General features: G+C 68.8%; 53 protein-coding genes and 1 rRNA gene (1 of these 54 cut by a window edge). 16 read left to right on the forward strand and 38 right to left on the reverse strand.

The window, feature by feature from the left end; all coding sequences use genetic code 11:
* From EV137_RS24005 to EV137_RS24015, 3 genes are all read right to left on the reverse strand, one after another.
* A 16S ribosomal RNA gene (locus tag EV137_RS24005) occupies positions 1-68 on the reverse strand; the annotation flags it as partial.
* Positions 69-655: 587 nt separating this feature from the next.
* Complete coding sequence (gene tyrS / locus EV137_RS24010; protein WP_134130905.1) at positions 656-1,948, reverse strand: tyrosine--tRNA ligase; 1,293 nt, start codon at positions 1,946-1,948, stop codon at positions 656-658.
* A gap of 60 nt (positions 1,949-2,008) precedes the next feature.
* Positions 2,009-3,046 (reverse strand): App1 family protein phosphatidate phosphatase, encoded by a 1,038-nt coding sequence (locus EV137_RS24015; protein WP_134130906.1) that lies wholly within the window; start codon positions 3,044-3,046, stop codon positions 2,009-2,011.
* A 109-nt stretch (positions 3,047-3,155) separates the two neighbouring features.
* On the opposite strand from EV137_RS24015, the gene EV137_RS24020 reads away from it, so the two are divergent.
* Positions 3,156-4,103 (forward strand): LLM class flavin-dependent oxidoreductase, encoded by a 948-nt coding sequence (locus EV137_RS24020; protein WP_238175526.1) that lies wholly within the window; start codon positions 3,156-3,158, stop codon positions 4,101-4,103.
* Here EV137_RS24020 and EV137_RS24025 read toward each other — a convergent pair.
* The 8 genes from EV137_RS24025 to argC form a co-directional block, all read right to left on the reverse strand.
* Complete coding sequence (locus EV137_RS24025) at positions 4,100-4,774, reverse strand: DNA-3-methyladenine glycosylase (RefSeq protein WP_134007524.1); 675 nt, start codon at positions 4,772-4,774, stop codon at positions 4,100-4,102. The genes EV137_RS24020 and EV137_RS24025 overlap by 4 nt on opposite strands.
* Before the next feature lie 303 nt (positions 4,775-5,077).
* Positions 5,078-6,505, reverse strand: coding sequence for an argininosuccinate lyase (gene argH / locus EV137_RS24030; RefSeq protein WP_134130907.1), 1,428 nt, complete (start codon positions 6,503-6,505; stop codon positions 5,078-5,080).
* A 10-nt stretch (positions 6,506-6,515) separates the two neighbouring features.
* Positions 6,516-7,025: an arginine repressor gene (locus EV137_RS24035; protein WP_134130908.1), complete on the reverse strand. Its 510-nt coding sequence runs from the start codon at positions 7,023-7,025 to the stop codon at positions 6,516-6,518.
* Positions 7,022-7,954 carry an ornithine carbamoyltransferase gene (gene argF / locus EV137_RS24040; RefSeq protein WP_134130909.1) on the reverse strand — a complete coding sequence of 311 codons (933 nt, stop codon included), beginning with the start codon at positions 7,952-7,954 and terminating at the stop codon, positions 7,022-7,024. Before argF ends, EV137_RS24035 begins: the two co-directional genes overlap by 4 nt.
* Positions 7,954-9,153, reverse strand: a complete 1,200-nt coding sequence (locus EV137_RS24045) for an acetylornithine transaminase (protein ID WP_134130910.1) — start codon at positions 9,151-9,153, stop codon at positions 7,954-7,956. The genes argF and EV137_RS24045 overlap by 1 nt, the downstream gene beginning before the upstream one ends.
* Positions 9,150-10,025 (reverse strand): acetylglutamate kinase, encoded by an 876-nt coding sequence (argB, locus tag EV137_RS24050; RefSeq protein ID WP_134007514.1) that lies wholly within the window; start codon positions 10,023-10,025, stop codon positions 9,150-9,152. Before argB ends, EV137_RS24045 begins: the two co-directional genes overlap by 4 nt.
* The gene (gene argJ / locus EV137_RS24055; RefSeq protein WP_134130911.1) at positions 10,022-11,224 is read right to left on the reverse strand and encodes a bifunctional glutamate N-acetyltransferase/amino-acid acetyltransferase ArgJ; all 1,203 of its coding nucleotides are present in this window, start codon (positions 11,222-11,224) and stop codon (positions 10,022-10,024) included. The genes argB and argJ overlap by 4 nt, the downstream gene beginning before the upstream one ends.
* Positions 11,221-12,252 carry an N-acetyl-gamma-glutamyl-phosphate reductase gene (gene argC, locus EV137_RS24060; protein ID WP_134007509.1) on the reverse strand — a complete coding sequence of 344 codons (1,032 nt, stop codon included), beginning with the start codon at positions 12,250-12,252 and terminating at the stop codon, positions 11,221-11,223. Before argC ends, argJ begins: the two co-directional genes overlap by 4 nt.
* 211 nt (positions 12,253-12,463) lie before the next feature.
* Here argC and EV137_RS24065 point away from each other — a divergent pair, with 211 nt between their 5' ends.
* The 3 genes from EV137_RS24065 to EV137_RS24075 are packed head-to-tail and all read left to right on the forward strand — an operon-like array spanning position 12,464 to position 14,448.
* Positions 12,464-13,018 (forward strand): carboxymuconolactone decarboxylase family protein, encoded by a 555-nt coding sequence (locus tag EV137_RS24065; protein ID WP_134130912.1) that lies wholly within the window; start codon positions 12,464-12,466, stop codon positions 13,016-13,018.
* Entirely contained in the window at positions 13,015-13,896 is an 882-nt protein-coding gene (locus tag EV137_RS24070) for an RNA polymerase sigma-70 factor (RefSeq protein WP_134007505.1), read from the forward strand. Before EV137_RS24065 ends, EV137_RS24070 begins: the two co-directional genes overlap by 4 nt.
* 33 nt (positions 13,897-13,929) lie before the next feature.
* A complete protein-coding gene (locus EV137_RS24075; protein ID WP_134130913.1) occupies positions 13,930-14,448 on the forward strand; it encodes a GNAT family N-acetyltransferase in 519 nt (172 codons plus the stop codon).
* Between the two features lie 117 nt (positions 14,449-14,565).
* Here the strand turns inward: EV137_RS24075 and EV137_RS24080 are convergent, their stop codons facing one another.
* The 8 genes from EV137_RS24080 to EV137_RS24115 form a co-directional block, all read right to left on the reverse strand.
* Positions 14,566-20,295, reverse strand: coding sequence for an Ig-like domain-containing protein (locus EV137_RS24080; protein WP_134130914.1), 5,730 nt, complete (start codon positions 20,293-20,295; stop codon positions 14,566-14,568).
* Positions 20,296-20,398: 103 nt separating this feature from the next.
* Positions 20,399-22,627, reverse strand: a complete 2,229-nt coding sequence (locus EV137_RS24085) for a hypothetical protein (protein WP_134130915.1) — start codon at positions 22,625-22,627, stop codon at positions 20,399-20,401.
* Entirely contained in the window at positions 22,624-23,610 is a 987-nt protein-coding gene (locus tag EV137_RS24090; protein ID WP_134130916.1) for a glycosyltransferase family 2 protein, read from the reverse strand. Before EV137_RS24090 ends, EV137_RS24085 begins: the two co-directional genes overlap by 4 nt.
* Positions 23,611-23,663: 53 nt before the next feature.
* Positions 23,664-25,205 carry a gamma-glutamyltransferase gene (locus EV137_RS24095; protein ID WP_134130917.1) on the reverse strand — a complete coding sequence of 514 codons (1,542 nt, stop codon included), beginning with the start codon at positions 25,203-25,205 and terminating at the stop codon, positions 23,664-23,666.
* A 91-nt stretch (positions 25,206-25,296) separates the two neighbouring features.
* Entirely contained in the window at positions 25,297-27,879 is a 2,583-nt protein-coding gene (gene pheT, locus EV137_RS24100) for a phenylalanine--tRNA ligase subunit beta (protein WP_134130918.1), read from the reverse strand.
* Positions 27,879-28,988 (reverse strand): phenylalanine--tRNA ligase subunit alpha, encoded by a 1,110-nt coding sequence (gene pheS, locus EV137_RS24105; protein WP_134130919.1) that lies wholly within the window; start codon positions 28,986-28,988, stop codon positions 27,879-27,881. Before pheS ends, pheT begins: the two co-directional genes overlap by 1 nt.
* A 347-nt stretch (positions 28,989-29,335) precedes the next feature.
* Positions 29,336-29,677, reverse strand: coding sequence for a hypothetical protein (locus EV137_RS24110; RefSeq protein ID WP_134007489.1), 342 nt, complete (start codon positions 29,675-29,677; stop codon positions 29,336-29,338).
* A 105-nt stretch (positions 29,678-29,782) separates the two neighbouring features.
* A complete protein-coding gene (locus EV137_RS24115) occupies positions 29,783-31,306 on the reverse strand; it encodes an MFS transporter (protein WP_238175527.1) in 1,524 nt (507 codons plus the stop codon).
* 47 nt (positions 31,307-31,353) lie between these two features.
* On the opposite strand from EV137_RS24115, the gene EV137_RS24120 reads away from it, so the two are divergent.
* Positions 31,354-32,067 (forward strand): TetR/AcrR family transcriptional regulator, encoded by a 714-nt coding sequence (locus tag EV137_RS24120; RefSeq protein WP_134007485.1) that lies wholly within the window; start codon positions 31,354-31,356, stop codon positions 32,065-32,067.
* Here the strand turns inward: EV137_RS24120 and EV137_RS24125 are convergent.
* The 6 genes from EV137_RS24125 to infC form a co-directional block, all read right to left on the reverse strand.
* Positions 32,057-32,764, reverse strand: coding sequence for a hypothetical protein (locus EV137_RS24125; RefSeq protein ID WP_134007483.1), 708 nt, complete (start codon positions 32,762-32,764; stop codon positions 32,057-32,059). The two genes, EV137_RS24120 and EV137_RS24125, sit on opposite strands and share 11 nt — an antisense overlap.
* Before the next feature lie 164 nt (positions 32,765-32,928).
* Positions 32,929-33,825, reverse strand: a complete 897-nt coding sequence (locus EV137_RS24130; protein WP_166680010.1) for a CehA/McbA family metallohydrolase — start codon at positions 33,823-33,825, stop codon at positions 32,929-32,931.
* Entirely contained in the window at positions 33,822-34,625 is an 804-nt protein-coding gene (locus EV137_RS24135) for a TrmH family RNA methyltransferase (protein ID WP_134130921.1), read from the reverse strand. The genes EV137_RS24130 and EV137_RS24135 overlap by 4 nt, the downstream gene beginning before the upstream one ends.
* 27 nt (positions 34,626-34,652) lie before the next feature.
* The gene (gene rplT, locus EV137_RS24140) at positions 34,653-35,042 is read right to left on the reverse strand and encodes a 50S ribosomal protein L20 (RefSeq protein ID WP_131296281.1); all 390 of its coding nucleotides are present in this window, start codon (positions 35,040-35,042) and stop codon (positions 34,653-34,655) included.
* Positions 35,043-35,125: 83 nt separating this feature from the next.
* Positions 35,126-35,320 (reverse strand): 50S ribosomal protein L35, encoded by a 195-nt coding sequence (gene rpmI, locus EV137_RS24145; RefSeq protein ID WP_130383713.1) that lies wholly within the window; start codon positions 35,318-35,320, stop codon positions 35,126-35,128.
* Positions 35,321-35,402: 82 nt separating this feature from the next.
* Positions 35,403-36,080, reverse strand: coding sequence for a translation initiation factor IF-3 (infC, locus tag EV137_RS24150; RefSeq protein WP_238156848.1), 678 nt, complete (start codon positions 36,078-36,080; stop codon positions 35,403-35,405).
* Positions 36,081-36,426: 346 nt separating this feature from the next.
* On the opposite strand from infC, the gene EV137_RS24155 reads away from it, so the two are divergent.
* Both EV137_RS24155 and EV137_RS24160 read left to right on the forward strand, forming a co-directional pair.
* Complete coding sequence (locus tag EV137_RS24155) at positions 36,427-36,807, forward strand: DUF1844 domain-containing protein (protein WP_134130922.1); 381 nt, start codon at positions 36,427-36,429, stop codon at positions 36,805-36,807.
* A 50-nt stretch (positions 36,808-36,857) separates the two neighbouring features.
* Positions 36,858-37,835, forward strand: coding sequence for an aldo/keto reductase (locus tag EV137_RS24160; protein WP_134130923.1), 978 nt, complete (start codon positions 36,858-36,860; stop codon positions 37,833-37,835).
* Here the strand turns inward: EV137_RS24160 and EV137_RS24165 are convergent.
* On the reverse strand, positions 37,820-38,194 hold the full coding sequence (locus tag EV137_RS24165; RefSeq protein WP_134007477.1) for a MerR family transcriptional regulator: 375 nt from the start codon (positions 38,192-38,194) through the stop codon (positions 37,820-37,822). The genes EV137_RS24160 and EV137_RS24165 overlap by 16 nt on opposite strands.
* A 53-nt stretch (positions 38,195-38,247) precedes the next feature.
* Between EV137_RS24165 and EV137_RS24170 the strand changes: the two genes are divergently transcribed.
* Entirely contained in the window at positions 38,248-39,108 is an 861-nt protein-coding gene (locus EV137_RS24170) for a phosphotransferase (RefSeq protein ID WP_238175528.1), read from the forward strand.
* 186 nt (positions 39,109-39,294) lie between these two features.
* On the opposite strand, the gene EV137_RS24175 is transcribed toward EV137_RS24170, so the two are convergent.
* Genes EV137_RS24175 through EV137_RS24185 form a run of 3 tightly spaced genes read right to left on the reverse strand, consistent with a single transcriptional unit; the run spans position 39,295 to position 42,376 of the window.
* Entirely contained in the window at positions 39,295-40,206 is a 912-nt protein-coding gene (locus tag EV137_RS24175; RefSeq protein ID WP_134130924.1) for a carbohydrate ABC transporter permease, read from the reverse strand.
* On the reverse strand, positions 40,203-41,081 hold the full coding sequence (locus EV137_RS24180) for a carbohydrate ABC transporter permease (RefSeq protein WP_133785361.1): 879 nt from the start codon (positions 41,079-41,081) through the stop codon (positions 40,203-40,205). Before EV137_RS24180 ends, EV137_RS24175 begins: the two co-directional genes overlap by 4 nt.
* The gene (locus EV137_RS24185) at positions 41,081-42,376 is read right to left on the reverse strand and encodes an ABC transporter substrate-binding protein (protein WP_134130925.1); all 1,296 of its coding nucleotides are present in this window, start codon (positions 42,374-42,376) and stop codon (positions 41,081-41,083) included. The genes EV137_RS24180 and EV137_RS24185 overlap by 1 nt, the downstream gene beginning before the upstream one ends.
* Positions 42,377-42,459: 83 nt before the next feature.
* On the opposite strand from EV137_RS24185, the gene EV137_RS24190 reads away from it, so the two are divergent.
* Positions 42,460-43,476, forward strand: coding sequence for a LacI family DNA-binding transcriptional regulator (locus tag EV137_RS24190; protein ID WP_134130926.1), 1,017 nt, complete (start codon positions 42,460-42,462; stop codon positions 43,474-43,476).
* Positions 43,477-43,525: 49 nt separating this feature from the next.
* Complete coding sequence (locus EV137_RS24195; protein WP_134130927.1) at positions 43,526-44,695, forward strand: glycoside hydrolase 5 family protein; 1,170 nt, start codon at positions 43,526-43,528, stop codon at positions 44,693-44,695.
* Here the strand turns inward: EV137_RS24195 and EV137_RS24200 are convergent.
* On the reverse strand, positions 44,692-45,408 hold the full coding sequence (locus tag EV137_RS24200) for a TetR/AcrR family transcriptional regulator (RefSeq protein ID WP_134130928.1): 717 nt from the start codon (positions 45,406-45,408) through the stop codon (positions 44,692-44,694). The genes EV137_RS24195 and EV137_RS24200 overlap by 4 nt on opposite strands.
* 152 nt (positions 45,409-45,560) lie before the next feature.
* Between EV137_RS24200 and EV137_RS24205 the strand changes: the two genes are divergently transcribed.
* From EV137_RS24205 to EV137_RS24215, 3 genes are read left to right on the forward strand one after another with little or no spacing between them, the layout of a single operon-like run.
* A complete protein-coding gene (locus EV137_RS24205) occupies positions 45,561-45,986 on the forward strand; it encodes a DUF1707 SHOCT-like domain-containing protein (protein WP_134130929.1) in 426 nt (141 codons plus the stop codon).
* Positions 45,983-46,756 carry an ABC transporter ATP-binding protein gene (locus EV137_RS24210; RefSeq protein ID WP_134130930.1) on the forward strand — a complete coding sequence of 258 codons (774 nt, stop codon included), beginning with the start codon at positions 45,983-45,985 and terminating at the stop codon, positions 46,754-46,756. The genes EV137_RS24205 and EV137_RS24210 overlap by 4 nt, the downstream gene beginning before the upstream one ends.
* A 3-nt stretch (positions 46,757-46,759) precedes the next feature.
* Positions 46,760-49,222 (forward strand): ABC transporter permease, encoded by a 2,463-nt coding sequence (locus tag EV137_RS24215; protein ID WP_134130931.1) that lies wholly within the window; start codon positions 46,760-46,762, stop codon positions 49,220-49,222.
* Positions 49,223-49,279: 57 nt separating this feature from the next.
* Here the strand turns inward: EV137_RS24215 and EV137_RS24220 are convergent, their stop codons facing one another.
* Entirely contained in the window at positions 49,280-49,792 is a 513-nt protein-coding gene (locus tag EV137_RS24220; protein WP_238175529.1) for an SseB family protein, read from the reverse strand.
* A gap of 89 nt (positions 49,793-49,881) precedes the next feature.
* Between EV137_RS24220 and EV137_RS24225 the strand changes: the two genes are divergently transcribed.
* On the forward strand, positions 49,882-50,370 hold the full coding sequence (locus tag EV137_RS24225) for a hypothetical protein (RefSeq protein WP_134130933.1): 489 nt from the start codon (positions 49,882-49,884) through the stop codon (positions 50,368-50,370).
* Entirely contained in the window at positions 50,357-51,031 is a 675-nt protein-coding gene (locus EV137_RS24230; protein WP_134130934.1) for a uridine kinase family protein, read from the forward strand. The genes EV137_RS24225 and EV137_RS24230 overlap by 14 nt, the downstream gene beginning before the upstream one ends.
* Here EV137_RS24230 and EV137_RS24235 read toward each other — a convergent pair.
* From EV137_RS24235 to EV137_RS24250, 4 genes are read right to left on the reverse strand one after another with little or no spacing between them, the layout of a single operon-like run.
* Entirely contained in the window at positions 50,985-51,779 is a 795-nt protein-coding gene (locus EV137_RS24235; protein ID WP_134130935.1) for a class I SAM-dependent methyltransferase, read from the reverse strand. The genes EV137_RS24230 and EV137_RS24235 overlap by 47 nt on opposite strands.
* Positions 51,776-52,216, reverse strand: coding sequence for a globin domain-containing protein (locus EV137_RS24240; protein WP_134130936.1), 441 nt, complete (start codon positions 52,214-52,216; stop codon positions 51,776-51,778). The genes EV137_RS24235 and EV137_RS24240 overlap by 4 nt, the downstream gene beginning before the upstream one ends.
* Before the next feature lie 19 nt (positions 52,217-52,235).
* The gene (locus EV137_RS24245; protein ID WP_134130937.1) at positions 52,236-53,474 is read right to left on the reverse strand and encodes an RNA polymerase sigma factor; all 1,239 of its coding nucleotides are present in this window, start codon (positions 53,472-53,474) and stop codon (positions 52,236-52,238) included.
* Between the two features lie 2 nt (positions 53,475-53,476).
* The gene (locus EV137_RS24250) at positions 53,477-53,830 is read right to left on the reverse strand and encodes a YciI family protein (RefSeq protein ID WP_134130938.1); all 354 of its coding nucleotides are present in this window, start codon (positions 53,828-53,830) and stop codon (positions 53,477-53,479) included.
* A gap of 180 nt (positions 53,831-54,010) precedes the next feature.
* Here EV137_RS24250 and EV137_RS24255 point away from each other — a divergent pair, with 180 nt between their 5' ends.
* Entirely contained in the window at positions 54,011-54,898 is an 888-nt protein-coding gene (locus tag EV137_RS24255) for an aldose 1-epimerase family protein (protein ID WP_134130939.1), read from the forward strand.
* Here the strand turns inward: EV137_RS24255 and EV137_RS24260 are convergent.
* The 3 genes in view from EV137_RS24260 to EV137_RS24270 are tightly spaced (at most 51 nt apart) and all read right to left on the reverse strand, a layout consistent with a single transcriptional unit that may run on beyond the window.
* Complete coding sequence (locus EV137_RS24260) at positions 54,876-55,352, reverse strand: PH domain-containing protein (protein WP_134007443.1); 477 nt, start codon at positions 55,350-55,352, stop codon at positions 54,876-54,878. The genes EV137_RS24255 and EV137_RS24260 overlap by 23 nt on opposite strands.
* An 11-nt stretch (positions 55,353-55,363) precedes the next feature.
* Positions 55,364-56,212: an ATP phosphoribosyltransferase gene (hisG, locus tag EV137_RS24265; protein ID WP_134007441.1), complete on the reverse strand. Its 849-nt coding sequence runs from the start codon at positions 56,210-56,212 to the stop codon at positions 55,364-55,366.
* 51 nt (positions 56,213-56,263) lie between these two features.
* Positions 56,264-56,416, reverse strand: the 3' portion of a protein-coding gene (locus tag EV137_RS24270; protein WP_134130940.1) for a phosphoribosyl-ATP diphosphatase. 111 nt of this gene lie beyond the right edge of the window; the window shows 153 of its 264 coding nt (coding positions 112-264); its start codon lies off the right edge, out of view; it ends in the stop codon at positions 56,264-56,266.

Consider the following 56,416-nt stretch of genomic DNA (forward strand, 5'->3'; position numbering starts at 1 on the left):
CGCTCGACTTGCATGTGTTAAGCACGCCGCCAGCGTTCGTCCTGAGCCAGGATCAAACTCTCCGTTGAAAAATATAGACAACCCAGACCCAAAGGCCCGGAGAGTCAACAACATCGAACTGATCCTTTGAATCAGAAACAAAACCATTACTGGCTATTGTTATCCGTATTAATTTCAAAGGAATCCGCCACAGAACACAGACAACCCACCACCCAAAACCTCGAAGAGACCAGGGTAGAAGAATCATCCAATGCCTGTGAACGGGGATACTACAATTTCGGCATTGACTTTCGGCACGCTGTTGAGTTCTCAAGAATCGGACGCACACCGCAGCTTGGCCTTGCGGCCAGGCTCCCGGGGCAACCTGCGTTACTTTACCGGACCAGATCCACCGAGTCAAGACTCAATTTTTCTGACCCTCCACCCGCGTCCAGTCGGCCGACCCGAGTCCGAGGACACGTTTCGGCTGCTCTAGCCTTGGGGGGTTCGGAGCGGCCGGCCGCTTTCGCGTCCCGCGCTTCGCTCCAACAAGAAGAACATTACGTGGCTCGCAGGTGACCGGTCAAATCGGCTCCCGGTGGGCTGAATCACAGGCTTGTAATTTGCCTTCGGCAACCCGGGTGTGGGAGTGGAGCCCACTCCCACACCGCAGCTGTCAGCCCTGCGTCGGCGCTGCCAGAACCCCTGCAAATGAACGCTTCCCACGGCGCAGCACCAGCACGCCGCCCGGCAGCAGGTCCTCCGCGGCCGGCACGTACTCCGCGTCCTTCACCTTCTCGTTGTTCAGGTACGCGCCACCTTCGGCGACCGTCCGCCGTGCGGCCGACTTGCTCGCCACCAGGCCCGACTTCACCAGCAGGTCGCCGTACGTCGGCATCGGTTCGCCGGCGCCCAGCTCCACGTGCGGTGCTTCGCGCAGTGCTGCCACGAGCGTGGAGCCGTCCAGAGACCCCAGCTCCCCCTGGCCGAACAAGGCCTTCGAGGCCTCCTGCACCCGCCGAGTCTCCTCGGCCCCATGGACCAAGGTCGTCACGTCCTCGGCCAGTACCCGTTGCGCTTCCCGTGCCTGTGGCCGTTCGGCAGTCGCCTGCCCGAGGGCGGCCATCTCTTCCGCCGTACGGAACGTGTAGAACCGCACCAGCTGCATCACGTCGCGGTCGTCACTGTTGAACCAGAACTGGTAGAACGCGTACGGCGTCGTCAGCTCCCGGTCCAGCCACACCGTCCCGGACTCGGTCTTCCCGAACTTCGTGCCGTCGGCCTTGGTCACCAGTGGCGTCGCCAGTGCATGCGCCTTGCCGGCGTCGGTACGACGGATCAGCTCGACGCCCGCCGTCAGGTTCCCCCACTGGTCGCTGCCGCCGGTCTGCAGAGTGCAGTTGTGCCGCCGGTACAGCTCGAGGAAGTCCAGCGACTGCAGCAGCACGTAGCTGAACTCCGTGTAGCTGATCCCCTGCTCCAGCCGCGCCTTGACCACCTCGCGGCCGAGCATCCGGTTCACCGGGAAGTGCTTCCCGATGTCCCGCAGGAAGTCGAGCGTGTTGAGATCCTTGGTCCAGTCGTAGTTGTTGACGATCCGGGCCGGGTTCGGCAGCGACTGGTCGAAGTCGACGAACTTCTCCACCTGTCCGCGAACCTTCTCGACCCACTCGTGGACGATGTCCTTCGGGTTGAGCACCCGCTCGGACGTCTCCTTGGGGTCACCGATCAACCCGGTGGCACCGCCAACGAGCCCGATCGGGTTGTGGCCGGCCAGCTGGAGCCGCCGCAGCGTCAGGAGCTGCAGCAGGTTGCCCATGTGCAGGCTGGGCGCGGTGGGGTCGAAACCGACATAGGAGGTGATCGGTCCCGCCGCCATCGAGGCCCGGAGGGCATCCGGATCGGTGGAGTGGGCGATCAGGCCACGGCTCTCCAGGTCGTCAAGCACCTGAGTGCGGCGTTCGGTCACTAGTTCTCTCCTCGAGTACGTCGGTCAGCACTAGTGTCCTGTACGCCGGCGTGCGGCGACTCAGGTGGGTTCGGGACGTGTCAGCACCGAGCGGAGCTGTGGACGGAGGGCATGTCCGTCCGGACCTTGCACCGTCACGGCAGTCGGCCGGTGTGGGTCGTGGGCACCAGGGTCCGGGTTAGGGACCGGTAGACCGTGCGACAGGACCTGCTCGGCCGGGGTGAGCTGGCGGATGCCGATGGCGAGCACGTGGTCGGGGTGCGTCTGCGCGAAGTCGCCGTACAGCTGGGGGTCGTGCTGGCCGTCGTCCCCGATCAGCACCCAGCGCACGTTGGGGAACTCACGCGCCAGCCGGCGCAGCGCGGTCCGCTTGTGTTCCTGGCCGCTGCGGAACCAACCGGTGTTGGTCGGCCCCCAGTCCGTCATCAGCAACGGCCCCGGCGGGTACCCGTGCCGTGCGAGGAAGCGCGTCAGCGTCGGTGCGGTGTTCCACGCTCCTGTGGAGAGGTAGAACATCGGGGCGCCCGGGTGGTCCGCCAGCAACTCCTCGTAGAGACCGGCCATACCTGGTACGACGCGGCGCGCCTGCTCGTCGCGGACGAACGTGTTCCAGGCCGCGATCAGCGGACGGGGCAGCATCGTCAGGATCACCGTGTCGTCGATGTCGCTGACCAGACCGAACGTGGCCTCCGGGTCCGGGACGAAGATCCGCGCCCGCGCCTGCCGGTCGCCATGAACGCCCAGCACGATCTCGTGCCAGCCAGGCGGCAGCACCACCGGCACGTTCAGGTCGATGAACCCGCCGCGATCGGTCACGGCGTCGAACGTCTGCCCGCCGACGGTAACCGTCACCGGCACCTTGGTCGCCGGCGCCGTCACGAACACGCGCCAGCCGCGGATCACCTGGTCCTCGTCGTACCGCGGCTGGTTGCGCGGGTCCCGCCCGAGCACCACGCGGGCCAGCACCCGGACGAACTCGGTGTTGCCGTAACCGACCTGCGGGATGATCCGCTCCTGCCAGCCACGGCGCCGAAGTACCGCCTGCAACCCGAGGTTGAACCAGTCCTCGAGACGGGACGAGTAGTGCGGACGGGCCATACCAGAAACCTACCCGCAGCACGGTCCGCTAGTCGCCCTCCCTCGCGGCGCGCGCACACCTTTGACCCGTCGTTCACGAACTGTCGGCGCTCTCCCCTACCGTCTCCCCATGACCGCCTTAGGAATGTGCTTCCCGCGTACCTACCCGGCTGCGCTTGTCACCGACGTGGCACGGCGGCTCGACCGTGGTGGCGCGGACGAGCTGTGGATCATCGAGGACTGCTTCTTCACGGCCGGACCGTCGCTGGTGTCGGCCGCGCTGACGTCGACCGAGCGGCTGACCGTCGGGCTCGGGATCGTGCCGGCGGTCGCCCGCACGGCCGCGGTGACCGCAATGGAGTTCGCGACGCTGGAGGCGCTCGGGCCGGGGCGGTTCCTGCCCGGTATCGGTCATGGCGTGCAGTCGTGGATGGGCCAGATGGGGGTCCGGCCGAAGTCGCCGCTGACTGCGCTCGAGGAAGTGACGACCAGCGTCACCCGGCTGCTCCGTGGCGAGGAGGTCAGCTTCGAGGGCAAGACGGTCTTCCTCGACAAGGTGAAGCTGGACGCACCGCCGGCGGAGGTGCCGCCGATCCTGCTCGGTGTCCAGGGTCCGAAGTCGATGGCGCTCGCGGGGCGGGTCGCGGGCGGTGTCGTGCTGGCCGAGCCGGCGACCGCGCCGTACGTGCGTCAGTCGGTGGAGTATGCCGGATCGCCCGAGGGGTTCGTGGTCGCCGTGTTCGCGGCGATGTGCGTGCGCGAAGACCGCAAAACGGCGTACGAGTGGACCGCGCCGTGGCTCGGGTGGCGGATCGGTGAGCGGCCGCCGCAGCTGACCGCGCTGCCGTTCTTCGACGAGATGAAGAAGCTGTACGACGCATCGGGCGAGGCGGGCCTGGTGGGGATGCCGAGCGACTGGTGGACCGCTATCGGGGCAATCGGCACGCTCGACGACGCGGCGGCGCATGTGGAGACACTGGAGGCGGCCGGGGTGCAGCACGTCGGGCTGTTCCCAGACCCGGAGGTGGAGCACGGGCTGCCGCAGTTGGACTACGTGCTCGAGCTGGCCAACCGCTAGGCGCGTTTTTTCGGGACATGCGGGCGGTAAGGCGAAACTGTCGGGTCGTTCGGGATCCAGAAGCGCCAGGGGCGGTCGGCGGCCTCGCGCAGGCCGACGCGTGGGCCGGTCGCGGGTACGCCGTCGAAGCCGGGACCGTCGAGTAGCTCGATCGGTGAGTTCTTCGCCAGCAGGTCGACGCCGTTGCCTTCACGTCCGATGCCCAGGGCAACACACAACCGAGCCGGCCCGCGCGCAAGATCGCGATCTGGATTGCCATTGCGTCGTTTGGCGATCGGGCCCGGTCGGATTCCGGCCGCCTGGTTGACGACGACCTTCTGCTCGGTCAGCCGACCGCGGCGGACGCGGGCGAGTTCGACGCCTTCGATCACCTCGCCGGCGCGGAGCAGGACAGCGGACGGCTGGCCTTCCGAGCCGGCGACGACGTTCATGCAGAAGTGCATTCCGTAGGTGAAGTACACGTAGAGGAAGCCGGCCGGGCCGAACATCACCGCGTTGCGCGACGTTTGACCCCGGTACGCATGCGAGCCAGGGTCGTTCGGCCCGTCGTACGCCTCGACCTCGGTCAGTCGGACCGCCACCGTCCCATCGGAGGTGGTGCTGCGCAGCACCATCCCCAACAGCCGCGGCGCCACCTCCAACACAGGACCGGCAAGCAACGAACGACGCATGCGCAGCACCCTAGATGACGCAACACCCAGCCCTCGGACGGGACCGACCTACCTCAGCCACCGTCAGAGCGGCGGTTATCCCCTCGCGTGCAGGGTTCTCCACTCATGTATCAGTAGAGAACCCCCCAACGCGCGGGAATAACCCGTCGTCTGCTCGCCGCGGGGACGGAACAAAAGTGCCAGCCGGTGACGAAAATGTTCCGGGAAGCGTGCCTTCGGGATCTGGCGCGATCGGCCGACCACGGATACCCAACGCGAGCGGATCACCAACCCTGTGCTCTATCGGTGGGCGATCGGCTCACGTCAGGTCAGGCGGGTGGTGTGGGCGGTGGCGCGGTCGCGGAGTTCAGCCAGTTGTTCGGTGACCCGGTCCTGCGCGGTTCCGCCTCGGGTGTTGCGGGAGGCGAGGGAGCCTTCGACTGTGAGGACGGAGCGGACCTCCGGAGTCAGCTCCGGCGAGATCGCGGCCAGATCCTCGTCGGTCAGGTCCCACAGTTCGATGCCGCGCTTCTCGCATTCCTGGACGCAGGCGCCGGCCAGTTCGTGGGCGACGCGGAACGGGACCTTCTGGCGGACCAGCCACTCGGCGATGTCGGTCGCCAGCGAGAAGCCCTGCGGTGCCAGCTCCTCGAGACGTTCCGCGTTGAAGCGCAGCGTCTGGATCATCCCGGTGAATGCGGGCAGCAGCACCTCGAGGGTGTCGATGGAGTCGAAGACCGGTTCCTTGTCCTCCTGCAGGTCCCGGTTGTACGCGAGCGGCTGCGCCTTGAGCGTCGCCAGCAGACCGCTCAGGTTGCCGATCAGCCGCCCGGCCTTGCCGCGGGCGAGCTCGGCGATGTCGGGGTTCTTCTTCTGCGGCATGATGCTCGACCCGGTCGAGAACGCGTCGTCCAGCTCGACGAACCCGAACTCCTTGGTCGCCCAGAGGATCACCTCTTCGGCCTGCCGGGACAGGTCGACGCCGATCTGCGCGGTGACGAACGCGAACTCCGCGACGAAGTCCCGCGACGACGTACCGTCGATCGAGTTCGCCGAGGAGTTGGTGAAGCCCAGCTCAACAGCGACGAACTGCGGATCCAGCCCGAGCGAGCTGCCTGCCAGGGCCCCCGAGCCGTACGGCGAATCCGCGGCGACCCGAGCGTCCCAGTCGGCGAGTCGATCCAGATCCCGGATCAGCGGCCACGCGTGCGCGAGCAGATGATGCGACAGCAGAACCGGCTGCGCGTGCTGCAGATGCGTCCGCCCGGGCATCGCCACACCCAGATGCCGCTCGGCCTGATCCGCCAGCGTGTTCACCTGCTCCAGCAGCAACCGGCCGATGATCCGGCCGTGTTCGCGCAGGTAGCTCTTGAACAGCGTGGCGACCTGGTCGTTTCGCGACCGCCCCGCACGCAGCCGCCCACCCAGCTCGGCACCGAGCCGAACGAGCAGACCGTGCTCCAGCGCGGTGTGCACGTCCTCGTCCTCCGTAGCGGGGAGGAACTCTCCGGACAGTACGTCGGCCAGCAGCCCGTCGAGGCCCTCCAACATCGCCGCCAGATCGTCGTCCGTGAGCAGACCCGCGCGGTGCAGCACCTTGGCGTGAGCCTTCGACCCGGCGATGTCGTACGGCGCCAGCCGCCAGTCGAAGTCCGTCGACTTGCTCAACGCCGCCAGCGCGTCGGCGGGTCCGCCCGAGAACCGGGCCCCCCACAATGCCGAATCCCGGGCGCCGCTCTCTCCAGTACTCAAGACACTTCCTCTACTTCGGTTCGCGGGCTGCGAGGGACAGGAAACGGGCGGCCAGGTCCTGACCGCCGGTCGGGTTCCGGGAGACGACCATCACGGTGTCGTCACCGGCGATGGTGCCGAGGACGTCGTCCAGGCCCACGTGGTCGATCGCCGACGCGAAGTACTGGGCCGCCCCCGGCGGGGTTCGCAGGATGACCAGGTTGGCGCTGCCCTCCGCCGACACGAGCAGCTCGGACGCCACCCGGGCCAGCCGGGCCTCGAACGCAGCAGCCTCACCGGCACGCGGCGTACGGTCACCGCCTTCACCTGGTACGGCGTACACGAGCTGGCCGGACGAGTCGCGGACCTTCACCGCACCGATCTCGACCAGGTCCCGGGACAGCGTCGCCTGCCCGACCGCCAGCCCCGACGCGGCAAGCAGATCAGCCAGCTCGGTCTGCGACCGCACCGGCTGCCGCCCGAGCAGGTCGACGATCCGCTGCTGCCGCGCAGTCTTGGTAGTCGGTACGGCGATACTCATGCCTCGAAACTCCTTGCCAGCAGCCACGACAGCAGCGCCTTCTGCGCGTGCAGCCGGTTCTCGGCCTCGTCCCAGACGACCGACTGCGGTCCGTCGATGACGGCCGCCTCGATCTCCTTGCCACGATAGGCGGGCAGGCAGTGCAGGACGATCGCATCCGGCTTCGCCTTGCCGAGCAGTTGCTCCGTCACGGCGTACGGCACGAACGGCGCTTCACGGTCAGCTGCCTCGGCTTCCTGGCCCATCGACACCCAGGTGTCGGTGGCAACGACATCGGCACCGTCGACGGCCGCTATCGGGTCCTCCGTCCAGGCAACCGATCCGCCGGTCTTCTCGGCGATCGCCGCCGCGCTCACGACCACGTCCGGATCCGGCTGGTAGTCCGCAGGCGATCCGATCACGACGTGCATGCCGGCGGTCGCGCCGCCGAGCAGGTAGGAGTGCGCCATGTTGTTGGCGCCGTCGCCCAGGTAGACCAGCTTCAGCCCGGCCGTCGAGCCCTTGTGCTGGCGTACCGTCTGCAGGTCCGCGAGGATCTGGCACGGGTGGAACTCGTCGGTCAGCGCGTTCACGACCGGCACCGACGACGCGGCCGCCATCTCCTCGATCCGCGATTGCCCGAACGTCCGCCACACGATCGCCGCGACCTGCCGGTCCAGCACCCGCGTGGTGTCCGCGATCGGCTCGCCGCGACCGAGCTGCGAGGTCTGCGCGTCGATGATCAGCGGTACGCCGCCCAGCTCCGAGATCCCGACCGCGAACGAGATCCGCGTCCGCGTCGACGTCTTGTCGAAGATCACCGCCACGGTCTTCGGACCCTCGAGCGGCTTGTGCCCGTACCGGTCCCCCGCCAGCTGCGCGGCCAGCGTCAGTACTTCGTCCTGCTCGACCGGTGACAGATCGTCGTCCCGCAGGAAGTGCCGCACCATTACGCCTCCACCTTGTCGAGCAGGCCCGGGAGGGCCGCGACGAAACTGTCCGCATCAGCCTTACTGAGGATGTACGGCGGCGCCAGCCGCAACGCGTCCGGGATGGGGTTGTTGATCACGAACCCGGCCTCCAGCGCGAGCGCCGCCACCTGGTCCGACACCGGCTTGGTCAGCTGGATCGCGAGCAGCAGCCCGCGACCCCGGACGCCCGCGATCAGCGGGTGGTCGAGCGCGATGATCGAGGACGCGAGGTGGTTGCCGACGGCATTCACCTGCGCGAGCAGGCCGTCCCTCTCGATGACGGTCAGCACCGCCAGCCCGGCGATCGCCGCGACCGGGTTGCCGCCGAACGTGGTCCCGTGGTTCCCCGGCTGCAGCAGGTCCGCTGCCGCGCCGAGACCGATGCACGCACCGATCGGGATCCCGGCCCCGAGCCCCTTCGCGACGGTCACCAGGTCCGGCGTGATCCCGTCGGCCTCGTACCCGAACCAGGTCCCGGTCCGGCCGATCCCGGTCTGGATCTCGTCGATCCACAGCAGCGCGCCGTGCTCGGACGTGATCCGCCGCGCCGCCTGCAGATATCCGGCCGGCGGTACGACGACACCGTTCTCGCCCTGGATCGGTTCGAGTACCACGGCCGCGGTCTGGTCGTCGACCGCCGCGGCCAGCGCGTCTGCGTCGCCGTACGGGACGAACTCGACGTCGCCCGGCAGCGGCGCGAACGCCTCCCGGTACGCCGGCTTCCAGGTGATCGCGAGCGCGCCCATCGACCGCCCGTGGAAGGCGCCGACCGTCGAGACGATCTTGGTCCGGCCGGTACGGCGGGTGATCTTGAACGCGGCCTCGTTCGCCTCGGTGCCGGAGTTCGTGAAGAACACCTTGCCCGGGACGTCGAAGAGACCGAGCAGCTTCTCGGCGAGCGCGATCTGCGGCGCGGAGGCGAAGAAGTTCGAGACATGGCCCAGGGTGGCGAGCTGCGACGTCACCGCGGACACCACGAAAGGGTGCGCGTGCCCGAGACAGTTCACCGCGAGCCCACCGAGCAGGTCGAGGTACTTGTTGCCGTCGGCATCCCACAGGTACGCGCCCTCGCCGCGGACCAGCACCCTCTTCGGGGCGCCGAACGTGTTCATCAGCGCACTGGAGTACCGCTCGGTGAGCGCGGCCTGCGTGCCGTCGACAGTCAGCAGTTCGGTCATGACGGGATCACCTGGGTTCCAACTCCGGCATCGGTGAAGATTTCCAGTAGCAGCGAGTGCGGCACGCGGCCGTCGATCACGGTGGCTCGGGAGACGCCGGACTGGACCGCGCGCAGGCAGGCTTCCATCTTCGGCACCATGCCGGACGCCAGCGACGGCAGCAACTCCGCGAGCTCATCGGTGTCGATCTGGGTGATGATCTCGTCGCTGTCGGGCCAGTTCCGATAGAGCCCGGCCACGTCGGTCAGTACGACGAGCTTCTCCGCACCGAGCGCCGAGGCGAGCGCCGCGGCGGCGGTGTCCGCGTTCACGTTGTGCGCGAGTCCGTCCTCGTCGGGCGCGATCGTCGACACCACCGGGATCCGGCCGGCGTCGATCAGGTCGACCACCGCCTCCGGCCGGACCTCGACCACGTCACCGACCAGCCCGATGTCGACCTGCTCGCCGTCGACCAGCGCCGTACGGCGTTCCGCGGTGAACAGGCCCGCGTCCTCACCGGACATCCCCACCGCGAACGGGCCGTGAGCGTTCAGCAGTCCGACCAACTCCCGGCCGACCTTGCCGACCAGCACCATGCCGACAACATCCATCGCCTCGGGCGTGGTGACCCGGAGCCCGCCGCGGAACTCGCTGTCGATGCCGAGCCGGCCGAGCATGTCGCTGATCTGCGGTCCGCCGCCGTGAACGACGACGACACGCACCCCGGCGTACCGGAGGAAGACGATGTCCTCAGCAAACGCTCTCTTGAGTTTCTCGTCGACCATCGCGTTCCCGCCGTACTTCACCACGACAGTCTTCCCGTGGAACTGCTTCAGCCACGGCAGCGCCTCGGTCAGTACAGCGGCCTTCTCCACCGCTTCCGGAAAGATCATGACGAGTACGCCGAGTTCTCTTCGACGTACGCGTGCGAGAGGTCCGTGGTGAGGACGGTCGCCGACGCGGGGCCGGCGTGCAGGTCGATGACCACGTCGATCTCCAGACCGCTGAGGTCCGCCTCGGAGCGGTCGACGCCCTTGCCGCCGGCGACACAGATGGCGGCGCCGTTCAGGGTGATGTCGAGCAGCGACGGGTCGAACGCGGTGGGCGCGTTGCCGACCGCCATCGCGATCCGTCCCCAGTTCGGGTCGGAAGCGAAGAACGCGGTCTTGCACAGGTTGTCCTCGGCAACGACCTTGGCGGCGGCCAGCGCCTCCGCCTCGGTCGCGGCGCCCTGCACCGTGATGCTCACGTGCTTGGTGACGCCCTCGGCGTCGGCCTGCAACTGCTTCACCAGGTCAGCAGCCAGGGCCGTGAGGGCCGTCTCGAACGCCTCGGGGGTGACCGTGACACCGGACGCGCCCGAGCTGAGCAGCAGGACGGTGTCGTTGGTCGACGTACCGCCGTCGACGTCGAGCCGGTTGAAGGTCTTGCCGACCGCGTTCCGCAGCGCGTGGTCGAGGTGCGGCTGGTCGAGGACGGCGTCGGTGGTGATCACGCTGAGCATCGTGGCCATGTTCGGCGCGCACATCCCGGCGCCCTTCGCGAACCCGCCGATGCTCCAGCCGTCCGGGTGCTTCAGCACGGCCTGCTTCGGCATGTTGTCCGTGGTCATCACCGCAGTGGCGGCAGCGAGCCCGGCGGCCGCATCATCACCGAGCGCCGCGACGGCCGCGTCGATCCCGGGGATCAGCTTGTCCATCGGGAGGCGTTCGCCGATCAGCCCCGTCGAACAGACCCCGACCTCGGCGGCACCGATGCCGAGCACCGACGCCAGCTTCTCCGCGGTCTTGTGGGTGTCCTGGAAGCCCTCGGGTCCGGTGCAGGCATTCGCACCGCCGGAGTTGAGGACGACGGCCTTCAGCTTGCCGGCGGTCAGGACCTGCTGCGACCACAGCACCGGCGCGGCCTTCACCTTGTTCGTGGTGAAGACCCCCGCGGCGACGTCGTGCGGGCCGTCGTTGACCACGACGGTGAGGTCCGGCGTACCGGCTGGTTTGATCCCGGCGATCACCCCGGCCGCGCGGAAGCCTGCCGGCGCGGTGACCCCGGCGCTCCGATCGACTTGGGTGGCTGGGGTGACGGCAAGGGTCACGGGGCGACTCCTACGAGAGGCAGGGCCAGGGTCTCGTCGAGACCGGTGGCCAGGTTCATGCACTGCACGGCGGCGCCGGCGGTGCCCTTGGTGAGGTTGTCCATCGCGGCCACGACGACGGCGCGGCCGGTGCGCTGGTCCAGGGCGATCTGCAACTGCACGGTGTTCGCGCCGAGGGTGGCCTGCGTCTGCGGCCATTGCCCCTCGGGCAGCAGGTGGATGAACGGCTCGTCGGCGTACGCGTCCTCGTAGGCCTTCCGGAGCGCGGCGTAGTCGGTGCCGTCGGCGACCGGTGCGCTGCAGGTGGCGAGGATGCCGCGAGCCATCGGCGCGAGCACGGGCGTGAACGAGACGCTCACCGGCGCATCGGCGTACGGCGTGAGGTTCTGCTCGATCTCCGGCGTATGGCGATGCACGCCGCCGACGCCGTACGCCGAGGCGGATCCCATCACCTCCGCGCCGAGCAGGTGTGCCTTCGGGGCCTTGCCCGCACCCGACGTACCGCTGACGGCGACGACCACCAACTGGGTGGGGTCGACGAGCCCGTTCTGTACGGCGGGGAGCAGGGCCAAGGTGGAGACCGTGGGGTAACACCCAGGTACGGCGACCCGGTTCGACCCGCGGAGCTTGTCGCGTTGACCCGGGAGCTCGGGGAGCCCGTACGGCCAGGCGCCGGCGTGCTCGCCGCCGTAGAACTCGACCCACGCCTCGGCCTCGATCAGCCGGAAGTCCGCGCCGCAGTCGATCACGGTGACGTCATCTCCGAGCTGCTCGGCAATGACGGCGGACTGTCCGTGCGGCAGGGCCAGGAACACCACGTCGTGACCGGCGAGGTTCTCCGCCGTGGTCTCGACCAGGATGCGCCCGGCCAGCGGCACGAGGTGCGGGTGGTGCACGCCGAGCGCCGTACCGGCGTTCCCGCCGGCGGTCAACGCGCCGATCTCCACCTCGGGGTGGCTACTCAGCAACCGGAGCAGCTCGCCCCCCGCATACCCACTGGCACCGGCCACCGCCACCGTCACACTCATGTGAATGAGTATGCCACGAAGCGGATGAATATCCAATCCCTCGCCATCACCCTCGTACCCAAATCCAACTTTGGGAACCCACCAACCAGTTTTCCGCCCGTTTCATGGTTGGTGGGTTCTCAAAGTTGAGGTTGGCGGTGTGAGCGGGGTCATGTCACACGGCGGGGGCGGGGCGTGTCCTCGGGGTGACGAACGAATCTTGGAGGTTGGGATGGCGCGGGTCGGTATGGAGCATCGGCGGTCGCTGGTGGTGCGGTTGGTGGAATGGGGCAGCCGGCGGAAGTTCCGGAAGGTGCCGGATCCGGTGAAGGTCGCGTTGCACAACCGGCGGGTGCTGCTGTCGACGACCTTGCTGGAGGCGACCGCGGAGCGGTGGAAGGCGCTGGACCCGGCGCTCAAGGCGCTCGCGGTGATGGTGACGTCGGCGCGGATCGGGTGCAGTTGGTGCATGGACTTCGGATATTGGGAGTTCCACCACCAGGGGATTGACCCGGCGAAGCTGCACGATGTGCCAAAGTGGCGGGACAGCGAGGTCTACACGGATCTGGAGCGCGCGGTGATGGACTACACCGAAGCGATGACGGCCACACCGCCGGAGGTCACCGACGAGCAGGTCGAGCGGCTGCGGCAGGACCTGAGCGAGGAGCAGCTGGTCGAGCTGACCGCGATCGCGGCGCTGGAGAACTACCGCTCACGGATCAACGCCGCCCTCGGACTGACCAGCCAGGGCTACAAGGAGTTCTGCGAATTGAGGCCGGTTCAGTGACCGAGGAGGAACTGGCCCGCGAGTTCGCCGAGCACCGGTCCGTCCTGGTCGGGGCGGCGTACCGCGTGGTCGGCAGTGTGAGCGACGCCGAGGACGTGGTCCAGGAGGCGTGGTTGCGCTGGGCCGCGATCGATCACGACGACATCCGCGACCCGCGGGCGTACCTGATCCGCATCACCACGCGTCTGGCGCTGAACCGGTTGCGCGAGCAGAAGTCCCGGCGCGAGCAGTACGTCGGCCCGTGGCTGCCGGAACCGCTGGCGACCGACGACGACCCAGCGGCCGCGGTCGAGCTCGCGGACTCGGTCAGCATGGCGATGCTCGTCGTACTCGAGACCCTTTCGCCGCTCGAACGCGCCACGTTCGTCCTCCGCGAGGTCTTCGATCTGCCGTACGACGAGATCGCGGACACCCTCGGCCGGTCCGAGGCCGCCGTACGGCAGCTCGCGCATCGGGCCCGCGAGCATGTGCAGGCGCGGCAGCCGCGGCATCACGTCGACAAGGCGCGCCACGACGAGCTGACGATGCGGTTCATGCAGGCGGCCGGGTCCGGCGACTTCGACCAGGTGGTCGCGCTGCTCGCGCCGGACGCCGTACTGATCAGCGACGGCGGCGGGAAGAAGAGGGCCGCGCTCCGGCCGATCCACGGCGCGGAAAAGATCGCCCGCTGGCTGTTCGCGGTCCTCGCGGACAACCCGGGGTTCGAGATCCGGATGGCGTCGCTGAACGACGAGCTGGCCTACGTCGCGTACTACAACGACGAGCCCGACACGGTCACGTTCATGAAGAGCACGGACGGCCGAATCACCGAGCTGTACCTGATCCGCAACCCCGACAAGCTGGGTACCGTGCCGGACCGGCAGTCGCTGGAGTCGTAAGCTATCTGCAACTCAGTCGCAGATGGAGGTGCGGTGAAATACCTTGTGACGGAACCGGAGGAGGCGCTCGCTCCGGGGTTGCGGGCGGATCTGCTGGACACCTGGGTCGCGGCGACAAACGCGGGCGGCGCGGTCGGGTACACCGCTCCGGCGCCGGTCGAGCAGATCGCGGAGAACCTCGACGGCGCCCTCGGCCGGGTCGCGGCCGGGGTGGACCTGCTCGGCGTGCTCCACAACGGTGAGCGGTACGTCGGGATGGGCATGCTGGTGAGCCGCGGCAGCGGGCTGCAGGCGCACTGGCGGACGGTGCTGCGGGTGATGGTTCACCCGGAGTGCCAGGGCACCGGCGCCGGCCGGATCCTGATGGAAGGTCTGCGCGGCTCCGCCGTCGACCTCGGCCTCGAGCAACTGCAGCTCACCGTCCGCAGCGGCCTCGGCCTGGAGAAGTTCTACGGCCCCCTCGGCTACCGCGTCGTCGGCGCCCACCCACGCGCAGTCCGCGTCGCCGCCGACGACTACCGCGACGAAATCATGATGGTGCTGGATCTATAGCCGTTCGAGCGGACGTGTGCCACTCATCAACCGCGCCTGGAGGTCGGTCGGGACGTCGGGTTGAGCGCGAGACCCGCTCAAGCGGGCCGGTTGATGAGTGCTGCAGGTCCGCAGCATCTACCTCCGCGTCCGAGCAAGAACGACCAGGGTGGCACCAAGGGCGGCCACGAGGGTGCCGAGGGTGAGGATGATGGGTGGCGGGCCGCCGGTCGCGGGAGGTTCGGCGCGGTTGAGGGTGCGGGGGGTGTCCGTGGGCTCGGCGCCGACGGTGAACTTGACCGGTGCGGTGACTGTCTCGCCGGTTTCGTCGGTCCGCTCGTAGGTGACCTTCGCGGTCCCGGTGAAGGCGGCGACCGGCTTGAGGGTGACGGTGCCGTCCGTGCCGACCGACCAGGTGCCCGCGCCGTTCGTGACGCTCTTCGCACACGTGCCGTCCGGCGTACGCAGGCAGACCGAGCTCGGCTTGATCGTGCCACTGTCGTTGAGCAACGGGTTCACCGCGACCGGGTTGCCCGGCGTACCGGTTGCCGTGTCGGGTGCGGCCTTCGCGAGCAACGGTCCCGCGACCGTGACGTCGAGGAGCGCGGTGCCCGACGTACCGTTCGCGTCGGTAACGCGGTAGGCCAGGGCACGCGTCGTACCGACGAAACCCTTGGCCGGCGTGAACCTGACCCCATCGCCGACCACGAACGTGCCTTCGTGCGGCAAGGTCACGGACTTCTTCTCCGTGCCGTCGGCCGGATCGCGCAGTACGACGGAACTCGGGCGGAGCGGCGCCGACGGGTCACCGGGCTCGTCGTTGGCGAGCACGTTGACGTCGACCGCCGTACCGAAGGCCGTCTCGGCACTGTCGTCCGTGACAACCGGCCGCACCGGCACGACCGTCACGGTGATGGTCGCGCGGGCGGAGTTCTGGTTGCTGTCCTTCACGTTGTAGGCCGCCGGTCGCGCGGTGCCTGTGAACTTCGCTTCCGGGGTGAACGTGACCTTGCCGTCGTCAACGACGTACGTGCCCTGCCCAGCGATAGTGACCCGGTCGACCAGGGCGTCACCGGCTCCGACGAGCAGCACCGATGCCGGGTCGAGGGTCGCGCCCGGACCTGGCTTGTCGTTGGCGAGCGGGTCGATCGTCACCGCGACGTGCTGCTTGGTCCGCGCCTCGTCCGGTACGGCGACCGGACGCGCCTGCACCGTGAGCGTCAGCGAACCGGAGCCGATCGTGCCGTTGCGATCGGCAACCTGATAACCGACTGGGACGGCGACCCCCGCGAACCCGTCCACCGGTGCGAACCGGATCGCACCGGACGGTTGCACCGTGAACGTCCCCTCCCCCGGCACGGCTAGCACTGCTAGCGAATCGCCGTTCACCGGGTCGATCAGCCGTACGCCGCCCGCAACGAGCGGCGCGCTCACATCGCCAGGCTTGTCGTTCATCAGTACGGCGACCGTGATCGCGGCCTCGTACGGCGTGGTCGCGACGTCGTCCTTGATCACCGGAACGACCGGAGCGACCGTCGCCGTGACAGAGGCGCTCGCCTTGTTCCCGGTCGTGTCACTGACCCGGTACGCGACCGACACGACCCCGCGGAATGCCGGCTCCGGGTCGAACGTGATCTTCCCGGCCTTCACGATGAACACGCCCTGCCCCGCGACGACCGCCCGCTGTCCCCACGTCCCGCCGTACACCTGAAGCGACGCCGGATCGAGCTGCGCGCCCGTCCCGGGCTCGTCGTTCGCCAGCGGCTCGACGGTGACCGTCACGTTCTGCTTGGTGCCGACCGGATCCGCGACCGCCTTCGGTCCCTTGCCGACCGTCAACAGCAGCAGACCTTCCGCGGTCGTCCCGTTGGCGTCGGCGATCCGGTACGTCGTCGGCGTCGTGACGCCCTGGAACCCCTTGGCCGGCGTGAACTTGACTGCGCCGTAAGCATCAACCGCGTACGTTCCCTCACCGGCCCGCGTCATCGTCTTGCCGTACTGACCGGCGGCGTCCTTCAGTACCACGCTTGCCCGCTTCAGCGGCGCCGACGCGTCGCCGGGCTTGTCGTTCGCCGGCACGTTCACCGTGATCGCATGCCCGTACGGCGTGATCGCCGAGTCGTCGACCGCGACCGGGGTGACCGGTGTCACGGTCATGCTCAACGTCGAGGTCGCGACATTGCCGTCCGAGTCCGCGACCCGGTACTGCACCGGACTCGCCTGGCCGCGGAACGCGGGCAGCGGATCGAACTCGATCGACCCACTCGGCAGCACCACATAGGTGCCCTCACGAGGAATCGTCACCTTCTTGGCGGACCCGTTCAGCCCGACGGAGCCCTTCTCGAGCTGAGCGTCGGTGCCGGGTCGGTCGTTGGACAGCACGTTCACCGTCACCGTCACGTTCTGCAGCGTCGAGGCGTTGTCGGCGAACGCGACCGGCGGCTGGCCGACGGTGACGGTGACGCGGGCGCTCGTCTTCGTCCCGTTGGAGTCGGCCACCTGGTACGTCACCGGCGTACCAGGACCGCGGAACGTCGCCGATGGCTCTGCGCGAACCGCTCCTCCGACTGCGGTGTAGACGCCCTCGTTCGGGATCGGCACCGCTGTCTTCAGCACCCCGTCGGCCGGATCGACGAGCAGCAGACTGCCCGGCACCAGCGGCGCCGTCGGGTCGCCCGGCTTGTCGTTCGCGAGCACCTGCACCGTGACGCTCTTGCCGTACGGCGTCCGCGCGGTGTCGTCGGCCGCGACCGGGGTGATCGGCGTGATCGTGACCGTGATCGTCGACCGCGCGGTCTGACCGAACAGGTCGGCGATCCGGTACGTCACCTTGGTCGCCGTACCGGTGAAGCCCGGCAGCGGGTCGACGGTGACCGTGCCGTCCGGGTTGACCTGGTAGTCGGCCTGCCCCGGGATCTTCACCAGCTTCTTCAGCGAGCCGTCGGCCGGATCCACGAGTGTGAGGCTGCGCGGATCGAGTGATGTGCCGAGGCCGGCCTTGTCGTTAGCGAGCGGCATGACCCGAAGCGGGAGGTTCTGCTTGCCGGTCGCGGTGTCGGGTGTGGTCGTCGGCGCGGGCGGTTTGGCGACCGTGACGGTCAGCGTTGCCGTGGCCGTCGTACCGTTCACGTCCGAGACGCGGTACGTGACCGGCGTCGCAGCGCCGGTGAACTTGGGCAGCGGGTCGACCTCGACCTTCCCGTCCGCCTTCGTCGTGTACGTCGCCTGACCGGGGATCACGAGGGTCGCGGTCGGCAGCTTGGTGGTCGGGTCGATCATCCGCACGGCGCTCGGAACCAGCGGCACCGACGGATCGCCGGCCGTGTCGTTCGCCAGCACCGGCACGCTCACGTTCGTGTCGTACGCCGTACCCGTGGTGTCGTCGGACGCGTCGGGCTGCACCTTGGTGACCCGTGCGGTCAACGTCGACTTCCCGACGGCGTTGTTGCTGTCGGCAACCTGGTAGCCGACCGCGGTCGCGGTGCCGCTGAACGTCGGCAGCGGCTCGAACAGCACCGTGCCGTCCGACTTCACCAAGTACTTGCCTTGGCCTGCGATGACGAGCGACAGCACAGGCTGCGTGGACGTCAGCAGGCGCACGCTGCCCGGCTGGAGCGCGGCACCCGTCGGCCCCGGCTTGTCGTTCGCGAGGACCGCGGCGACGACGGAGCGGCCCTGCACCGTGGTGATCGTGTCCGGGTTCGCGACCGGTGGGCCGGGTGCGGCGACGGAAACGGTCAGCTCGGCGCGCGTCGCCGTACCGTTCTTGTCGAGCACCTGATACGCCACCGGCGTACCCACGCCGGTGAACCCGTGCAGCGGCTGGAAGGTCACCTTGCCGGCCACGACCAGGTATGTGCCTTGCCGGGCGATCGTCACCTTGTCGACGAGCTTCTTGCTGACCGGGTCGACGAGCCGCAGCGTGGCGGGCACGAGCGGGGCGTCCGGTGAGCCTGGAAGGTCGTTGTCCAGCACGGGTACGACGAGGTCGGTGTCGAACGCGGTCGAGACCGAGTCACCGTTGGCGATCGGCGTCACCGGCGTGACCGTGACGGCGAGCGTGGACTCGGCGGTCTGGTGGGTGGTGTCGGTGACTCGGTAGCCGATCGACGTACCGACGCCGGTGAACTGCGGTTTCGGGACGAAGTCGACGCCGCCGTCGGGCTTCACGACGTACTCACCCTCGCCCGCGATCACGACCTTCTTCTTGAACGCGGAATCTGCCGGATCACGCAGTACGACGGAACCGGGCACGAGCTGCACGCCCGCGGCCGCGTGGTCGTTGGCGAGCGGCTTGACGGCCACGCTGACGTTCTGCGGCGTGGTCGCCGTATCGGGGGTCGCCACCGGACGATCCGGGAGGGAGACGGTAAGCGTCAGCTTGGCAGTGGCGGCCGTACCGTTGCTGTCGGCAACGCGATAGACAACCGGCTTGGCCGAACCGACGAAGCCCGGCACCGGTTCGACGCGGACGGTGCCGTCGGGTTTGGCGACGTACTTCGCCTGGCCGACGACGTTCACCATCTGCACGCACTTCGCACCATCGACGAGGCAGAGGGTCGCGGGCGCGAGCGGCGTACTCGGGTCGCCCGGCTTGTCGTTGTCGAGCACCGGAACGACGACCGCCGTGTTGAACCCGGTCGTCGCGGCGTCGTCGGTCAGGACCGGCGGTGGCGGCGGCGTGATCGTGAACGGATAGTCCTCGACCTCGCCGGCATCGGACGCGCCGATCGGCTTCTCGACCTGCGCATCGGTGTACCCGACCCGCACCCGCGCGTACGACGCCCCCGCCTTCGGAGCGAGCTCGGCCCACCGCAGTGTGACGGTCGCCTGGTTGGCGGCGAACGGGGCGCAGGCCCGCTCGCCCGAGTCGAAGGTTCCGTTGCCGTTGACGTCGATCCACGCACACGCCCGCCCTGCCTTCGACGTACCGGCCAACTGCAGATCGGCCGTGTACGTCGTCTGGTTGGTGCGAAGCGGTGTCAAAACGACACCGTCATCGGCCTGATCCGGTGTGGCCGGCCCGGTCGTGCCGTTCGCGACGCCGGAGTTGTCCTCGGTGACATCCTTGCCGAGCTGTACGTCGCTCAGCACCGACCACGCCGCGCCGTACGACGTCGGTGCGTCGCCGAAATCCTCGGGGACGGACGCGACGATCGAGAACGCGTCGCCGGAGGACCCGTTGTTCAGCGCGGGCAGTTTCGGATGCTTCGTGAACAGCGCCGACACGTCGAAGCCGACCTTGGTGACCACTCCGTTCACGCGGACCGATCCGCAGGCAGCGGTCGCGGAGGTATCGAGGCCGGACGGGGACTTGGTGTTCACGCAGTTCGGGCCGGTGTCGTGGTTCGCGGCGGTGATCGTGTCGCTGGTGACCGTGAGGTTGTTGCCCTGTCCGAGCTTCGTGAGGCTGAGGCCGGCGGTGGTGAGCTTCAGGACCGAGTGCAGTTCGGACTGCGCGGTCGTCCGGCCGTTCACGGTCCGGGTGACGGATCCGCCGAGGCCGCCGAGGTGCAGGACCGGGTTGCGGACGGGCTGGGAGAACGCGATCGTCACCGTGCCGCGGTCGCCGCAACCGCCAGTGGATGCGCAGTCGCCGGTGTTCACCACCAGGTCCTGCGCCGGAGCATCCTCGCCGATCGCAGGCTGGTAGGTGGTCGGTCCGGCAGTGCGGAAGCCGGCCGTCGTCGGGTCGCCGAGCTCGGTCAGCCCACTCGCAGCGATCGTCTGCCGCAGCGCCGAGCCGGGCAGTACCGTCGTCGCTTCCGTGAAGGGCGACGTCGGCAGCTGATACGCGCTCGCGGTGACGGTCCCCAGGCTCAAGAGGCCGGTGGCAAGAAGAATGGCCCCCGGTCGGGTTGCCCGCATGTGTCCCGCCCTCCCGAGCAATTCAGGTGCATTGCTGCGGCCGCGTGGCGGGCGGGCCTGCGTAGACGTTAACGGTCTGCGCGGACCCGATGTTACGGGACAATCACTCTCCGAGGTCGTAGATCCGGACCTTGCCGACGCTGTGTCGGCGTACGGCGAGCTGGTCGAGCGCCGGTGCCACGGGTCCGTTGCGTGTGTCGGCGTACAGCCACCGAACGCCGTACTCGTCGCGCAGCCTTCGCAACACCTCGACGGTCGGTGAGGTGAGAGCCTGGTTGGTGAGGGCGACGCGGTCCGGCCACGGTGACGGCTGCTCGGTGTAGCGGCGGCCGCCGGCGCCTTGCTTGGCCATCGCCTGGTTCGTGTACGCCCAGCCCTCGAGCAGCGTGCGGCGTCCGGCGATCCCACTGACCAGGTACCCGCGGGCGTCACATCCTGGCGCGAGCGGGCCCGCCGGGCGGCACCAGGTGTTCGTCGCCACCACATCGGTCGGCGCGGAGTGCTGCCCGAGCCAGAGCGCGGCTTCGGCCTCGTCCGGGTACACCCACCACCGCGCGGCCCGGTACGTCGGCGCCTTCTCGGTGTCACCACGTATGGCGCTCTGCAGGAAGGAACTGATCGGCGCAGTCGAGAGCAGGACCAGTACGACGAACATGCCGCCACCGGCTTGTCGCAACGTCAGACGCCACACGAGCAGGAGGAAGAGCGTGATGCCGAGGACCACGAGCAACATCCGCGTGCTCAACCACAGCTGCCGACCGGTCGAGGCTGCCGGCACACCACGAGCCCAGACGATCAGACCGGCGTACCCGATCGACAGGACGAAGGCAGCGATTGCGATGGGGACCGGGCGACCGGAGGCACGCGCACTGGTTGCTGCGAACCAGCCGGCTCCGGCCAGACTGAACGGTGCCGCGGTGTAGATGAAGTACGACTCGCTCACCGATGGATGGTCGACCAGCAGGTAGCCCGCCCACCCAGCGACCATCGCGCCGAGCAGGAACCACGCGACCGGGTCCTTCCGGCCGACGACGCCGAATCCGGCCCAGGACATCGCCTGCAGAGTCAGCAGCAGTCCGAGCAGCAGGCTGAGCGTTCCGATCACCTCGCCGTGCGCCAGCGCCGGCAGGATCAGCCCGCCGTCCCCCGGCTGCGTCTTGTCGCCAGTGGCCGCGGTGTAGACGGGCAGCGACTTCAGTACGGCGAGGAACTGCAGCCGCGACCCACTGGTACTGCCGGCCACGGTCAGGAAGGTGATCGCCCCGACGACGAGCAGCACCGCCGTCGTACCGACCAAGAGCCACGGCACGCGCCGTGCCGTCACGAGTAGGTACAACGCCGCAAGGCCCATCGCTCCGACGAGCAACGGCAAGACGGTCGGCTTGGCCCCACCCCCAACCCCCGCCACGACCACCGCCACAACCCCGCCCCACAACTCCTTACGTCCAAAGGGGTCTGTTCTTCGGAAGAGGAGGTCGATCAGGAGGGTGGCCGCAGTGACGGCGGCGACCATGCCGAACGTCTGCGACGGGCTGAGCAGGCTCACTGGTGGTGCGAGGTTGACGCTCGTGTCGACGAGGAGGAACAGCTGTGGTGCAGCTAGCGCGAGTGCTGCGAGTACGCCGGTCCACCAGGTACGGCTGACGACGCGGGCGAGTGTGGCGCAGACGAGCAGCGAAACGACCAGCCACGGCAGGACCCAGAGCCGGAACAGTACGACCATTGGTGTGAGTCGCGTGACGTCGACCGCCGCGGCCATGTCGGCGTTCGCGAACCAGTGGTACTCGAGTCGCTCGTTGACGACCTGCGGAATCTCGGGCGGCACGGTGCGGGTCAGCTCCTGCACCATCGACAGGTGGTACAGGAGGTCGGGGTAGTACGCCTCGCCGTACGGCGGCATCGGGTGGTACGCCATCACGCCGAAGGTGGCTGCGCCGACCATCACCGCCGCGGACACCGCCAACCCGACCGTCCACGCAACCGGTAGCGGTCTGGGCTCGGCGATCCGGAAGTGCTGCCGCCCGACGAGAGCGAAGCCGATCAGGACGAGCGCCGGCCACACGATCAACCAGCGCTGCCAACCGAGCGCGGTGAAGATCGCCCAGCCGATCAACTGCCACGTCGCGCCGACAACCGACCCGAGTCCAAGATCCTCAGCCCAGTTGCCGGTACTGCGCCACGCGGCCCTCAGCAGCAACGTGCCGGGCAGCGCGATCGCTCCGGCGAAGTAAGCGGCGTACTTGACGAGCGGACCGATACCGACGTCGCCGAGCGATATGAACCCACCGACCGCCACCAGGATCGGCAGCAGCCACGGGGCAGCCCGTTTCATCTCTTGGTCTGAGTGCTCTGGTGAACGGGCTCCTGATGCCCGTGGTCCGTGAGGCTGTCGTAGCCAACGAGGAACTGCGGTCTGCGCTGGCTCGACTGGAACAAGCGGGCGACGTACTCACCCAGCAGGCCGAGGCACAACAGTTGGATCGCGCCGATCACGCTGACCGCGAGGACCGTCGACGTCCAACCGGGGATGCTTCGTCCGGTCAGCTTGATCACCAGGGCGCCGACCACGAACAGCCCGGACATCGCGCCACCGAGCAACCCCAGCCAGGTCGCCAGCCGCAGCGGGGCGGCCGAGAACGCGGTCACGCTGTCGAACGCGAGCCGGACCATCTTGGAGACGCTGTACTTCGTCGTACCGGCGGCCCGCTCCGCCCGGACGTACTCGACCTCGGCGCTCGGGAAGCCGAGCCACGGGATCACCAGGCGGAAGACCCGGCCGTCGTCGGGGAGCGCGTTCACCGCGTCCACCACCCGGCGGGTCACCAGCCGGAAGTCGGCCGCGTCGAACGGGATGTCCTTACCGACCAGGCGGCACATCAACCGGTAGTACAGCCGAGCCGACGTACGTTTCGCCCAGGAGTCGCTCGAGCGGTCGGAGCGTACGCCGTACACGACATCGACATCCTGCTCACGGACGGCCTGCAGGAACTCCGCGATCACCTCGGGCGGATCCTGGAGGTCGGCGTCGATCGTGACGACGTACTGCCCGCGGGCGCGGCGGAAGCCGGCCGACTGCGCGGCCTGGTGCCCGCTGTTGCGGAGCAGGCGGACGACCCGGAGCTCGGGCCAGTCCTTGGCGGCGTCGAGGAGCAGCGCCGCGGTCCGGTCCCGGCTGCCGTCGTCGACGACCAGCAGTTCGTAGCTGATCCCCAGGCCGTCGAGCAGTGGGTGCATCCGCTCGAAGAAGATCGGCAGCACCTCTTCCTCGTCGTACATCGGTACGACGACGGAGAGCTCGGGGTGGGTGTCCCGCATCGACTGCCTTTCGGATCCTGGTGGCCTGACCTTACTAGTCTCGATCAGCTCGATCAGGGAGAGATGGCCACCGCACCGGTTCGGCGCGGGTCGCCGACGGCGAGCAGGCCGTCGGACGGGTCCCAGAGCGCGGCCGCGACGCCGCCGAAGTACATCGAGTGCGGCGGCATCGGGCGGGTCGGCAACGCGGTCGACCCGGAGACCGGCAGGTCGTCCTCGTAGTCGACGACCACGTCCTCGCGGACCCGAACGTGCAGCCGTGGATGCTCGACGGCCTCGCGGAGCCGCAGGCCGCCGTGGGTGTAGAGCGCATACACCTGCGCGAGCGCGGTCGGGATGCGGTCCGACCCGGGTGAACTGATCGCGAGTACGGCGCCGTCGCTGTCGCGGCGGGCGACGCTCGGCGCCATGTTCGAGGTGAGCCGGGTGCCGGGCGCGAGGCTGTGCGGGCCGCCGTGCAGGAGCTCCTGCTCGCCGAGCGCGTTGTTGAGCCAGATCCCGGTGCCAGGTGTGAGTACGCCGGACCCGTAGCCGGACGAGACCGTGATCGCGCATGCGTCACCCTCGTCGTCGACGACCGAGACCGTCGCCGTACTCGGTGAGCTCAACGCGCGGAGGTCGCCGGCCGCGGCGAGGTCGAGCACCTTCTGGCCCTCCAGCTTGCGCACGTCCTCCCTGTCCAGCTCGGCGAGCCGCTGGCCGAGTACGGCGTACTGGACGTCGATCAACCGTTCCAGCTCGGACTGGCTCCAGCTGCCGTCGGACGGTACGCCGTCGAGCAACGCGAGCATCGCGGCGACGGCCACTCCCCCGACCGCGGGCGGTGGGTTGGTGGCGAGGCGCCAGCCGTTCTGGTTGACGACGAGGGCCGGGCGTACGACGGCCTCGTACGCGGCCAGGTCTTCCGCGGTGAGGATGCCTTCGTTCGAGGCCATGTCGTGGATCAGGAGCTCGGCGAGCTGGCCCGTGTACATCGTCTCGGCGCCGTCGCGGGCGATGAGTTCGAGGGCTTCGGCGAGCTCCGGGATCACGACGATGCTGCCGGCCTTGATCACCTCGCCGTCGCCGTCGTGCACGACCCCGTGGCTCGGCTGGTGCCAGCCGAAGATGATCTCGTGGGTGAAACCGAGGTAATAGCCCGAGGTCCGGCTCAGCGGGAAGCCGTTGCGGGCGACGTCGATCGCGGGCTGGACGACCTCGTGCCACGGTGCCTTGCCGGAGCGGCGGTGAGCGAGGTCGAGGGCCTTCATCCCGCCGGGCGTGGCGACGGAGCCGTGGCCGACGGTGGTCGTCGTACCGCCGCCGTAGTCGGTGGTGATGTCCCAGACGCCGCGCCCGAATCGATCCGTCGGCAGGCCGCGGCCGGGCATCTCCACCCAGCCGTCGATGGTGACCGCGTCACCACCCGCGACCTGCAACGTGACAAACCCACCTGAGGCCGGCGACACCACTCCGATCTCGTTCACCATCGTGACGAGCGTGGCGGCAATCGCAGCATCCACCGCGTTGCCGCCCTCCGCGGCAACGCGCACACCGGCCTCGGCCGCGGCGGTGTTCGGCGCGGCCACCGCGACCCGCGGGTGACTGCCGCTCATCGCCGGCACCGGCCCGATCCGCTGGCCGAGGCCTCGCACATTTCCCTCGACCCGGCGGCTGAGCGCGCCGCGGCGCCCCGGCTCATGGTTCTCAGCCGACCCGTTGGACGGCGCCGAAGCGGTCGACGGTTACCTGGACGGCCGCCTGGCGGGCGTCGGCGACCTCGTTCTCCTTCAGCGTCCGGTCCGGCGCCCGGAACCGCAGCGCGAACGCGAGCGACTTCTTGCCCTCGCCGATCTGCTCACCGGTGTACACGTCGAACAGCCGGACCGACTCCAGCAGTTCACCCGCGCCTTCGGTCAGCGCCGCCTGTACGTCGGCCGCCGCGACCTCGGCCGGGACGATCAACGCCACGTCCTCCTTGGCCACCGGGTACGACGAGAACGGCTGGGCCGCGATTGACTCCGGACCCGCCGCGATCAACGCATCGAGATCCAGCTCGACCGCACTCGACCGAGCCGGCAGGCCGAACGCCTGACACACCTTCGGATGCAGCTCACCCGCGTGACCGACCACCATGCCGTCTGGGCCTCCGACCGAGAACTCCGCACACCGCCCCGGGTGCCACGGCGCGAGCTCCACGTTCTTCACGATCGGCTCGACCCCGACCACCGACGCGATCAGCCGCGCGATCTGCACCGCGTCGGCCCATCCGGCCGGGCGGCCCTTGCCCCACCATCCGGTCGGGGCCAGCGCACCGGTCAGCACCACACCGACGTGCAGCGGCTGATCCGGGAGTGCGTCGTACAGCGACTGGACCTCGGCGTCGCTCGGACGGTGCGCGACCGACGGGAGCGGCGCGGCCTTCGTCTCCGCCTTCGGCAGGAACACCAGGCCGGTCTGGAAGATCGCCAGGTCGTTCGCGCCGCGGCCGACGTTGCGCTCCGCGGTCCGGAGCAGGGTCGCGAGCAGCGTGGTCTGCATCGACGGCTCTTCGTCGGAGATCGGGTTGACGAGTTTGATCGTCGTACGGCGGACGTCGTCGGCCGGGAGGCCCATCGCGTCGAAGTCGGCGGCACCCGTGAACGGGTACGACACCACCTCGGTCAGGCCCGCCCCGACGAGCGCGGTCGCCACCCGGCGACGCCGGCGCTGCGAAACCGTCAGCCCCTGCCCACCCGGCGCGGCCGGCAGGACCGACGGCACGTTGTCGAACCCGAACAACCGGATGACTTCTTCGGCGAAGTCGTTGGGGTCCCGCAGGTCCGGCCGCCACGACGGCGGAGTCACCGTCAACAGATCGTCACCCTCGACGTGGGTGGACCCGACGGTGGTGACGCCGACCTCGGCCAACACGGGAGCGTGCGCACCCGCGGCCAACGGCGCCGCGACCGCATCCGCCGCCGCAGCCTCGATCGTGCAGCCCACCGAAGCCAGGTGCCGAACCGTCTCGTCGAGCGTGATCACAGCACCCGCCACGCGAGCTGCATGGTCGGCGCGGATCGTGACGGGGGCCGGCTTCGGGTGGGTGTCGACGACGGTCTCGTCCGGGAGGATCGTGCCGCCCGCGTATTCGGCCAGCAGGTCCGCGACGCGCTGGGCGGCGTACCGCGGCAGGTTCGGGTCGACCTCGCGCTCGAACCGGCGCGACGCCTCCGACGAGAGCTTGTGCCGGCGCGACGCCCGCGCGATCACGATCGGGTCGAAGTGCGCGGCCTCGATCACCACGTCCGTGGTGGCGTCGGAGATCTCCGTCGACGCACCGCCCATCACACCGGCGACACCGATCGGACCGGAGTCGTCGGTGATCAGCAGGTCCTCGGCGTCCAGCTCACGCGTCTGGTCGTCCAGCGTCATCAGCTTCTCGCCGGCGTTCGCCCGCCGTACGACGATCTCGCCCGACAGCCGCGCCTTGTCGTAGGTGTGGATCGGCTGACCGAGCTCGAGCATCACGTAGTTCGCGACGTCGACCCCGATCGAGATCGGCCGCATCCCGGCCGCGAGCAGCCGCTTCTGCATCCACCGCGGCGACAACGCCGTCGCGTCGATCCCGGTCACGGTCCGCGTGACGAACACACTGCATGCCTTGGCGTCGTCGACCCGCACCGGGTAGCCGTTCTCCCCGGAGCCGGTGAGCGTCAGGTCGGCCGGGTCCCTGAGCGATACGCCGTACGCCGTCGCCGCCTCGCGCGCGACGCCCCGGATCGACAGGCAGTACCCACGATCCGGCGTCACCGCGATGTCCAGTACGTCGTCCCGCAGCGCCAGCAACTCGATCGCGTCGTCGCCCGGTGTGGCCTCGCCCGGCTCCAGCACGACGATGCCGTGCGTGCCGTCGTCACCGAGACCGAGCTCGGCGCTCGAGCAGATCATGCCGTTCGACACGTGCCCGTAGGTCTTCCGCGCCGAGATCGCGAACCCGCCCGGCAGCACCGCACCCGGCAGCACGACGACCACGAGATCACCGACCTCGAAGTTGTGCGCACCGCAGACGACCCACTGCGGCTCGTCCTTGCCGATGTCGAGCGAGCACCAGCGGATCGTCTTGCCGTTCTTCTGCGGCTCGTTCTCGTACGTGAGCACCTTGCCGACCACGAGCGGGCCGGTCAGATCGGACTCCTCGACGGTCTCCACCTCGAGGCCGGCCCGGATCAGCTGCTCCGCGACCTGACGGCCGGTGACGTCAGCCGGCAGGTCGACGTACTCACGAAGCCATGACAGTGGGACCCGCATCAGATCTCCATCCCGAACTGGCGGCTGAACCGCACGTCACCCTCGACCATGTCCCGCATGTCCTCGACACCGTTGCGGAACATCAGCGTCCGCTCCAGGCCCATGCCGAAGGCGAAACCGGAGTACCGGTCGGTGTCGATGCCGTTGGCCTGCAGGACCCGCGGGTTCACGACGCCGCAGCCGCCCCACTCGATCCAGCCCTCGCTGCCACAGGTCCGGCACGGCCGGTCCGGGTTGCCGACGGACGCGCCGCGGCAGACGAAACACTTCAGGTCCACCTCGGCCGACGGCTCGGTGAACGGGAAGAAGTTCGGCCGCAGCCGCGCCTCCAGACCTTCACCGAACATCGAGACGACGAAGTGGTCGAGCGTGCCCTTCAGGTGCGCGAGCGTGATGCCCTCGTCCACGACCAGGCCCTCGACCTGGTAGAAGACCGGCGTGTGCGTCGCGTCCAGCTCGTCGGTGCGGAACACGCGACCCGGGCAGATCACGTAGATCGGCGGCTTCCGGGACAGCATCGACCGCGCCTGCACCGGCGAGGTGTGGGTCCGCAGGACCTTGCCGGAGCCGGCCGGCTCGACGAAGAAGGTGTCCTGCATCTGCCGTGCCGGGTGGTCGGGCTGGAAGTTCAGGGCGTCGAAGTTCAGCCACTCGGCCTCGACCTCGGGGCCCTCCGCGACATCCCAGCCGAGCGCGGTGAACACGTCCGCGACCTGCTCGGAGATCAGCGACAGCGGGTGCCGCGCGCCGAGCTGCGGGGTATGCCACGGGAGCGTCACGTCGACCCGCTCGGTGGCCAGCATCCGCTCCTCGTGCTCGGCCTCGAGCACCGCGAGCCGGGACGCGAACCCCTCGTTGATCGCCTTCCGCGCGGCGCCGATCCGCTGACCGGCCTCCTTGCGGGCCTGCGGCGGCAGCGCGCCGATCTCCCGGTTGGCGAGCACGATCGGCGACTTGTCGCCGAGGTGCACGGTCTTGGCCTCCTGCAAGGCAGCCAGATCGGCCGCCTCGGTAAACGCCGTCAGCGCCTCGTCGCGGGTCCGCTCCACCTCTTCGGCATGCAGCGGCGTCACTTCGACCGGGTCGTAATCAGTGTTGGGACCGGACATGGCTCGCTCTCGGGTTGATACGTCTGCGGATTGCAGTCTAAGAACCCAACCCCCAAGACCGTGAATCGCCCGTCCACAACCACGCCACCCGAGGGCTTGGGGAGGCTTTTACTCCCGGATCGGCACAAAACCCTCCCCAACCCACCTACACAGCAACCGAGCAGGCGTCCGAGCACCGGTGAGGGGCGCCCGACCAGCCGCGGAACCTCGGTCTTCGCTTCTGTCCTCCACGCCCAAGAACATGCACTCGTCCCACCGCCCTCCGCCCCGCCGCTTCCTCTCCTGTAGACAGCGGACTTGGGGAGAGTTCCTCCCGATTCGGCACGAAAATCTCCCCAAGCCGAGGGTTAGCCCAGGCGGTGCCTGGCGCGGATTGCTCCGACCAGGACGCCGGCCCCCGCTAGGAGCGCGCCTACGCCGATGGGGATGAAGAAGGTCGGGTAGTCGACAACTGCGGCGGGATCCGCCCATGGCTCGTGGCCTGGCTCGGGCTCCGCGAGGATCAGGCACACCGCCCCGGCCACGTCGTACACGGTCGCCAGGACGACCGCCAGGATCGCGAGACCTCGCGCCCACTTCAGCACGAACCGGTTCCCGCGGGACCGCCCGAACAGCATCGTGCCGAGGGCGATCGGGAGCAGGATGAACAACGACATCAGGACCAGGTTCGCGATCCCCTGATCAGACACAGGCCCTCCAGCGGAACGCGCCGGCCGGTGTCGTCGCGTGGGAACGGGTCGGCCACCGTCGCGTCATACCTGCATGCTGTCAGCGCCCGGTGTCAAAGCCCGGTGTCAGCGCACTGCGTCGTCAACCGCCGGAGCTGCCTCCTGCACCTTCTTCTCGCCCTTCGGGAGGACTGCCAGCGCGACCACTGCCCCGGCGACCGCGCCGATCGCGCCGACCGTCATCGCGATGGACATGGCGTCGACGAAGGCGTGCTTGGCCGCGCCGAGGAAGTCCGGGCCGAGCGCGATGGTGTCGGCGATCGACTTGCGGGCCGCCTCCGGAACGGCGTCCGGCAGGGCCGACGAGTACGCCGCGGCGAGCACACTGCCCAGTACGGCGACCGACAGCGCGGCACCCGTCTGCTGCACGGTGTCGTTCATCGCCGAGCCGACACCGCGGTGCTCCGGCGGAACGGCCTGCATCAACAGCGTGTACGCCGCCGGACCGGCCAGGCCACCGCCGATCCCCATCACCAGCAGGCCGATGATCAACAATCCGTACCCGCTCGTGTCGGACACCTGGGTCAGGATGCCGAAGCTGCCCGCGATGATCAGCAGACCGATCGAGATCAACGTCCGGTCCGCGATCTTCTTCCCGAGCGTCGCTCCGAGGCCGTTGAACAGCGCCGCGGACAGCGCATACGGGATCAGCGCCAGTCCGGCCTTCAGCGGCGTGTACCCGAGCGCGAACTGCAGGTACTGCGTCAACGCCAGCAGCAATCCACCCGCGGTGAACGACAGCAGCACGATCGAGAAACTCGTACCACTGAACCGCCGGTCCTTGAACAGCGCGAGTGGCACCATCGGATGCGCACTGCGCTTCTCCCACAACGCGAACGCGGTCAACGCGACCACACCGACCGCGAGCGCGCCGAGCACCCGCCCGGAGCCCCAGCCGTGCAGCGGGATCGAGACGATCGCCCAGACGATCGCCGCCATACCGACGATCGTCAGGACCGCGCCCGCCGGATCGACGTCGCGCGCCGGGCCCTTCGACTCCGGGATCAGCGCCAGCGTGCCGATGATCGCCAGGATCGCGATCGGCACGTTCAGCCAGAAGATGGAGCCCCACCAGAAGTGGTTCAGCAGTACGCCGCCGACCGTCGGCCCGGCCACCACGCCGACCATCGCGACCATCGACCAGCCCGCCATCGCCTTGCGCTGCTCCTCCGGCGGGAACACCGTGAACAGCAGCGAGAGGGTGCTCGGCATCAGCAACGAGCCGCCGACCCCCATCAGGCCGCGGCACGCGATCAGTTGCCACGGGTTCTCGGCCAGGGTCGCCAGCAGCGACGCCAGTCCGAACACCACCAGCCCGAGCAGCAGCATCTTCCGCCGGCCGAACCGGTCGGAGAGGCTTCCGGCGGTCAGCAGCAGTCCCGCGAACGCCAGGATGTACGCGTCGATCACCCATTGGATGTCCGCGGGCGTCGCGCCCAGATCGCGCATCAGCGACGGGATCGCCAGGTTGAGCACGGTGTTGTCGACGACCAGCACCATCAGGCTCAGACACAGGATCAACAGGATCCACCAGCGCCGGGGATGCCCCTCGGTGGTGGCGGCTTCAGACTCGAACGGTGTACTAGTCACTCGCACACTGTACGACGATCTCGTACAGTGTGCGAGCCCTTTGTAGGATGGTCGGTGTGAAGGACTCGATCTGGACCCGCGAACGCAAGGCCACCTCTCCCCGGGAGACCCTCAGCCGGAAGCAGATCGTGGCGGCCGCGATGGACATCCTCGACACGGAGGGCGTCTCCGGGCTGAGCATGCGCAAACTGGCCGCCAAGCTGGTGGCTGGTGCGACCAGCATCTACTGGTACGTCGACACCAAGGACGACCTGATCGACCTGCTGATCGACGAGGTCTGGGGCGAGATCGACGTACCCGAGCCGGAGCTCGCCGGATGGCGGGCCGGTGCGCTGCTGTTCGGGCACAGCCTGCGGTCCGCCGTACTGCGGCACCCGTGGCTGCCCGAGGTGATGTACACCCGCCCGAGCATCGGCCCCAATGCGATGTCGATGGGCTCCCGCGGCCTGGTCCTGTTCGGTGCCGCCGGCTTCTCCGAGCACGAGATCGACCTCGCGATGGGCAGCGTGATGTCGTACGTCCTCGGCACGGTCAGCGCCGAGGTCGCCACCCGCGAGATGGTCCGCAAGTCCGGCCGCTCCGAGGAGAACTGGGTCAGCGAGATCCTGGAACAGGCCCAATCGGTCGCGAGCGACTACCCGGAGATGCAGAAGTCGGTACGCCGCCGTACCGCGATGGACCTCGACGCCGGCCTCACCGAGAACTTCGTCTTCGGCCTGGACGCCCTCCTCGACGGCCTCGAGTCCCGCGTCAAGAAGTGAGCCCGAACCAGGGCTCCTTGGCGAGTTCGGTCAGCAGCACCTCGCGATCGCCGTCCTGGGCGACCTGCTTCGTGAGCTCCTCGGCCCGGCGAAGCTCGGCCAGCGCCTGATCACGCGAGCCGATCGCCGCGAGCGCCCGAGCGAGCGCCTCCCGCGCGAAGGGCTCGTCCCAGTCGGCCATCTGCTCCGGGAACGCCTGCACGAGTTCGAGACAGCGGCGGGCGTGCCGCAGTCCGATCTCGGTCCTGCCGATCCGCAATGCGACCCGCGCGATCAGGTGCTCGCCGCGGGCGTGGTTGGCCTCATTCCCGGCTTCGAGCCAGTGCAGGCAGGCGGCGTACGCGCCGTACAGCAACCGCTCCTGGTCGAGCAGCGGACTGTTCTCGTCGATCTGCTCGAGCAGGTCCCAGGTCTCGTTGTTCAGCTCGACGCCGAAGTACCGGTGCAGCTCCCGGCCCTCGACGAGCTCCGTGGCCACCTTCTCCATCAGCTCCTGCCAGCTGGCCAGTCCGTACTCGCGGGCGATGGTCAACTGCGCATCCCGCAACGTGAAGCCCGCCTCGTCGTACGACGGGTGGTGTGCGCGGGCCCGCTCGATCGCATCGGGCCTGCCCTTGGCGACTGCCTTACGGAGCTCCTTCGCCCGGGCGCGCAACTGACTGAGACTCGCCTTCGCGGGCAGCGGCATGGTCGACATCGACGGTCCTTCCAGGACAACCCGCTCCGCTGAACCAGGCCGTCCCGAAGGATCACCGGCCATCTTCGAAGGTCCTGCCGTTCCAGGTGCACTCGGTGCTTGCCGCGGAGAGGAGGCGCCCTGGCGCGCGCTACCCAAACGCTGACACGCCCCCCACCCCAACGTCAACCGCGGCCAAGGTGGATCGGGTTGGTCCAGGCTCGGGCGCCGGATGTGTCTTCGGTAGTGATGCGGCAGTGGGTATTGCGGAACAGGCCTAGCGGGAACGTGCACTCGGTGAGGTTGGTGCCTTGGATTACCTCGGCGCCGGGGTGGCCGCCGGTCAGGAGGATCTTGGTGGCGGGTGAGCAGTGGACGGTGATCTCGTCGCCTTCGATGCGTACGTCGTACAGCTCGGGGCCTGTGCTGGAGTAGAAGTGGCCGGCCTTCAACGCGGTCAGGAGGGCGTCCGGGTCGAGGGTTTCGGCGCGGACGTGGATCCAGGCCTGGCACGGTGGCGGGTCCTGGGGTTGCAGGTGAGCGTCATCGGCGGCGTACGTCGTCAGTCGGTGACCGCGGTTCAGGAGGACATCGGTGAGGTGCCAACTGTCGCCGCGGTTCTCGCGGTCGGACAGTGCGTTGTAGACCTCGACCGAGTGGGCCGCGTCCAGGCTCTCCGCGTCGACGGCCGTCAGCAGCGACGCCGACGGATGCGCCATCCCGATCCACGCGCCCGCGGCCCGCGCGCGACGCGCGAGCTCAGGCCCGGTCTCCGTCTCGTCCGGTGCCGCGAAGTCCAGCGGCAGTCCGACCGCCACGATGTGCCACGCCTGGCCGGCCTCGGTTCGCGGCGCGTGCAACTCGGCGCCGATCAGCGTGGTGAACCCGTCCGACCGCAGCTCCCGCGTGTCCGTCATCGGGAATCCGTACTCCGCGCGGAAGTGATCGGTGATCGCGACGAAGTCGTACCCGGCATCCCGGTAGACCTGCGCGGTCTCGGCCGGCGACAACGCCCCGTCGGACAGGTTCGAGTGCGTGTGCAGGTTCCCGCGCCAGAACCGCCCCGGCAGATCGAAGATCACCGGCGCTGCGCCCGGGCCGAGGCATACAGGCAGACCGCGGCGGCGGTGGCCAGGTTGAGCGACTCGGCGCGGCCGTAGATCGGGACCCTCACCGAATGGTCGACGAGAGCGTTGATGCCGTCCGGCAAGCCGTGGGCCTCGTTGCCGAACAGCCACACGGTCGGCTTAGCGAGGGTTCCGTCGTCGATGCAGGTGTCCAGCTCGGTCGCGCCGTACCCGTCGGCGGCGAGCACCTGCAGGCCGTGCTCACGCCAGGTCTGCACCGCCGCGACGATGTCGACGTCCGTGCTGATCGGCACATGGAAGATGCTGCCGACGCTGGCCCGGACCGCCTTCGGGTTGTGCGGGTCGACGGACTCCGACGTCAGTACGACGGCATCCGCGCCGGCCGCGTCCGCCGTACGGATCAAGGTGCCGACGTTGCCGGGGTCGCGGACCTGGACGCCGGCGGCGACGAGCTTGAACGAGCTGTCCGGCAGCGGAACGGTCACCAGCGAGCAGACCGCGACGACCCCTTGTGAGGTGACGGTCTCGCTCAAGCTTTCGACGGCGGCGCGATCGACCTCGAACCACGGGACGCCGGCCGCCACGGCGAGGTCGTAGAGGTCACGATGCCGGGCCGCCAGCGCGGGTTCGGCGTACACCTCGACGACGAGCTTGCGATGTTCGAGAGCCTCCCGGACGGCCTGTGGGCCTTCGACCAGGAACCGTCCGGTCTTGCGCCGGAACGCACGAGTGGCGAGCCGCCGGGCCTGTTTGATCCGCGCCGATTGCGCGGTCAGCAGACCGGGACTCGCCACTTCGGGTGTGCTACTCGCGGGTGGAGCTCAGGCCGCGTCGGTCTTCGGCGCGTTCACGTCGGCCGGCAGGGCGGCCTTGGCCACCTGCACGAGCGCGGAGAACGCGGCCGGGTCGTTGACGGCGAGGTCGGCGAGGATCTTGCGGTCCACCTCGACCTCGGCCAGGCGCAGACCCTGGATGAAGCGGTTGTAGGTCAGGTCCTCGGCGCGGACCGCGGCGTTGATGCGCTGGATCCACAGCTTCCGGAAGTCGCCCTTGCGCGCCTTGCGGTCACGGTAGGCGTAGACGAGCGAGTGGGTGACCTGCTCCTTCGCCTTGCGGTACAGCCGCGAGCGCTGGCCGCGGTAACCGCTGGCCTGCTCGAGTACGACCCGGCGCTTCTTGTGGGCGTTGACTGCCCGCTTCACGCGTGCCATGAGGTGTTACTCCTTGTATTTCTGCGCCGGAGACAGGATTGCCCACGCGGCGGGGGATGTTCGGGAGGGGCGAGGCAGGGGCCTCAGATGCCGAGAAGCTTCTTGGCCTTCTTGACGTACGCCGGGGCGACCTCGACGGTGCCGGACAGGCGGCGCTTGCGCTTCGAGGACTTCGCCTCGGCGAGGTGGCGGACACCGGTCTGCTCACGACGGATCTTGCCCGACCCGGTGACCCGGACGCGCTTCTTCATCCCCGAGTGGGTCTTCATCTTCGGCATGGCTGTGTGCTCCTGGTTTTCTTCGTTGACTCGATCGTCGGTACGACGGGCTCCGGCTGCCTCGGGCGGCCGGAGCGTTCCGTCACTCCGGGTCGAGGTTGTCGGCCGGACCCTTCGGCTTCTTGGTGACTCCGGCGGCGCGTTCGGCCTCGTGGGCCTGAACCTGCTCGGCACGCTGTGCGCGCTCGGCCTCTTCCTCGGCCTCGCGCTCGGCCTTCCGCTGCGCCTTCTCGGCTTCCACGTCCACGCGCGCTTCGGACTTCTTCTTGTGCGGTCCGAGCACCATGATCATGTTCCGGCCGTCCTGACGCGGCGACGACTCGACGAAGCCGAGCTCGGTCACGTCTTCGGCCAGCCGCTGCAGCAACCGGAAGCCGAGCTCCGGCCTGGACTGCTCACGACCGCGGAACATGATGGTGATCTTGACCTTGTCCCCGGCCTTCAGGAACCGCACCACGTGACCCTTCTTGGTCTCGTAGTCGTGCGGGTCGATCTTCGGCCGCAGCTTCATCTCTTTGATGATGGTGTTGGTCTGGTTCCGGCGGGACTCGCGCGCCTTCTGCGCGGTCTCGTACTTGTACTTGCCGAAATCCATCAACTTGCAGACCGGAGGCCGGGCGGTTGCGGCGACCTCGACCAGGTCGAGATCGGCTTCCTGGGCCAGCCGAAGTGCGTCCTCGATCCGAACGATGCCTACCTGCTCACCGTTCGGTCCGACCAGCCGCACCTCGGGAACGCGGATGCGCTCGTTGACGCGCAAATCAGTGGTGATGGGTCCTCCTGGGGTTGAACTCGTACTGGGTGCCACCTCGCGATCACCGCGAGCCCCGTGTAATCCCTGGGAAAAACACAAAGGCCCTCGTGCGATCACACGAAGGCCCAATTCCCAGATGTACGACGGTCCGACCTTGCGGCTGGTACACCGTACTGTCGTTGTGATCCTCCGGATGTCCTCCAGTGGCTCTCAACATGACCGGGACCCGCCGACTGTTCATCGACTGGGTGGGAGGTGGCCCTCCGCTTAGACTCGAACCACGGGCGGTCCTGAACTATTCCGCTCAGGGGTCACCAATGGACCGGGTCGGTCGCCATGCAAGAGTAGCAGCATGACCGACGCAGATGCCACCTCACAGCCCGACCCCCTCTCGACCGCGTCCCGCGACATCGCCGAGGTCCCCGCCGTGGAGATCATCTCCACCGCCGCACTGCACCTGATGAGCGCCGCCGCCGTCAACCTCGGCCTCGCCGCGGACCTGCCGGACCACAAGGACCTCGACGAGGCCCGCTCGCTGATCGACTCGCTGGCCGGCCTCCTGGACGCCGCCGCTCCCGCGCTCGGCCACCACCACGCGGCGCCGTTGAAGGACGGCCTCCGCTCCCTCCAACTCGCGTTCCGCGAAGCCAGCACCATCCAGGACGAGGCCGGCCAGGGCCCGGGCGAAAAGTACACCGGCGCGGTGTACCCCACGGCGACGCAGAGGTCTTGAGGCAGCGGGGTCTTGAGCTGGAGCGCGGTCCAGCTCCTAGCGTCGGGGAGATGGACTACAAGAATCTCGGAACGACAGGTCTGAAGGTCAGCGAGCTCTGCCTGGGCGCGATGATGTTCGGCGACCGGACGGACGAGCAGGACAGCCGGAAGATCCTGCAGAAGTTCACCGACGTCGGCGGGACGTTCATCGACACTGCCGACGTGTACGGCGCCGGCGCGTCCGAGGAAGTGCTCGGACGCTGGCTGAAGACGCAGCAACGATCCGACTACGTCATCGCCACCAAGGTCTGGGGACGGGTCGGGCCGCGGCCTACGGACCAAGGACTGTCTCGCAAGCACATCCTCGACGCGATCGACGCGAGCCTGCGGCGCCTCCGCACCGACTATGTCGATCTCTACCAGCTCCATCTCTGGGACGACAGCGTGCCGCTCGCCGAGTCGCTGTCGACGCTGGACGGCCTCGTGCGGGCCGGCAAGGTCCGCTACATCGGAGTCAGCAACTTCCGTGGCTGGCAGCTGCAGAAGGCGGTGGACCTGTGTGCACAGAACGGCTGGGAGCCGCTCTCCAGCCTCCAGCCGCTCTACACCTTGCTGGACCGCTCGCCCGAGTGGGAGCTGCTGCCGGTGTGCAAGAACGAGGGCCTCGGCGTCATCACCTGGTCGCCACTGCGCTCAGGCTGGCTGTCCGGCGCGTTCCGGCGCGGCATGACCGCGCCGCCAGAGGACAGCAAGGTCTCCACGCCTGGCACCCACTCGTGGGACCGCTATGCCAATGAGCACACGTGGCACGTGATCGACGAACTGACGGCGGTCGCGGCCGAGACCGGTCGCACACTCCCCCAGGTCGCTGTCCGCTGGCTGATGCAGCGTCCCGGCGTGACCGCGCCGATCATCGGTCCCCGGACGCCGGAGTACCTCGACGATCTCCTCGGCGCCGCGGAGTTCTCGCTCGCGCCGGAGCACCAGGAACGACTCGACGTCGCCAGCCGGCCGGAGTCGGTCCCCTACCCCTACTTCTTCGACTGATCTGCCGCGCCACGGTAATGAGCGATCTTGTCGTCGAGTACGTCGAGGGCGACGTTCATCTTCGCGATCTCACCGTGGAGGCGGGACCGGTGCTCCTCGAGCAGCTCGACCACACCGGTCGGGCCGCCCGAGCGGTCCCGCAGCCGGCCCATCAACCGCTGCAGGTCGCTGATCCCCAGTCCGGCGTTCCGCAGGCACACCAGGAGCCCGACCCAGGCCACGTCGTGGTCGCTGTAGACGCGGCGCCCCGCGGAAGTTCGACGTACCGGACCGAACAGTCCGAGACGTTCGTAGTAGCGCAGGGTGTCCAAACTCAGACCGGTGCGCTCGGAGGCCTCGGCCGGTGCGTACGTAGTCATGCGGTCCATCCTGCGACCTGGAGTGCACTCCAGGTCAACTACGGTGAGGCGCTGTGACTCATGACGGCATGCCGGCCCCGGTGGCGAAGCTCGATGCGCAGCAGTTGCTGCGGGAGGTCAATCAGGCGAGCGGCGCGGGGCTGGAGTTCGTCGGGCCGGCGGGCGGTGGCGAGGTCGGTGCCGCGTTCGTGCGCTGGCCCGATGGGCGGGACGGCGTACTGACGCGCGGATTCGGTTCCCTGGCCGAGCTTCGGCGTACGGCGGAAGTTCTCGAGGCAGCGCGGCGGGGCGGGCTGCCTGTCCCGCAGTACCAACTGCTGGCGGACCTGCCGGACGGCGTCGGCGTGGTGCAGGAGCGCCTGCCAGGACGACCACCGGAGACCGTCGACCGCGCGTTGCTGGAGTCGATGATCGCCCTGACCGACCACTTCACCGGGCTGGCCCCCGACCTGCCGGTCCCATCGATGTACCTGCTCGAGAGCGGGCCCGGCTTCTGTCTGCACGAGTCCCTCCAGCGGTACGACGACCGCACGCGGAGGCTCCTGGACCGGATCCACGAGGTCGGCCGGGACGAGCCGAGCGACATGACCGGCGACGACCTGGTGCACCTCGACTTCCACACCGGGAACGTTCTGACCGAGGCCGGACAGATCACCGGGATCGTCGACTGGGACGGCATCGGCCGCGGCGACCGCCTGTTCGCGCTGGTCACCCTGCGGTTCGACGCCCACGTCCGTCTTCCCGACGCGGACCTGACCTGGTACGACGAACTCCTCGAGAACACGCTCAATCCCGCCGTACTGCGCCTCTACTGGGCCCACATGTCCTTGCGCCAGGTCGACTGGTCCATCCGCCACCACACCCCGTCCGCCACGACTCACTGGCTGGACCTCGCCGAGACCCGGATGCGCTGACAACCCGTTTCGGGCCTGGCCGAAAGGGCTCGATCTGGGCTACAACGGCACCGGCTGCGGCCCGGTTTACCGCGCCACCGGCGAGTACCTGCCGCACGACTACACGCCGATCAACTCGATCGTGCTCGTGCGGTAGTCCACGCGAAACAGCCGGCTCCGACCTGCACCAGGTCGGAGCCGGTTGCGCTATCCCTTGACGGCGCCTTCCTCGACGCCCTTGAAGAAGAAGCGTTGCAAGGTGGCGAAGACGATCACGATCGGGATGAAGGCGATCATCGTGCCCGCCGCGATCAGCCGCGGGTTGTTGCTGAACGTGCCGGACAGGTACTGCAGACCGACGGTCAGCGTGTACTTGTTCGGATCGGTCAGCACGATCAGCGGCCAGAGGAAGTCGTCCCAGGCGCCGATGAACGCGAAGATCGCGACCACGCTGATCGTCCCGCGCACCGACGGCAGGCCGATGTACAGGAACCGTTGCCACGCGTTCGCGCCGTCCACGACCGCAGCCTGGTCGACTTCGACCGGCAGCGACCGGAACGCGTTGTACATCAGCAAGACGTTCAGCGCACCGATCATCCCGGGCAGTGCGACGCCGAAGAGCGTGTTCGCCAGCCCGAACTCGCGGACCGTCACGTACTGCGAAATGATCGTGACCTCACCCGGCAGCACGAGGGTCGCCAGGAACAGCCCGAGGACGATCTTGCGGCCGCGGAACTGCAACCGGGACAAGGCGAACCCGGCCAGCGAGGCGCCGATCACGTTGCCGCCGACAACCAGGAACGCAACCACGAGCGAGTTCCGCGCGTAGTCCCAGACCGGGATGGTGTCGGTGACCTCCTTGTAGTGGTCGAACGTCGGCTGCGCCGGCAGCAGCCGCGGGATCCGGGTGTAGATGTCCTCCCCGGAGCCCTTCAGCGACGTCGACAGCTGCCAGAGGAACGGCCCGATCGTGATCAGCAGGACGAACACCAGCAACACGTACCGCGCGACCTTCTCCCGCGGCGACACCGAGTTGAACCCGGACGAACGCCGCCGCCGCACGGACTTCGGCGCCTCAGTCGCGACGACAGGCCGCGCCGGATCAGTGACAACACTCATGCTTCTGCTCCCCGGCGGTTGAGACGGGCCAGCACCAGCATCGGTACGACGGTGACGAAGAACAGCACGATCGACAACGCGGAGGCGTACCCGAGGTTGCCCTCGAAGCCCTGGCTGTACTGCTGGATCAGCATCACGACCGAGTTGTCCCGGCCACCCGGACCGCCCTTGCCGCCGCTGAGGATGAACAGCTCGGAGAACACCCGCAGCGCCGACACGGAGATCAGGATCGAGATCAGGATCATCGTCCCCCGTACGCCGGGGATGGTCACGTGCACGAACCGCCGCAGCGGGCCCGCGCCGTCGACCGCGGCCGCCTCGTGCAGTTCACGCCCGACGTTCCCGAGGGCGGCCAGGTAGATGATCATGTAGTACCCGAGCCCCTTCCAGATCGTCAGACTGATTGCGCTGAGCAACAACAACCACTGGTCGGACAGGAACGGCAGCGGACCGGAGATGACTCCGAGCTTCTCGGCCAGACCGTTGACCAGGCCGCGGTCGTCCAGGATCCACTGCCAGATCAGCGCGACCACGACCGCGGACGCCACCACCGGGGTGTAGAACGCGGTCCGGAAGAACGTGATCCCGGGCAGCTTCTTCTCCACCAGTACGGCGAGCAGCAACGGCAGGACGGTCAGGAACGGCAGGCAGACCACCATGTAGATGACGCTGTTCAGCAGCGCCCACCGCAACTGCTCGTCGTGCAGCAGGGTCTCGAAGTTCTTCAGCCCGACGAAGTGGCCGCCGCCGATCGGCTTGGCGTTCGTGAACGACAGGATGACGGTGTTGATCGACGGCCAGAGGTTGAACACCAGCAACCACGCGAGTGCTGGGATCACCAGCACCCACGGGGTGAACCAACGGTTGTAACGCATCACTGAGTGAGTAGCTGGTTGGCCTTGGCCACCGCGGCGTCGAGAGCTGCCTGGGACGAGATCTTGCCGGAGATCGCCAGCGAGATCTGCTGCCCGATGAAGTCGTTGGTCGCGCCGCTGATCACCGGCGGCTGCAGCACCTTGGCCTTGGCCAGCGACTGGAACGCGAGCACCTTCGCGTCACTCTCCGGCGTGCCGTCGGACTTGGAGAAGTACGGGTCGGAGGCGGAGGCCTTGGTGGACGGGAAGATGTTCACGATCTTCGCGAACGCGGCCTGGTTCTCGGCGTTGGTGACAAAGCGGGCGAGCGCGATCGCCGCGGCCTGGTTCTTGGACTTGGCCGAGACCGACAGCCCCTGCACGTACAGCGGCGGGGTGTCCAGCGCCGGCGACGGGACGACCTTGCCCTTCAGCGACGGGTTGTCCTTCACGAAGTCCTGGATCGCGTTGCCGCCGCCGGTGGTCCAGGCGACCTTGCCCTGGGTGAAGAGCTTGGAGTTGCCCAGGTACTCGTTGGTCAGGATGTCGCGCGGCATGTAGCCCGCCTTGTAGGCGTCGCGGTACTTGTCCAGCAGCGCGGCGGCCTCGGTGGTGTTGAAGGTGAACTTCTTGCCGTCGTCGGAGAGGATCTTGATCCCGGCGTTGGTGAAGTCGCCGATGCCCGGCAGCCGGCTCATCAGGTATTCCTTGCCGCCGGTCTTGTCGTGCATCGTCTTCGCGGCGGCGAGCAGCTCGTCGAAGGTCTTCGGCGGGTTCTTCACGTCCAGGCCGGCCGCGGCGAACTTGGTCGCGTTCCAGTAGTCGATGTCGGTGTTCAGGTACCACGGGTAGCCGAACGTGCCGTCCATCCCCTGGTACTGGTACGCCTGCACGCCGCCCTCGACGTACTCCTCGTTCAGCTTCGGGTCCGCGGCGGCGACGTCGAGCAGCATGTTCTGCTTGGCCAGGCTGAGGGCGAAGTCGGGCGGCAGGTTCGTGACGTCCGGAAGCTGGCCGGCCGAGGCCTGGCTCAGCACCTTCTTGTCGTAGCCGTCGCCGGGCTGGTCGAGCCAGGTGACGTGCGTGCCCGGGTACTTCGCCTCGAACGCCTTGATGACGCCTTCGACGTACGACGTGAACTTGGGCTTCAGCGCCCAGGTCTGGAAGCTGACCTCACCGGTCACCTGGGCTCCCGCGTCGACGGTCGGCTTGGCGCCGCCGCTGCTGCCCGAGTCCTCGGAACCGAGGCCGCAACCTGCGAGGGTGAGGGCGGCGGCGGCAAGACTTGCCACGAGCGCCGAACGGCGTCTACGCATGGGATCTCCTGGATTGATAAACCGGTATAGCTCCCGAACTATCCACATCGTAGAATCCGCTGTCAAGGGCAGGAGGTACGACGATGGCTAGACCGACGATCGCGGACATCGCGACCAGGGCCGGGGTGTCCAAGGGTGCGGTGTCGTTCGCGCTGAACGGGCGGCCGGGGGTCAGCGACGCGACCCGGGAGCGGATCCTGAAGATCGCCGAGCAGATGAGCTGGCGACCGCACAGTGCGGCGCGCGCGCTCGGGGCGTCCCGGGTCGACTCGGTCGGCATGGTGATCGCACGGCCGGCCAGGACGCTCGGGGTCGAGCCGTTCTTCGCGCACCTGCTGTCCGGCGTGCAGTCGGGGCTGTCGGCGGAGTCGATCTCGCTGCAGTTGCTGATCGTCGAGGACACGGCGGCCGAGATCGAGGTGTACCGGCGCTGGACGTCGGAGCACCGGGTCGACGGCGTGATCCTGGTCGACCTGACCGTGAAGGACCCGCGGGTCGACGAGCTCAGGTCGCTCGAACTGCCGGCCGTGGTGATCGGCGGCCGCGGCGGCAAGGGTGCACTGGCCTCGGTCTGGGCCGACGACCGCGACGCGATGCTGTCGATCGTCGAGTACCTAGCCGCCCTCGGCCACCGCCGGATCGCCCACGTCGCCGGTACGCCGAACTTCCAGCACACGCAGCGCCGGATCCGGGCCGTCCGCGACGCCGCACCCCGGCTCGGACTGCTCGACGCCCCGTCGCTGACCACGGACTTCAGCGACTCGGAGGGCGCAGCGATCACCCGCAAGCTGCTGTCCCAGTCCGATCGCCCGACCGCGATCGTCTACGACAGCGACGTGATGGCGGTCGCCGGCCTCGGCGTCGCGATGGAGATGGGCGTCTCGGTGCCCGGCGACCTGTCGATCGTCGCGTTCGACGACTCGATCCTGACCCAGCTCATGCACCCCGCGCTGACGGCCCTGTCCCGCGACACGTTCGACTTCGGCCGCCAGGCCGCCGAGGTCCTCCTCGAAACCATCGCCGACCCGACCACCGTCGTGAACCGCCGCACCCCCGACCCGGTCCTCACGGTCCGCGAGTCGACTGCGCCTCCGAGCTGATCTGGACCGCAGTTGCTCTTGTGGCCTAAACCGATTTAGCATCCTCGGCATGGCTTCGGTGTCCGTCACGCCCCGGTTCGGTGCGAACTACGTTCCCTCGGCGGGATGGTTCTACAGCTGGCTGGACTACGACGGCGACGCGGTACGCCGGGACTTCGCGGACCTGGCCGGGATGGGTCTGGATCACGTCCGGGTGTTCCCGGTCTGGCCGTGGATCCAGCCGAACCGGGCGACCATCCGCGAGCAGGCGATCGCCGACCTGCTCGACACGATCGACGCCGCCGCGGAGCACGGCCTGACCGTCGCGGTCGACCTGATCCAGGGGCACCTGTCCAGCTTCGACTTCCTCCCGTCGTGGGTGCTGACCTGGCACAAGAGCAGCCTGTTCGAGGACAGCACGGTCCGCGACGGTCTCACGGCGTACGTCGATGCCGTGGCCCGCGCGGTCGCGACGAAGCCGAACGTCTTCGCGATCACGCTCGGCAACGAGGTCAACAACCTCTGGCCGGACAGCACCACCACGCCCGAGACGTCGACCGCGTGGGCACAGGACCTGCTGACGACGCTGAAGAAGGCGGCACCCGACGTACTCGCCCTGCACTCGGTCTTCGACGACGCCTGGTACAAGGGCGACCATCCGTTCCACCCCGTCGACGCGGTGGACCTGGGTGACCTGACCACTGTCCACTCGTGGGTTTTCAACGGGGTCTCACGAGTGGACGGTCCCCTGGGTCCGGCCACCCTCACCCACGCCGACTACCTGGTCGAGCTCGCCCGGGCCACCGCAATCGATCCCGGGCGGCCGGTGTGGCTGCAGGAGATCGGCGTACCGGGACCCGACATCCCCGTCGACCTCCAGGCCGAGTTCACCCGCCGTACTGTCGAGACGGTGCTCACGAACCAGTCCCTGTACGGCGTGACCTGGTGGTCGTCGCACGACATCGACCGGCGCCTGCTCGACTTCCCGGACCGCGAGTACGACCTCGGCCTGTTCACCGTCGACCACCAACGTAAACCGGCCGCGCAGGCACTCGCGGACGTGATCGCCGAGGTGCAAGCGAACGGTGTACAACAGCAAGCAGCCGCCACCACGCTGACCGCGCCGATCAACCTCCGCACCGAGCCGGATCGTCGCGCGGAAGTTGCCCCCGGCAGCGAATTCCACCTGCACTGGGTCGAGGCCCGCGCGAACGGACCCGTCCGCATCGCCCTGCCCTAGCTTTTCCGCGTGATCAGGACTTCGATGCCGTCGAGGATGCGGGCGAGGCCGAACTCGAGGTCGTCGTCGAGCTCGTCCTCGTATTCCTGGTTGAGGTAGAGCGACACCAGCGTCGGATACCCGCCCTCCATCAGCCGCGGGACGAGGAACTGTCCGACCTGCTCCGCCTGCACCGGCGTGCGGTCGCTCGCCCCGAGCTGACGCGCCAGGCCGGCGTAGTTCCGCGCGTACCCGTCCAGGAGCATCAGGCACCCGAGGTTGTCGTGCTGACTGAGCCCGGTTTCCGCTAGCGCCGCCAGCATCACCTCGACCCAGCGCAGTAGGTTCGGAGTGACGGGCGCGCCACGGATCGGTACGTCGAGCAGCCACGGGCGGTCCTCGTACAACTCGACCTGCGCATCCACCCACGCGATCGCCGCCGCACGCCAGCCGGACGGCAGCTCCGGCGGCAGCCCGACCGCCGTGTCGTGAACCAGGACGATCAGCTCTTCCTTGGACCGGACGTAGCGGTACATCGCGTTCGTGCTGACGCCGAGCTGTGCCGCGATCCGCTGCAGCGAGACCGCCTCGAACCCGTACCGGTCGCCGAACTCGATGCCGGTGGCCACGATCTGCTCGACCGACAACGCCGGCTTCGGGCCGCGCCGCTGCACCGGCTGCACGCCCCACGAGAGGGCGAGCCCCGGCGGCAGGTCCGCGCGATCCTCGGTCATACCTCCATCCTGACGCACGCCGTACGCCGGCGAACAGTGGAGCTAGGTCCACCTCGAAAACGGGTCCTGAGCACCGCGATCCGAAACTGTTCAACCCATACGCTGTTTCACATCGGAACCTCACCTCAGGAACCAGCCGAAGGGAACAGCTCATGAACACGATCCTCGAACCCCTGTTGACGCCGGACCAGGTCCAGCTCACCGACACCGATCGCCGAGCCGCGATCAGCAAGCTCGACAGCGCCGTACGACAGGCCGCGCTGACCCCGTCGCAGGCAAGCGACCGCCAGGACCAGGTCCTCGCGGCCCGGACCCGCGGCGAACTGCGCAGCATCCTGTCGGGTGTCGCGAACGCGGCGCCGCCCCGCGGGCTGACCGTGGCGCTCCAGGCCTTCACCGGCGTCTGGCTGGTCGCCTGCGTGGTCCAGTTCGTGGTCTGGCTGACGCTGGCGGTCTTCGGTCATTTCGACGGCCCGTGGTGGCTCTGGTCGGACCTCGGCCTCGGCGCGATCGTGGCGATCCTGTGGTGGACCAACGAGTCCTACCACCGCAAGTCCGACGTACTGGTCGCGCCGTGAACAACACAGGGAACGCGCCCGTACAGCTGACCGACGTGCGTAAGGTCTACGGCACCGGGCCCGGCGCGGTCGACGCGCTGGCCGGTGTGACCTACGAGTTCGCCGCCGGCACCTTCACCGCCGTGATGGGCCCGTCCGGCTCCGGCAAGAGCACGCTGCTGCACTGCGCGGCCGGCCTCGACACCCCGACGACCGGTGACGTCCACCTGGCGGGCCGGTCACTGCGTGGCCTCGACGAGACCTCGCTGACCGAGCTGCGCCGCGAGCACGTCGCCTTCGTCTTCCAGTCCTTCAACCTGATGCCGGCGCTGACGGTGCGGCAGAACGTCGTACTCCCGATGACGCTGGCCGGCAAGCAGCCGGACGACGCCTGGGTGACCGAGGTCATCCGGGCGGTCGGTCTCGGCGAGCGCGTCAAGCACCGGCCGAGCGAACTGTCCGGCGGTCAGCAGCAGCGGGTGGCGATCGCCCGGGCCCTCGCCGGCCGGACCGCGATCACGTTCGCCGACGAGCCGACCGGCGCGTTGGACACCACCACCGCGCTCGAGGTCCTCACACTGCTCCGCGACCAGTCCCGCCGGCTCGGTCAAACGATCGTGATGGTCACCCACGACCCGGTTGCGGCGTCGTACGCCGACCGTGTCGTCTTCCTCGTCGACGGCCGGATCGTGTCCGAGTTGCGCCGAGGGGCCGTCCACCCCACCGCCGAGGCCGTCGCCGCTGAGCTCGCCCAGCTGAGCGCCGGCCGCCTCTCACCCACGGAGAGCTGACCCATGTTCCGCCTCGCCGTCACCACCCTGCGGTACCGGACCGCTGCCTTCCTCGCCATCTTCGTCGCGGTCCTGCTCGGCGGGGCGCTGCTCAGCGCCGCCGGCGGTCTGCTCGAGACCGGGCTGCGCCTGAACGCCCCACCCCAACGACTGTCCGCGGCCCCGATCGTGGTCACCGGTGACCCGGCGTACCACCCACCGAACGGCAGCGGCTCCGCCGCCTTCCCGGAACGCCATCGGCTCGACCCGGCCCTGCTCACCAAGCTCACCACCACGCCCGGCGTCGCCAAAGCAATCTCCGACCGCTCCTTCCCCGCCGTCATCACGTCGCTCGAACCGTCTGGTACGGCGCTTGCGGGTCACGGCTGGACGTCTGCGGCGCTGACTCCCTACACGTTGACCGCCGGCCGGGCACCCCGGGCGGGGCAGGTCGTGCTCGACCAGCGGCTGGCGGACGGCGCGAAACCGGGCGACACCGTGAGGGTCACCATCGGCGGCGAGCCGCGCAGGTTCACCCTCGCCGGTATCGCGGTCGCCCAGCAGCAGGTCGACGTACCGCCGGTCTTCTTCGCCGACGCGGACGTCCCGGACGGTCTGGATGCGATCGGGGTGTTCCCCGCGGACGGTACGTCGGTTCGGGAGCTCGCGAAGCGGCTCGACCTGCCGGCCGGTGTGAAGGCCTACACGGGGGACGAGCGCGGTGTCGCGGAGTTCTCCGGGATCGCGACCGGTCTGCCGCTGATCATCATGTCCGGCGTCTTCGGTGGGATGGTGGCCGTGGTGATGGCGCTCGTGGTCTCGGCCACGATCGGACTGTCGGTGCGCCAGCGCCGCCGCGAACTCGCGCTGCTCCGAGCCAGCGGTGCGACCCCACGTCAGGTCGGCAGGATGGTGATCGCCGAGACGATGGTGGTCGGGGTGATCGGGCTCGTGCTCGGGCTGCTGTGCGGCCGGATCGCCGGTACCTGGATCTTCGGAAGGCTCGCCGACGGCGGCATCGTGCCGTCACAGCTGCGGTTCGACCAGGGCGCGCTGCCGTTCGCCGGCGCGGCCGTCCTCGCGTTCGCCGTACTGCGGGTGACCGTCGGGTTCGCCGCCGGACGGGCCGCCCGGATCCGCCCGATCCAGGCGCTGGCCGAGGCCGCCGTACCGAACGTGGCGCTGAGCCGGGTGCGGATCGTCATCGGTCTCGTCTTCGCCGGTGCGACGGCGGCGATCGCCTTGTCGACACCGTTCATGGGTCCGGCCAACGCTGCGGCGATCGGTGGACCGGCCGGCCTGACCGGGTCGATCGCGGTCGCGGTCCTCGCGCCGCTGGTGATCCAGCGGGCGCTCCTCCCCCGCATCACGCGGCTGGTCGAGAAGCGCGGGACCAGCGGCACGCTCGCGGTGATCAACCTACGGGTCCGCGCGGTGCAGTTCGGCGCGATCCTGGTCCCGATCACCATCGCCACGGCGATTGCCATGGGCAACATCTACTCGCAGAGCACGCAGCAGAAGGCGGCAGTCCACGCGTTCACGAAGAACCTGGCCGGCAATGTGGTCATCACGTCCACCTCGGGCGGCATCCCGGCGTCGCTGACGGACTCGGTCCGGACGATGCCGGGCGTGACCGCGGTGTCGGAGGTGGTCCGCAGCAAGGGCTGGATCGAGGAGCCGTACGACAAGTCGCACACCAGCGACGCCTGGCCTCTGCTCGGCCTGAGCGGTCCGGTCTACACGGGCAAGGTGAAGCAGGGTTCGCTGGACGACTTGACCGGTGACACCGTCGCGCTCCCGCCGGGTACTGCGAAGAAGCTCAAGGTCGGCGTCGGCTCGCAGATCGGCCTGCGTCTCGGCGACAACGCGCTGGTCAAGGTGAAGGTGGTCGCCCTGACCGAGGGACCGTCCGGCTACGAGTCTCTCCTGCTGCCCGCGCAACTGCTCGCCGCCCACACGACCAGCGGCCTGCCCAGCCAGCTCCTGCTGAAGACCAGCAACAAGGTGCACCCGGATTTGTCGAAGTGGCCGGGTACGACGATCGGTGAACGCGAACTGCTCGGCGAAGGATTGGACACCGGGCTCGGCGTGGACGCGTGGATCGCCTATCTGCTCGCCGCCATCGCAGTCGCGTACACGGCCATCGCGTCGATCAACACGATCGCTGTCGCGGTGCTGGACCGCCGGCGCGAGTTCGGGCTGCAGCGGCTGACCGGGTCTACACGTCGCGAAGTCTCCCGGATGCTTCGTCTGGAGGGCCTGCTCATCGCGGCGCTCGGACTGGTCGCCGGGCTGGTCACAGCAGCGTTCACCGTGTTCCCGATCGCGCTGGCGACCCGCGGCTGGCCGATCCCGTCCGGACCGGTCTGGATCCTGCTGATCTGGGTGGCCGTCGTCCTGCTCCTGGTCCTGCCGACCACCGCGGTCACCGGCCGTATCGCCATGCGCTCCAAGCCGATGGACGCGCTCAGCTCCCCGGTCGGCTGACCTTTCCGGAAAGAAATCGTCACCACGCGACGAATAGTTTCCGGAAAGACGGCCGGCTCAGCTGTTGGAGGGGTCTGATCCGGCCGGTTCGATCCACGCGTAGCCGCCGTCTTCCAGGCGCACCACCTGGAGGCCGGCGGCCAAACGCCGTACGTCGTCGGTCTCGATCACGCCCGCAGCCGGGCCGGCGATGTCCAGCACGATCGCGGCCGCGCCTTCCTGGATCGCCGCAGTGGCGACCAACTGCGTCTGGGCCGGCATCGGGCGCGCCTCTGGACTCCAACGGGTCAGGGCCTCAGTGCCCGTGAACGCGAGCAGTGCGTTCCGCCCGTCCTGTCCCTGGAGCAGCGCGACGGCCATGTCGGACGTCTTGTCGTGCGCCAACCCGTTCTCGTCGTACTCGACCTCGCCCAGCATCGCGACCACCGGCACCAGCAGCCGCGCCTTGGTGAGCGCCGCCAGCACCGCTCCCCCGTCGCCGTCGGTGAGCGCCCGAGCCAGCGCCGGGTCCGCCGACCCGTCGTCGTTGTCGAAACCGGTGAAGGCCAAACGCCGCTCTGGTGGTTGCACGGCGCTCATTCTCCCCGGACCACTGTTTCAGGGGTGCGTCAGGGCTGTTCCCCTCTTGGATCACGCGCCAACTGTGCGAGCCTGGGTATGTGCCTGACTTCAACGATTTGACGCTGCTGCCGTTCTGCGTAGGCCTCACGCTGCTCGGTCTGATCGGCTCGTGGTTCGCCTGGCGGCGCCGCGGCCTGGCGGCCGGCACGCGCGGTGTGGCGTGGTCCCTGCTACCGGTCTCGCTGTACCTGACCGGCCTGCTGGAACTGGTCTGGGACGTGGTCCGCTCCTCCGTGAGCTGGGTCACCCACCTGATCTTCTCGCCGACCGTGTGGGCCGGAGTCGCGCTGTTCGGCGTGTCAGTCGTGCTGTACGTCGTCTCCGGTGTGGCCCGCGGCCGCAGTGGGAACCAGAAGGCACAGAAGAAGCCCGCCTCGCCCGCGGGAGAGCTGACTGCTACCGGACCCACGCCGGCATCAGCCACCACCGCCAAGGCTGCTAAACCGTCAAAGGGAAAGGCCAAGCAGCCGGAATCGTCGGAGTTCGACGAGATCGAGGACATCCTGAAGCGCCATGGAATCAACTGACAAGGCCCTTGACCAAGGCCCGCACCCCCTGACCATCGACTCGCTGCTGGACAACGTCCAGGCCGATGTGCCGCGCCTCGGCCGGACCAGGCTGATCGGTATCGACGGCCCCGCCGGATCCGGCAAGACGACCGTCGCCGCCGCCCTCGAGGCCCGGGCCAAGGCCCGTGACCTGAACACCTACGTCATCCACATGGACGACCTGTACGACGGCTGGGCCGGAGCCGAGCGCGGCTTCGCGCTGCTCCGCGACCACGTCCTGCAACGGCTGGCCGACGGCCGCGAAGGACGGTACCGCCGGTACGACTGGTACCAGGGCGCGTACGCCGAGCTGCACGTCGTACCGAACACCGTGGACCTGCTGATCGTCGACGGTGTCACCGCCTGCGACCGGGACGCGGCGCACTGGCAGGCGCTGCGACTCTGGGTCGAGACGTCCAACGAGGTCCGCCTGGACCGCGGCATCGAACGCGACGGCGAGGCCCTCCGCGACCACTGGCTGGAGTGGATGCGCTGGGAGCGCGATCACTTCGCCGAGCAGGCCACCCGCTCCCGCGCCCACGTCATCATCGACGGCAACCCGTCCGTACCGTTCGACCCCGCGCTCGAGCTCGTCACGAAGTCGGTCGCGCTGCCCCCGCACGACTCCGCGGCTTCCTGACCGCGATCAGCCGCGCCCGCGGACGGTGTGTCCACTCTCCCGCCGGCGCCGCCGCGACGTACCGCTCCCGCAGGTCCGCAACGTAGTCGTCGCCGCGCGCCAACGCGAGCGCCCGCAGCGGCCCGGCGTGGTTGGCCGCGTCGAAGTACGTCGCCGCGTCGGGATGCGTCATCGGATACGAGATCAGCTCGTCCCGCTCGATCACCGCGCCGTCCAGCGCCGGGAGCAACGCGTCCTCCCAGGAGCGGTCGCGCTCGGCGCCGATCACCTTGTCGAGCAACTCGAACGGACCCGTCTCCTCGATCACCTCCGGCCAATAGAGCACGCGCAGGCGGCCGTCCGTCCGGAGTACGTCGTACCAGGACCGGATCGCCGTCACCGGATCGGGGAGCTGCTGCAGCCCGAACACCGAGACCACCGCCGCCGGCGACCAGGCCGGGTCGAGCCTGGAGGCGTCGCCTTGAACGACCTCGACCATTGGCCGCTCACCCGCCCGCCGACGGGCCAGCCGGACCATCTCGGCCGACAGGTCGACCCCGATGATCCGCCGGTCCGGGAAGCGCGGGGCGAGCAGGTCCAGCTCGGGGAAGGTGCCGCAGCACGGCACGACGACCGGACCGTCGGGCAGCTCGCGCACGGCGTCGACCGCGGCCTGGACCCAGGGGGCGAAGCGTGGGACGAAGTACGCCTCGTAGCCGCCGGCCGCCTCGTCCCAGCTGCGGGCGAGCCTGGAGAGGCGGTCGGTCACGCTTCCAGTCCGTCCCAGGACCACCGCGGGACGGGCTGACCGGTGTCGATGTCGTCGAGCCGGTGCCGATACATCGTGTTGAAGGTCGTCCAGGCGAAGTAGTCGTGCAGCACGGACCGGGTCCGCTCGTCGTCGATGCCGGCCGCGATCACCGCCTCGTCGAAGCAGGCGATCGCGCGGTGGTTCATCTCGTCGTGCTCGCCGTTCCCGGCGTGCCGGCGCTGCACCGACGCCTCGTCGCCGTACGTCGTGGTGTAGGCCGGCGGCCCACCGAGAGCTTCACCCCAGTACGCCGCCAGCCGCTCGGTGTGATCCGGCTTCGCCCCGCCGTGGAACGCGTGGCTGACGATCTCGTCCGCCATCACCCGCTCGTGCCACGCCGCCGCCAGCCGCAGCATGCCGTCCGCCCCACCCGCAGCTTCGTAAACGGTCTCCATACCACAGCATCCTGACCGATCAGCGGTCCGTTCGGCTAGGAGATCTGAGTACGGCGAGCCGGCGGCGGACGTGTTCGCGTTCGGGTTCGGAACCGGCGAGGGTGAGCGCGTGTTCGTAGGCGGCGATCGCCTCCGGGACGCGGTCGAGGCGCTGCAGGAGGTCGGCGCGGGCGAGCGCGAACGGGTGGTAGTCCCGGAGGACGGGTTCCGCGGCCAGCTCGTCCAGGAGGCAGAGTCCTGCCTCGGGGCCATCGCGCAGCGCGATCGCGGCGGCGCGGTTGAGCGCGATCACGGGTGACGGGTCGAGCTCGAGGAGTACGTCGTACAGCTGGACGATCTGCGGCCAGTCCGTGCCTGCGAAGTCGGTCGCCTCGTCGTGGACAGCGTTGATCGCGGCCTGGACGGCGTACGGTCCGGCGGGGCGGCCGGTGAGTGCGGCGACGACCAGGTCGCGGCCCTCGGCGATCATCTCCTGCTCCCAGCGGCTCCGGTCCTGGTCCTCGAGCAGGACGATCTCGCCGTCCGGACCGCTGCGGGCGTCGCGGCGGGCGTGGATCAGCAGCATCAGCGCGAGCAGACCGGTCGCCTCGCGGGCGTCCGGGAGCAGCCGGTGCAGGATCCGGGCCAGGCGGATCGCTTCCTCGGCCAGGTCCAGGCGCTGCAGGTACGGTCCGGAGCTGGCGGCGTACCCCTCGGTGAAGACCGAGTAGATGACCTGCAGCACGCCGGGCAGTCGCTCCGGCAGCTCGTCCGGGCCGGGGACGCGGAACGGGATCCGCGCCTCCCGGATCTTCTTCTTCGCGCGGACGATCCGCTTGGCCATCGTCGCGGTCGGGACCAGGAACGCCCGCGCGACCTCCGGCGTGGTCAGCCCGGCGAGGCACCGCAGCGTCAGCGCGCCGCGGTCCTCGGCGGCGAGCGCCGGGTGGGTGCAGGTGAAGAACAGCTGCAGCCGCTCGTCGGGCAGTTCGTCCCCGGTCGCCTGCGGCGTGGGGCGGTCCGCCTCGACCTGGAGGATCGCGAGTTTGGCGGCGTACACCTGGTCCCTGCGCAGCCGGTCGACCGCCTTGCGCCGGGCGGTGGTCATCAACCAGCCGCCCGGGTTCGGCGGTACGCCGTCGACGGGCCAGCGCGTGAGCGCCGCCTCGATCGCCTCCGACGTGACCTCCTCGGCCAGGTCGAGGTCCCCGAACCGCCGGGCCAGCGCTGCGAGCAAGCGGCCGCGCTCCTCCCGGAAGACCGCTTCGACCTGGTCCATCGTCACGCTCCCGGGAACTCCGCGACCGGTCGCACCACGACCGAGCCGCCGCCGCGCGATCCCGGGCACCGCGCGGCCCAGTCGAGCGCGACGTCCAGGTCCGGTACGTCGATCACGTAGAACCCGCCGAGCACCTCCCTGGTCTCCGCGAACGGCCCGTCGGTCACGGTCCGCTTGCCGTCGTTCGCGACCTGGACGCGGGTCGCGGTGACCAGATCGGCCAGCGACTCGGACGCGACCACAACGCCTGAGTCGGTGATCTCCTTGTCGAACCGCATCCAGTCCTCCGGCTCACACCCCACCGGCGTGTCCTGCAGGTCCAGCTCGCCGGCATTGATCAGCAACAAGTACTTCACGTCGTACCTCCTGTCAGCGTGTCTACAGCATCACCACGAACGGGGTCGCCCCAGATGGACAGCGCTAAGGACAGGACGTAGTCCGCTCCAGCCAGCTACCACCGAAGGAGCCAGGCGAGGAAGGGTCCTCCATCGCGGACTACCTCCTGTCGTTGGCGTCGGATCGGCGAGGATAGGGACATGAGTGTTCTGCCTTCAGGTGAGCAATGGGTCCTCCGTGGCGGCGGGTACGAGGGGACGGTGGTGAGTGTCGGCGGCGGGCTGCGGGAGCTCACGTACGGCGGGCGCCCGGTCCTGCTCGCGTACGGCGAGGACGAGGCGGCGCATGCCGGACTCGGCCAGCACCTGTTCCCGTGGCCGAACCGGATCACGGACGGGCAGTACACGTTCGAGGGCGTCGATCAGCAGCTGTACCTGACCGAACCGGCCCGCCAGAACGCGATCCACGGCCTGACCCGCTGGGCGAACTGGCAACGCATCGATGACGGATCCGATCCGTCGACGGTGGTCGCCGGGCACCAGTTGTTCGGCCAACCCGGGTACCCGCACCAGCTCGAGCTCCGCCTGACCTATCACCTCACCGACCGCCTGACCGTGACCGCCACGGCCACCAACGTCGGCCGGACGTCAGCGCCGTACGGCTATGGAGCACACCCCTACCTCAGCGTCGGTCGCCAGATCGACGACTGCCTCCTCGAGTTCTCCGCAGCGCAGCGGCTCGAGGTATCCGCGGACCGGATGGCCCCGACGGGCCTCACAGCGGTCGAAGGAACGCCGTACGACTTCCGTGAGCCCCGGCTGATCGGCTCGACCTCGATCGACAACGCGTTCACCGGACTGGGCGGCGGCACGTGGTCGGTGTCCCTCACCGATCCGGACAGCGGTGCCCGCTCGGTGCTGACGAGTGACACGCCGTGGATGCAGCTGTTCACCGGCGAGGCGGTCGGGCGTACGGCGCTCGCGGTCGAGCCGATGACCTGCCCGCCGGACGCGTTCCGCACCGGTCAGGACCTCGTCGTACTCCAGGCCGGCGACTCACACACGACTAGCTTTCAGGTGTCCGTCTAGACGGACCGGCGCCGTGTTCGCGGGCGACCGCTGCCAACTGCTTGGCGGCGCGGCTCGCCCGCGCACCCTCGGCGGCCTGGACCGCGAGAATGCCGATCCGGTTGTCATCGGCATCGAACAGCTGCAACCACGCGTCGCCCGGACGGAACCGCAGCGCGGTGACCTCCGACCACGTCAGCGTGTACGACTTGAACACGTTCCGGATCCGCAGCCGATCCGCGTACGCCGTCACCCGCAGCGTCGACATCCGGTACAAGATCCACAGCACCGCCCCGAAGAACGCCAGCAGGGTGAACCGCTGGAACCAGTCGAACGACGCCCGATCGTCCGGCGACAACCGGAACCAGATCACCCCGAACACGGCGATCAACGACAACCCCATCCCAGCCGCCATCGCCGCCACGATCCGCGGGTGGAACACGAACAGCCTGTCTCTCGGCGCGGATCCGGGCATGACAGCGGGTTTCAGATCCGGCAGGCGTGGATGTCGGTGGTGAGGATCGCGCGGGCGCCGACCTCCCAGAGCTGATCCATCAGGCGCTGCGCCTCGGCCCGCTTCACCATGACCCGGACGGCGACCCAGCCCTGCCGGTGCAGCGGCGAGACGGTCGGTGACTCCAGGCCGGGCGCGACCGCGGTGGCCGCGTCGACGTCCTCGGCGCGGATGTCGTAGTCCATCATCACGTAGTTCCGCGCGATCAGGACGCCCTCGAGCCGGCGAACCAGCTGCTGCAGTCCGTTCGCCGGGTTCTCGACGCCGTTCCGCTTGATCAGCACGGCCTCGGACTGCAGGATCGGCTCCCCGAAGACCTCAAGCCCCGCCTGGCGCAGCGTCGTACCGGTCTCGACGACGTCCGCGATCACGTCCGCGACGCCCAGCTGGACGGCCGACTCCACGGCACCGTCGAGGCGGACGACCGCCGCGTCGACGCCGTTCTCGGCCAGGTGGTCCTGCAGTACGCCGGCGTACGACGTGGCGATCCGCTTCCCGGCCAGGTCCTTCACGGAGTCAGCGACCCCGGGCCGCCCGGCGAACCGGAACGTGGACGAGCCGAATCCGAGGCCCATGACGACGTCCGCGTCCGCGTGCGAGTCCAGCACCAGGTCGCGGCCGGAGATGCCGACGTCGAGCGTGCCCTCGCCGACGTACACGGCGATGTCACGCGGGCGGAGGTAGTAGAACTCGACCTCGTTGGCGGCGTCGGTGAGGGTGAGGTCCTTGGTGGTCCGGCGCTGCTTGTAGCCGGCTTCGACGAGCATCTCGGTGGCGGCTTCGCTCAGCGAGCCCTTGTTCGGTACTGCGACGCGCAGCATGGCGACTGCCCTTTCTGGGAGGTGTGAACCGGTGATCTGTGGGAGGGGCTCCTACAGATGTCGGTACACGTCCTCGAGGTCCAGGCCGAGCGCGTGCATCATCACCTGGGCGTGGTACAGCAGCTGTGACAGCTCCTCCGCGGCCCGGTCCTTGCTCTCGTACTCGGCAGCCATCCAGAACTCGGCGGCCTCCTCGACCAGCTT

Origin of the sequence: Kribbella pratensis (assembly GCF_004366075.1) — a bacterium.
Lineage (GTDB): Bacteria > Actinomycetota > Actinomycetes > Propionibacteriales > Kribbellaceae > Kribbella > Kribbella pratensis.

Coding starts and splice junctions, on each gene's coding strand:
- EV137_RS24015 (WP_134130906.1), bottom strand. CDS start 3,046: ATGGCCCGTCCGCACTACTCGTCCCGTCTCGAGGACTGGTTCAACCTC.
- EV137_RS24020 (WP_238175526.1), top strand. CDS start 3,156: ATGACCGCCTTAGGAATGTGCTTCCCGCGTACCTACCCGGCTGCGCTT.
- EV137_RS24025 (WP_134007524.1), bottom strand. CDS start 4,774: ATGCGTCGTTCGTTGCTTGCCGGTCCTGTGTTGGAGGTGGCGCCGCGG.
- EV137_RS24035 (WP_134130908.1), bottom strand. CDS start 7,025: ATGAGTATCGCCGTACCGACTACCAAGACTGCGCGGCAGCAGCGGATC.
- argF (WP_134130909.1), bottom strand. CDS start 7,954: ATGGTGCGGCACTTCCTGCGGGACGACGATCTGTCACCGGTCGAGCAG.
- EV137_RS24045 (WP_134130910.1), bottom strand. CDS start 9,153: ATGACCGAACTGCTGACTGTCGACGGCACGCAGGCCGCGCTCACCGAG.
- argB (WP_134007514.1), bottom strand. CDS start 10,025: ATGATCTTTCCGGAAGCGGTGGAGAAGGCCGCTGTACTGACCGAGGCG.
- argC (WP_134007509.1), bottom strand. CDS start 12,252: ATGAGTGTGACGGTGGCGGTGGCCGGTGCCAGTGGGTATGCGGGGGGC.
- EV137_RS24065 (WP_134130912.1), top strand. CDS start 12,464: ATGGCGCGGGTCGGTATGGAGCATCGGCGGTCGCTGGTGGTGCGGTTG.
- EV137_RS24080 (WP_134130914.1), bottom strand. CDS start 20,295: ATGCGGGCAACCCGACCGGGGGCCATTCTTCTTGCCACCGGCCTCTTG.
- EV137_RS24085 (WP_134130915.1), bottom strand. CDS start 22,627: ATGAAACGGGCTGCCCCGTGGCTGCTGCCGATCCTGGTGGCGGTCGGT.
- EV137_RS24090 (WP_134130916.1), bottom strand. CDS start 23,610: ATGCGGGACACCCACCCCGAGCTCTCCGTCGTCGTACCGATGTACGAC.
- EV137_RS24095 (WP_134130917.1), bottom strand. CDS start 25,205: ATGAGCGGCAGTCACCCGCGGGTCGCGGTGGCCGCGCCGAACACCGCC.
- pheT (WP_134130918.1), bottom strand. CDS start 27,879: ATGCGGGTCCCACTGTCATGGCTTCGTGAGTACGTCGACCTGCCGGCT.
- pheS (WP_134130919.1), bottom strand. CDS start 28,988: ATGTCCGGTCCCAACACTGATTACGACCCGGTCGAAGTGACGCCGCTG.
- EV137_RS24120 (WP_134007485.1), top strand. CDS start 31,354: ATGGTCGGTGTGAAGGACTCGATCTGGACCCGCGAACGCAAGGCCACC.
- EV137_RS24125 (WP_134007483.1), bottom strand. CDS start 32,764: ATGTCGACCATGCCGCTGCCCGCGAAGGCGAGTCTCAGTCAGTTGCGC.
- rplT (WP_131296281.1), bottom strand. CDS start 35,042: ATGGCACGCGTGAAGCGGGCAGTCAACGCCCACAAGAAGCGCCGGGTC.
- rpmI (WP_130383713.1), bottom strand. CDS start 35,320: ATGCCGAAGATGAAGACCCACTCGGGGATGAAGAAGCGCGTCCGGGTC.
- EV137_RS24155 (WP_134130922.1), top strand. CDS start 36,427: ATGACCGACGCAGATGCCACCTCACAGCCCGACCCCCTCTCGACCGCG.
- EV137_RS24160 (WP_134130923.1), top strand. CDS start 36,858: ATGGACTACAAGAATCTCGGAACGACAGGTCTGAAGGTCAGCGAGCTC.
- EV137_RS24165 (WP_134007477.1), bottom strand. CDS start 38,194: ATGACTACGTACGCACCGGCCGAGGCCTCCGAGCGCACCGGTCTGAGT.
- EV137_RS24175 (WP_134130924.1), bottom strand. CDS start 40,206: ATGAGTGTTGTCACTGATCCGGCGCGGCCTGTCGTCGCGACTGAGGCG.
- EV137_RS24180 (WP_133785361.1), bottom strand. CDS start 41,081: ATGCGTTACAACCGTTGGTTCACCCCGTGGGTGCTGGTGATCCCAGCA.
- EV137_RS24185 (WP_134130925.1), bottom strand. CDS start 42,376: ATGCGTAGACGCCGTTCGGCGCTCGTGGCAAGTCTTGCCGCCGCCGCC.
- EV137_RS24190 (WP_134130926.1), top strand. CDS start 42,460: ATGGCTAGACCGACGATCGCGGACATCGCGACCAGGGCCGGGGTGTCC.
- EV137_RS24195 (WP_134130927.1), top strand. CDS start 43,526: ATGGCTTCGGTGTCCGTCACGCCCCGGTTCGGTGCGAACTACGTTCCC.
- EV137_RS24200 (WP_134130928.1), bottom strand. CDS start 45,408: ATGACCGAGGATCGCGCGGACCTGCCGCCGGGGCTCGCCCTCTCGTGG.
- EV137_RS24205 (WP_134130929.1), top strand. CDS start 45,561: ATGAACACGATCCTCGAACCCCTGTTGACGCCGGACCAGGTCCAGCTC.
- EV137_RS24215 (WP_134130931.1), top strand. CDS start 46,760: ATGTTCCGCCTCGCCGTCACCACCCTGCGGTACCGGACCGCTGCCTTC.
- EV137_RS24230 (WP_134130934.1), top strand. CDS start 50,357: ATGGAATCAACTGACAAGGCCCTTGACCAAGGCCCGCACCCCCTGACC.
- EV137_RS24240 (WP_134130936.1), bottom strand. CDS start 52,216: ATGGAGACCGTTTACGAAGCTGCGGGTGGGGCGGACGGCATGCTGCGG.
- EV137_RS24245 (WP_134130937.1), bottom strand. CDS start 53,474: ATGGACCAGGTCGAAGCGGTCTTCCGGGAGGAGCGCGGCCGCTTGCTC.
- EV137_RS24255 (WP_134130939.1), top strand. CDS start 54,011: ATGAGTGTTCTGCCTTCAGGTGAGCAATGGGTCCTCCGTGGCGGCGGG.
- EV137_RS24260 (WP_134007443.1), bottom strand. CDS start 55,352: ATGCCCGGATCCGCGCCGAGAGACAGGCTGTTCGTGTTCCACCCGCGG.
- hisG (WP_134007441.1), bottom strand. CDS start 56,212: ATGCTGCGCGTCGCAGTACCGAACAAGGGCTCGCTGAGCGAAGCCGCC.